The organism is Halanaerobium sehlinense (assembly GCF_055379485.1).
Window position 1 is genome coordinate 2,710,558 of the sequence record NZ_AP042442.1, and the last position, 57,671, is coordinate 2,768,228.

The following is a 57,671-nucleotide window of genomic DNA, read 5'->3' on the forward strand; positions in this document are numbered from 1 at the left end:
GCGAAATCAATTAGTCTAAACTTACCCGCAAATGGTACACTTGGTTTAGCTCTATGTGCTGATAAAATATCAAGTCTAGTTCCACGACCACCGGCCAAAATTAGTGCTAATGTTTTCATAGAATACCCCCTATTTTTTAAAGCTATAAATTTTTCTTCATCTCATATTTATATATTAGGCAAAATTAGGTAAAATCCTTTATTTTAAATTGATTTTTTTAACTATTTGCTTTTCAAATTATCTATTTCCTTAATTTTCTAAGATACATAGTTTGTTTCCATTATTTATGCTATAATATTAATATAGAAAGAGGGTGTGTATGATGCAGATAATAACAATTTCAAGGCAAACTGCAAGTGGGGGCGAAGAAATTGCGGAAGAGTTATCTAATCGACTCGGCTTAAAATTAATTAATCGTCAATATGTTTTAGAAAATTGGCTGTCCCAAGTTGCAGATGAACATCAGCTTCACATGTTAAAACAGAGTTCAAAATTTTATACTAAAATTATTAATCCAGATGATGGAGCAGATGAGCAGATTAGTTTTGCTGATTATATCGCTCAAAAACTAAAAGAAGAAGCTGAAACTAAAAATCTTTTAATTTTAGGCTTAGGTTCTCAAATAATTTTTGAAAACAATCCTTATGCACTTCATTTTAAAATTGTTGCATCAGAAAAATATCGCTGTCAGAAGTTAAAAGAAATCTACGGTCTGCATCCAGAAGAAGCAGCTAGAGAACTTGAGTTAGCTGACCGTAAACACCGTCGCTATGTTTGGAGAATACATAATCACGACTGGGAAGAAACAACTCTCTATCATCTGACTCTAAACAGAGATGGTCTCACACTGGAAGAAAGTTTATCAATTATAATGAATATTGCCGACCTTAAAAAAGAAAATCCACAACCTTTAAATAATACAATTAAAGATGTTAAAGAAAAGGAGTTAGATAGTGAAAGCCAAAGAAACTTTGGCCATGAAAGCGAAAAAGAATTTGCTAAAATATTAGATATGCATCATATTAAATGGGAGTATGAACCAAGTGAATTTCCTTTAGAATGGGATCCAGAAGGAAATGTTATTATGGCTTTTAGACCTGATTTTTATCTAACTGAACATGATACTTATGTTGAGTTAACAACAATGAAAAGAAAATATACTACTGAAAAAAATAAAAAAGTTAGATTACTGCAGGAGTTATACCCGGATATTAAAGTAAAAATCGTCTATAAAAAAGATTTTGAGCAGCTGGCAGAAAAGTTCGAGCTTAATAGGAGTGAGGATTAAATGGATACTCAAAAACTAGGTGAAATTATTATTTCTGAACAAGATATTTCCAACAAAATTGAACAGTTAGCCGTCAAATTAAATGAAGATTTTAAAGATAAAGAAGTAATTTTAGTTAGTATTTTAAAGAGCTCTCTTTATTTTATGACAGACCTCAGCCGCAAACTTAATTTTCCAATCAAACTCGACTTTCTGGAACTAAACCATTATGCTGATGCAGATAATTCAGGTATTATTCGAGTAACTAGAGATTTAGAATTCAGTATCTCAGGCAAAAATGTCTTAATTATTGAAAATATAATAAGAACTGGGCTGACCCACAGTTATTTGTTAAAAAATCTCAGTGCCCGCAATCCAAAAAGTATTAACATCTGTACTCTACTTCATATCTCTGATAATAAACTTTTAGATCTACCAGTCCACTATACAGGTTTTGAAATTGAGGATAAATTTGTTGTCGGTTATGGACTTGATTATAAAGAAAAATATAGAAACTTACCCTATATTGCAGAATATAGAGAAAGTCCTCAGTCTTAAAAACTGAGGATTTTCAATTATTTCTCTAATTTATTTAATTCTTCTTCAATTTTTTTCATAGCTGTACTTGCTTTTTCTTGAATAAATATTTCTGTAATATCATCGGTAAAATTAGACTTTTTAATATTGATCTCTATTATCTGAGCCCCTTTACTCTTAGCAACAACTGGAATAAAAGAGGCTGGTTGAACTTCTCCAGTTGTGCCAATAACAATAAAAAGATCTGCTTTTTCTGCTTCTTCAAATGATAAACTTTCTTCTCGATCAGGTATTGCTTCTCCAAAAAATACAAAGTCGGGTTTTAAGACTTCACCACATTCCTTACACTTCGGAGGCTGCTCAGCTAAGAGTTCATTAGTAACTGAATACTTTTTCCCACATTCTGTACAAACTAAGTTTCTGGAGTTACCATGAAACTCAAATACATTTTTACTTCCTGCTCGCTGATGCAGATTATCAATATTTTGAGTTATTACTGCTTTAACATAACCTGATTTCTCAAGCCTGGCAATAACTTTATGCGCTTCATTTGGTTCAGCTTTACCAAAGTAATCATAAAATATTTCTTTAATTGTTTCCCAGCTCTCTTTTGGGTGTTTATAGAAATTCTTAAGATCCAAAATAATCGGATCATAATCATTCCAGAGACCATTTTTGCCTCTAAAAGGAGGAACACCACTTTCTACTGATACACCTGCTCCGGTAAAAACAGTTGTGTGCTTGGAATTTTTTATAAGCTCAGCTGCTTTTTGATATTTACTCATTTTTTTCACCTCATAAATATTATATCACAATTTTTAACTGAAAATTCCAAAATATCTGTTTATTTTTAATCTAAGAAATCATCTTTATCATCTTCAAAGCTTCTCATAAATTCGACCGCTTTTTTACTTATATCAAAAAATTCTCCGCGCTGCCTTTCTCGAAAATAACTACTCTGTTTAAAACTGACAAAATTATCAGAATCGATTTGATAAATTTCCATTAAGCTCCAACCCCAATCAAATTCATTTCCTATTTCCTGTCTAAATATTTTTTTAGAATTTAAAATTTTCTGGACTGGATAATTAGTGTGATTAAAAGGCTCTACAATTTCATCACTGTTATAAGTAATCAATTTTTCAATTTCTTTTTGATTTTTATCTAATAAATTTTCAAACTTTAGGTGAGCCGGATCTTTGTCCACTGCTTCTATTTCTTTTTTATTCAGATAATGTAGATTAAAATCATATAACACTTTCATTTTAAAATAAATATATTCTTTTACATCAGAAAATCGTCCCTTAGTTTTCCTCACTGGATAAGTTATAGCCATTCTTTTATCCAAATTACTGCCCCTATTATTTTTAACTAATAAGACAATATCACCTACTGCTGCATAATCGTCTATTTCATCACTATTTAAAAATATTTTTTTAGACTGATTATCTAACAGATTTTCTACTTCAACTTCTTCAGCAATACTTAATATTTTATAGATACTAACCTTTTTTAATAAATCCAATTTTCCCACCTCGTGTATGATTATATCACAACAGACAAAAAGATAAACCCTGAGCTCATAAGCCAGGGTTTTAGGTGTCTTATTTCTTTAAAGATTATTATTTGCAGTTAACTTATAAACAGCCTCTTCTAACAAGGTTCTAACAACCAAATTAATAACTTCTTGCCTACCTTTACCAGATTCAAACTCGACTATATTATTACCCATAAACGAAAAGACTTCCAGACCAATCCTCTCTCCTACTATCTCCTTTTTTAAACTTTTGGCCCAAATAACTTCTCCACTGCTGGTATCTGTAACTCTTAAATCAATAGCTGAGCTTGCTACTGCATATTCCTGTTGACCACCTTTACCAGCAACTCTGAGTCCAAGTCCACCTGTTTTTTTGTCTATCTGGTATTCAGTAACTGCACCAGAAATAATATAATCCGCTCCTGAAAGCTGACCTATTTCTGGGCCTTGATCAGCTTTGATTCTATCATTTGCTACTAGATTTTGTTCGGTCATAAAATTATTAAAATCAGCTCGATCTAAGACTTTAAACTGTCTGGATCTCATCAGAGCAGTAATTAACATCTCTGTTGCTCCTTGAGAAACTATGGGAGAACCAATTTCACTATACTGTCCTGTTTTATCTTGAATGCCGTAAACAGCAACCTTATGCTTATTTTCGTTCTCAGGTAAAGCTGCTAATAATTGAGTAGCCGTAGTTACATTTTCTTTTGCAGATAAGATCTCTGAAGCTGATAAATTTACTTCCTCAATTATCTCAGCGGGAGATTCAGCTAACTCATTTGTTTCAACAGTTTCTGTTTCTACTGCTGCTGGGCCACCTCCCCCTAAGAGGGAAATTACTAATAATACAGCTATCATACCTTCCATAATATTTCACCCCACAATATATTTTGATTTTAGCCTAAATCCTCAGATGAAGGCCAATCATCTGTTGAATACTCAATTTCTGTAACTTCACCAGTAGTGGTATTAGTTAAAATTATTGTGACCACTCCTGTTATTTCATCTTCACTAACTGTTATTTCTAGATTACCAACATCATAATTTCCTTCTGCAAGACCATCTTCAACCATTTTATTTACTATATCCTGCTGAATAAGACTCATAATTCGACCATTAAGTCCATTTATGAATTGTGCAATTGGATCTTCTGACAAACTCATTTCATGCTGAGCAGAGGCTATATTTTGTGCCACCTGTCTGCCATCAGGATCATTAAATGTTTTAAATTCCCAGCTTGTTACAGAGGCCGCAGCTATAATATTTGTAAAAACTGTGACAAAAATAAATGAAATTAACATAATATATAATATGGTTTTACGCATCAGATTCAAACCTCCTTTAGAAGTTTATTTTGAAACCAACAGCTGAATAAAAATCACCGCTGTCAGATTTTTCCTCATCGTTTATAAATTTTGTCTCCACAAAAAAGTTATCTGTTAAATTTAGACCAACAAAAGCCTGATAATCAGCATTAGCTAAAAAAGCTGCTCCTCCTCCCAAATAGGGACTAAATAATTTGTCTTTTAAAGAAGCTTTTAGTGATAGAAATCCTGCTAGATTATCTTCTTCCCCTTCTAAATAAATTGCTTCAAGCACATAATCTATTCGTATGGCTGATTCACTCCTGTTCTTAAATAGAATGCTCTCATATTTAGCTCCAAGATTAAACTCTTTATCTCCAGAATGATAATTTGTAACAAAGAGGCTTATGCTTGAATTAGCTGTCTGATTTTGGCTGCGTTTTAATTCTCGAGAAGCATTAATTAAGTTTACTCTTTCAGTCAAATTGTCATTTTGACTTTCCTGGGCCAGCACTGCTGCTCCAAAAAATATATGTGTAATTAAAATTACACTAATAGCTATAAACACATATTTTTTTAAATTCATCTTGCTCACTCCTTTTTTAAATTAATTTAAAAAGGCAGCCCGAAGTAAAAATTTGATTTACCTCAGACTGCCCTACTACTAAATACACATTTTAATGTGCTGTAGTATATTGTGGAGAACAATTATAGTTGAGTGATTGTGGCATTATTGCCAAAACCATGTTGTTTTACAATTGCCATGTCTTTTCTACCTCTCTGGTCTGTTCTTGCTGTGTTGCCAAAACCAGTTTGTTTTACAAGACTGACATTGTATTTTCCACGCTGAACCTGAGTAGCTTTGTTAGAAGATCCATATTGGAATGCTGTAGCCATTAAATCTTTTCCTCTTTGATTTTGAATGATTTCATTACCAAAACCAAATGATTTAGCTAAGGCTAAATTATCAGATCCAACTTGAGTTACACTGGCATCATTTCCCCAGCCTTTTTGAAAAACTAAACCAACATTATCTCCACCACCATGATAACCATAAAGTGAACTTCCATCTTGATAGATGCTGGCATTGTTAGAAGCACCAATCTGGGTTATCATTGCAAAATCACCATTATCATGATGTCCACCATGACCAGGACCACCATTTCCAGGCTCGCCATATGGAGGTCCTCCATATCCACCATCTGCTGCCACCATCACTGTCATTCCCATTACAAAAACAACTGCCATTACCAGGATAAATAATCTCCTCATTTCTAAAACCTCCTTTATTATTTTAGTCCCTTAAGCAACAATTTATTAAATTAAGCTTTATCTTGCAGCTTTTTAAATTTTTTTCAAGATAAAGCCTTAATTTTAATTTACTGTTAAATAAAATCCCACGCGCTGCTCATCATTTCAAATATAACTAAATTTAATTTTGTTTGATTTTCAAGCGATCATTATTTCCAAACTGTGAAACTGTTAAGTTATTGTAACGACTGATCTGTACTACTTCTGCTCGATTATTAAATCCATACTGCTGAACTAAAGCTCTGTTATTTCCAGCAAACTGCTTAATTGATGCCTGATTGTCATTACCAACCTGAACTATCAAAGCTGAATTAAGACTGTTTTTTCCACTCTGCCAGATATCAGCCTGATTAAAATTTCCTTTCTGTTTAATTACAGCTAACTTTTTATTTTCTTTTAAGTTATTATAATTAGAATAATTAAATTCAGCCTCTAAATTAAAATTATAATTTTTAGCTTGAGGCAGGACAGGGGAAAAATTTTGATCCTGAGCATAAATACCAGCTGAAAAAAATGAGCCTATTAAGAGAATTAGTAAAAAAACCAAAAATGTATTTCTGTTCATTTACTTTCCACCTCCTTTTTCTTATCTCACCTCCTTCTGTAAAGATAATGATAATCGTTATCATTCGAATCGAATAGGAATAAATATCGAATAAGACTCGAAAAAAAGAAAAAAGCCACCAATTAAGGTGACTTTTCTTTAAAAAACCAGATATATTTTTATTATTAATTTATTTCCTTGATATCTAATTTAGGTTTTTTATTAAAATTATGTTTCTTGAAAAAATGATTAAATCTTTTAATAATTACTCCACTACTATCTAAGCTCATATTTTGTAAGATTAGATAAATTTTATTAGCTGCCGGACAGATATAATCTCCCAAACGCATAGTTGTCTTGAATTTAGAAATAATTTGGTCAAAAGTAACTTCCAACTCATTTGGACTCAAATCATTTTCTTTAAAATCAAGGGTTATTAAAAGAAATTCTTTTTCCTCAACCCTCTGAACCTGCCTAAATTGTAATTCAAAAATCTTTTTAAATTCATTAACACTAGAACACTGCATGGCTCCAGATTCGAGTCTTATGTTTTCTTCAATATTTATTTCTAAATCTTCCGGATCATCTCTATTACTTTTTATTCTCTGCAGCTCATTTTTTAATTCCTGCTGTGGTGGAACACCTAATTCTTCATTTAGGATCCGTTTACACTCTTTAAAACAATTAATCGCTTCTCTAATTCTCCCCAGCTTATCTAAAGCTTTAAGCTTCAGCAAATAAAACTTTTCTCGATAAGGATCATAATCCAGGCCTTTATTTAAATAATAAAGCAAATCCAGATATTTATTAGCCGAATACATTTTTTCAGCCATTATTTCAATTAAATTTAAATACTTCTGCCGTAATTCTTCCCGATAAATTTCAGGCCAGTCAGCATAATTTAGATCAGCAAAAAAATCGCCTCGGTAAAATTCGAACAATTTTTTTAAGGTTTTTAAATCAAAACTTGCTTTCTTGTTAATTAAGTCTTCGGTTTTAGAATCAAAATGATCCCAGTCTGTCCAAATTTCATAACCAGAATTAATGCTATAATAACCATTTTTTGACTCAATAATCTCTTTATTTAAACCATTCTTATTTAGTGATTTCCTTAAGAGATAAACAGTATCGTAAAGTTTTTTTCTACCTCTATCTAAATCTGACTCAGGCCAAAAAACATCAACCAGTTCTTCAGAACTTATATTTCTATTTCTTTCAAAGAGCAGGTACATAAATAAAAACAGTGCTTTTTTTGACACCCAGTTTTCACCATCGAAAATTTTTTTCCCATTCGAAAAATAAAATGATCCCAGCCCATAAAAATTAAGGCGTTTATCACTCATCAACACCACCCCGTAAAAGCCAAATGAAATAAAATCAAAACTAAAGTTGTTTTTATTATATCATATTTTATTTTTAATTATGTCAAAAATATAACATACAAAATAATATTTATCAAAAAATGATATTTATTGATTTATGACCTGAATCAGGTTAATTAGTTCATCTTATTCATCTAATAAATTACCCAAAATCGTTTTTTCTGCAAATAAGGCATTGGTACCTCCTGTATGCCAGAACAAAAGGTCAGATCCTTTTTCGATTTTTTCCTGTTCTAAATAACTAATCATCCCGGCTGCTGCTTTGCCGGTATAAACAGGATCTAAAAAGATTCCTTCATTTTCAGCAAAAATCTTTACCGCTCGATTTGCCTCATCAGATGGAATTTCATAACCCTCACCAACAAAATTATTATCTACTATCACATCACTACTAGCTACGTTAAAATTAATACTTAATAGCTTTAGGGCTGATGTAGAAAGTTCAGCTACTTCTGCCAGATAACTATAATCTTTGTGACTAACATTTATTCCATGAATTTTAGTGTCATCTTCTATGAACTTATTGGCAGCTGTTAGACCTCCCAAAGTTCCACCTGTTCCTGTGGCATGGAAAACATTTTTAAAGTTAAGCTCTTTTTTAAACTCCTGTTCTTTCAACTCTAAATAAGCATTTACAAAACCTAAAGTCCCAAGAGGAGAAGCACCTCCAGGAGGAATTAAATAGTAATCTTCTTTTCTTGCAGAAATTTTTTCTGCGTAAGACTTTGATTCTTCTTTAGCCCTATACATAGCTGCAAAGTCATCTTCACCTTCTTTAATATCAATGATTTTTATTTCTGCATCTAACAATTTATCAAGCAAAATATTAGCCTTAGGTTCTTCAATTCCATCTCCAATAACATCAACTAAATAGAGTATTGGATTTAAACCATATCTTCGACAGGCAATAGCAGTCTGAAGAGCATGATTCGATTGGGTTGCCCCATAGGTGAAAATATTTTTTGCTCCCTGTGCCAAAATTTCTCCAAATAAAAATTCAAGTTTTCTAATCTTATTACCACCGAAAGTACTAAATCCCGTTAAATCATCTCTTTTAACGTAAATATTAACACCATATTTAGCTGAAAGGTTTTTTAATTTATAAATCTCTGTCGGGAAAAAACCTAACTCTGCTCTATTTAAATCTCCAATTTTATTTTTTAAAATATGATACTTTTCTAAGTTGTACATCTAATCATCCTTTATATAATATATTTTCTACTTATATTATATTCTTCTATTAAAATTAGATTTTACCTGTTTATTTTTTAAAAAATTAAAAATTATTTGCTATAAATTAAAAAACCTATCGGGATATTTTTATTTCCCGACAGGTTTTAATAAAAGATATTTACTTATTTAATTCTTTCTTTATTTTTTCTGCAATCATTTCTGCCTTAGTTCCTACAACAACCTGAGCATTATTTTCATTTGCTTTTAAAATTCCGGAAGCACCAAGTTTTTTAAGTTTAGTTTCATCTATATCAGCTGAATTTTTAACTTCCAATCTTAATCTTGTAATACAGGCATCAATACTTTGAATATTTGCTCGTCCACCTAGAGCTTCAATATACTGAGCTGCTTTTGTATTTGAACTTTGAACTTTAGTCTTTTTATTCTGCTGAGATTCTGGCATTACACTCATATCATTTGTGTCTGCTTCGCCCTCAACTCGACCAGGAGTTGCAATATTAAATTTCTCAATCACAAAACGGAAAAGTGCATAATATATTATAAATGCACCAATACCCAGAGGAATAATTAAAAACGGTTTAGTTGCTAAGCCATAATTTAAGAAATAATCAATAGCACCAGCTGAAAATCCGAATCCATGTTGGATTCCTAAAACATAGGTAACAACCATTGATAATCCTGTTAGTCCAGCATGAATCACATATAGTACCGGGGCCAAGAACATAAATGAGAACTCTATTGGTTCTGTAATTCCAGTTAAAAATGCTGTTAAACCAACACTTAAAAAGATACCACTTACTGCTTTTTTATTCTCTGGTTTTGCCGCATGGTACATTGCTAGGGCAGCAGCTGGCAGACCAAACATCATCATTGGGAAAAAACCAGACATGAAAAATCCAGCAGAAGGATCTCCAGCAAAGAAACGAGAAAGATCTCCAGTTACAACTTCCCCGGCTGCTGTAGCAAATTCTCCAAACACAAACCAGATAAAGCTATTCAGTACATGATGCAAGCCAACTGGAATTAATAATCTATTTAAAAATCCATATACAAAAACTCCAATTGGGCCTGCATTAATAATCCATTCTCCTGTAAGCTGAATAACATTCTGAATTGGGGGCCAGATATAACCAAAAATCCCTGCTAATACAACACTTGCTGCTCCAGTGATTATAGGAACAAAACGCTTACCACCAAAGAAGCCCAAAAAATCAGGTAATTCTATATCGTGATATTTATTATATAAATATCCGGCCAAAAGACCTCCAATTATACCTGCTAAAACTCCCATATTAATATCAGAATTAATAGATTGTGTTGCATTGGTAATTATAAAATAACTAACCGCCCCTGCTAAACCTGCAGCACCAGAACTGTCATGTGCAATACCAACTGCAACTCCAATTCCAAACAATAAAGCTAAATTATCAAAAATTGCTGAACCAGCAGCCATCACAAATGGAATGTCAAAAACATCACCAGCACCTAATCTTAGTAGTAATGCTGCAGCAGGTAATACTGCAATTGGCAGCATAAGAGACTTCCCTATTTTTTGTAAATTCGAAAAAATCTTTTTCATAATTAAACCCTCCTGTTTTTGATTAAAATTGATCAATAAATTAAATTAGACCAAAATACTTCAATAAACAATACTTTACCAATTTATATAATAATTACAGACCTAACTGTAATTTTATTTTTATAACTAAAAATAAATGTAAAAAGCCGAAGAAAACCTACTACTCCTACTTAAGGAAATAATAGTTTTTCTTCGGCTCTTGCCTGATTTAACAGTAACATGCCACAATATTATATTTTTTATTTTGATATTCTTAATTATCAAACTTACTTTTAATCAAAATCTCTTTTTAATCTGTTCAGATGTAAAGCAAGATAGCCTTTCTCATCTTCTGGAACCTGATAATAAAATCTAGCTTCAATAATTTTTGCTAGTTCTCCTGCTATTTTATAGCTATCTTTAAAATCTTTTTTAATATTTTCTAAAAGTGGATTTATATTATTTTCTCGGCTCTCTATCCTCTCCAGTGCAAAACGGAGATGATTAACCAATCGAGCATAGTTTAGACTGTCGTATTCAAGTTTTTCTCCCAATCTTTCTTCAACCTTTGCTACAAGTTGCTTAATTATTGATGTATTTTTAACTGTCTTAGAAACCTCATTATTATTGATTGCTCCATGAATATGAAAGGCAATAAAACCAATCTCACCTTCTGGAATTGATATTTTAAAGTTATTTTCTAAAATTTTTACAGCTTTTTTTGCTAGCTGAAACTCTTTTTTATAAAGGGTTCTAGTTTCCATTAAAAAAGGATTAATAATTTCTAAACCTTCTTTAATTCTCTTTAAAGTAAAGGCAATGTGATCAGTAAGCCCAATCCTAATATATTGGTTAATGTCTTCATCCAGTTCTTCGTTAACCATTGTAATTATCTCTTCTGTTGCCTGAATAATCTTACTGTCTACTTCTTCTAGCAGTTGGAAATAATTGTTTCTTTTATCCCCTTGAAGAGGTATAAATTCTTTTTGAATCTGGTAATCATCTTTGTTAAAAATATCTCCTTTATTTGTTGCATATCCAATCCCGGTTGCAATCAGTATCAACTCTTGATTTTCAATGTTTTTTTCTGCTAGAATAACATTGTTATTAAATACCTTTTTAACTTTATATTTTTCTCTAACAGACATCATATTCCTCCTAAAAGGTTTGAATGCACATTTTTAACTTCAAAAAAGAAAAATCTAGAAAAAAATATAAAGTCCTCCTCTTAATTAATAAATTTATTTAAGAACTTATATTTTCTCCTAGATTATGCCTGATCTAACAGTAACACTCTCTTTTCTTGATTAAGTTTTCTTAATTGTACCACTATTTTGTTCAATTTTCAAGCATTTTAAATAAAGTTTTATAGATTAGAACTCTGTTTTTAGATTTTAAGATAACAGCATCTATTGTTGCTTCTGGAAATCTCATATTATTCTCCTATAATTTTCACTAAAACTCTTTTTTTGCGCCGACCATCAAATTCTCCATAAAAAATCTGTTCCCAGGGACCAAAATCAAGTTTCCCTTCAGTTACAGCTACTACAACTTCTCGGCCCATGATCTGCCTTTTTAGATGGGCATCAGCATTATCTTCAAAACCATTATGAGCATACTGAGATACTGGTTCATGGGGGGCTAATTCTTCCAGCCATTTTTTATAATCCTGATGCAGCCCGCTTTCATCATCATTAATGAATACGCTGGCTGTAATATGCATTGCATTAACCAAACACAAACCCTCTTTGATTCCGCTCTCCTCTAAAACTCCTCGAACCTGATTTGTTATATTAATCAGTTCAACTCTTTCATCAGTATTAAAATAAAGATACTTTCTAATCGACTTCATTTTAATTACCCCTTTCTTATTTTAAGTAGATTTATGGCTCAAAATTAAAATTATTAGTAAATTCTAGAAGTTCAAAGCAAATGTGACTGCAACCCCAAAAGAAATTAACGGTGCTATAACGGTAACCAGGCAATAATCAAAATAAGTATCTCTAAATTTAAGGCCCGTGTAAGCAAGCATCGCTAAATAAGCACTATTGTGCGGTAATGTGTCTAAACCTGTAGAGGCAATTATAATAATTCTATGTAGTTCTTCAATGTCAACTAACTGTACTATATTTTCTCCAACAGTACTAAGTGTTAAAAGCATTCCTCCAGAAGCACTTCCTAAAAGCCCAGCTGCTATATTAGTTATTATCCCCACCAACAAATAAGGATGAAGCGGTAGATTTAATAATGCCTGTAGAAATTCTTTAAATACTGGCAGTGAAGAAATTACTCTTCCAAATCCCATTGCAGAAGCAGCAAACATCAGAGGTAACACCGCATTTGAAATACTTTCATTAAAGATTTGAAGAAAGTCTACTTTTCTAAAGTTTTTAATTATAGAAAGCAGCACACCTAAAAAGAGCGCAATTACTGGATCCTTTGATAACACAGCAAGCAGGATAAATACTGTCAATAATGGAAGCATAGCAGTTATAAAATTCAAAAGCTTGGCTGAATCAGGTTTTTTCAAAATACCATCTTTATTTTCTTCAGATTCTGCTAAATGTGAGCTGCTTCTATACTTTAAATATAAAATAGCAGCTAAAGCTCCGGTTGAAACACTAACCAATCCCAGGCCTAAACCTGCTAAAGAAGAAGTATTTAAATAATCCATCATAATTAAATTATGAACCTGTGGACTTCCCGGTAGAGTAAGTCCTACAACCACATTTCCACCTGCAATCGATGCCAAAATCAAGGATTTAGGTAATTCAGCCTCTTCAAAAACAGTTTTAGCAATAGGATAAATAGTAAAAATTAAAACAAAAGCAGATATCCCCCCCAGCGATAATAGTACACTAGCAAAGAAAATGCCAATAGCTGCATACCTATATGGTAAGACATCTAATACAAATTCTCCAATTGAAGTTGCATCATCAGATTCTTCCATTATTTTGCCCAAAATAGCACTCAATAAAAATATAAATAAATAATCCTGAACAAAAGCTGCAAAACCAGGCAAATATTGCCCATTAAGTATCTCCAAAATATTTAAATTATTTAAATATAAAATTACTATTGATGATAAGGGAGCTGCAATGACTATACTTACCTTTAAAATAATTAGTGTAATTAAAATAACAAATCCTATTCCTATAGTTAACAAAAATATTCTCCTTTCAAAACAAAAATTCATATCTATTTAATTGATAAAAAAGTTAAACTATTTATAATTGATAAATTTACCTCTATTAATGATTATAGCATATTCAAGCTTAAAATGAAGCGTTAAGAACAAAAGATTTTAAATTAATCTTCTATAAAATTTATGCTGCCTGATTTTAAAGGAAAAACCTATCAAGATAAAATCATCATGATAGGCTAAATTATATTTTTAAATATTTCATTTTTAAATTTTAAAAATTTTTTAGAGAGTAATAATTTTATAACCCTGCTTTGTATAAGCTTCCATTGAGGGATGTCCGCTCATATCTCCTTTAAGAGGAATGTTGGTACTCTTATTATATTCTAAAACTCCAAGGCTAGCAGAACATGCTTTACAAATACAGTCAATTAAACCTCTTTCCTTGGCTTCAAAGTAATGCTTATTGTTAGATTCTTCTAGTTTTTGGACTAGAGTTACAGCTTCACCCTCAATAATTATCTTAGCTTTTTTACCTTTATCATCTAGATCTAAAGCATTAAGTAAGATATGCTGAAAACACATCATATTTCCATTAAAAGCAAAAAAGGCAAATTTATTCATTTTTATCACCTCCATCTTTAATATAATTCTCCATTTAGTTATATATACCTTTAATTTCAAGACTAAACTTTTCTTATAATTCTGCAATAAAAAAAGACACTTATCAGCAGCTGAGTATTATCAGCCCTAATAAATGCCTCTTAGTTAATCTTAATATTTTAGTTGATTAGTTTAATTAACTAACAATTTCTTTAGTATCTTTAGCAATTACTAACTCTTCATTTGTTGGGATAACCATTGCTTTAACTCTAGAATCAGAAGTACTAATAATTTGTTCTTTTCCTCTGCAATCATTAGCTTCTTTATCAAGTTCAATTCCCATATATTCTAAACCGCTTAGGATTTCTTCTCTAGTTTCAATTGCATTTTCACCGATACCGGCTGTAAATACTACTGCATCTATTCCGCCCATTGCAGCTGAATAAGATCCAATATATTTTTTAACACGGTAGTTAAAGATGTCTAGAGCAACTCTTGCCTGATTGTTGCCATTATCAGCAGCTTCTTCAATATCTCTCATATCACTGCTAACTCCGGAAACTCCATAAAGACCACTTTCTTTGTTTAAAACACTGTCGATTTCAGAAGCTTCCATATCTTCTTTATCCATAATAAATGGAATAATTGCTGGATCAATATCTCCACAGCGTGTTCCCATTACCAAACCTTCCAGTGGAGTAAAGCCCATACTTGTATCTACTGATTCACCATTTTTAACAGCAGCAATACTGGCTCCATTTCCTAAATGACAGGTAACAATATTAAGGTCTTCAATGTTTTTATCCATCATTTTTGCTGCTCTTGCTGCTACATAGCCGTGAGAAGTACCGTGGAATCCATATCTTCTGACTCCATATTTTTCATAGTATTCATGTGGAATTGCATAAGTATATGCTTCTTCTGGCATTGTCTGGTGGAAAGCTGTATCAAAAACAGCAACCTGTGGTGTTTCAGGCATTAATTCTTTGCAAACTGTAATCCCCATTAAGTTTGCTGGATTGTGCAGTGGTGCTAAATCAGAAATATCTTCAATTTCTTTCATAACTTCTTCGTTAATTAAAGTAGAGTGCGCAAATTTTTCTCCCCCATGAGCAACCCTGTGACCAACTGCTTTAATCTCATCCATATTATCTAATACACCATGCTCATCAGAAAGCAGTGTTTCAATTAATAACTCAATACCTTCTTTATGAGTTGGAATATCATGTTCAATCTTAATATCTGTACCCTCTTTTGTTTCATATTTCAAAAATGAATTTTCAATTCCAATTCTTTCAATGATTCCCTCTGCTAAAACATCTTCATCTCTCATATCAAATAATTTATATTTCAAAGATGAACTCCCACAGTTAATAACAAAAATTTTCATTAATATCACTCCCGGTTGATTTTATTTGATTAAGATTTATTCCCCTGCTCGCTGCTAATTACTTATAGTTACTTAATTAAATTTTAAATTAAATTTAAAAAGGAGACTGCTGGTTGGACTCCAGCAGCCTTTTATTTTATAATGACAAAACGAAATAGCTATTTCTTACTTTTCACCACATTTGATTAGAAGCTGTTCCCAACGGTGATCTACTTCCGCCTGGATCTCTTCTATCATTGCTTTCTTTTCTTCTTTTGTTACGTGCTTGAAGCGTCCCTGTACTTTTAGGAACTCTTCTATTGGAAGCTTTTTCTTTGGCTTGTAATTTAACTTCCACTCACCATTTTCTATCTCATACATTGGCCAGTAACATGTTTCTACTGCTAATTTACAAAGCTCCATCATCTTTTCTGGTGGATATCTCCAACCTCTTGGACATGGTGCCATTACATTTAAGAAGGTCGCTCCTTCTGTGTAAATTGCTTTTCTTGCCTTTGTATGCAGATCTTTTAGGTTACCAATAAATGTTGTTTGAGCTACATATGGTAAGTTGTGATCTGCCATGATTGCTGTCATGTCTTTTCTGAATTCTGCTTTTCCTCTTCCCTCTTTACCTACAGGGGTTGTTGTTGTATCTGCATAGCGCGGTGTTGCTGATGATCTCTGAATTCCTGTGTTCATATATGCTCCGTTATCATAACAAACATATGTCATATCATGGTTTCTTTCCATTGCTCCTGATAATGACTGGAATCCTATATCATATGTTCCTCCATCTCCACCAAAGGCTATGAACTTATAGTCTGTATCCTTATCTATTTTTCCCTGCTTTTTTAGGGATTTATAGGCTGCTTCTGCTCCACTTACTGTAGCTGCTGCGTTTTCAAAGGCATTATGAATAAATGAATCTCTCCATGATGTATATGGATACATAAATGTTGATACTTCTAAACATCCTGTTGCACATCCAATTACTGCTTCATCTTCTTCGTCTAATGCTCTCAACACTGTTCTTACTGCTACTGGCGCTCCACATCCTGCACACATTCTGTGTCCACCTGTAAATCTTTCTTCTTTATTTAACTCTTCTTTGAATTTATATTTCATTTCTGTTTTCATTTCTGTTGTCACTTGCCTTTCACCTCCTGGTATTTATTCTTCCCTTAAGCCTAAGTAACGGTATCTTTCTCCTACTTCTCCTGTTTCTTCTATTTCCATTAGATCATTAAATACGCTCTCAACTGAGGCTACTGTTACGTCTCTTCCTCCAAGTCCGTACATGTAACTTATGATCTCTGGCTTTGTAGCTTCTGGATAAAGTGCTGCCGCTGTCTCGTGATAAACAGGTCCTCCTGATGTTGAGAAGGTTTCTGATCTATCCATTGCTGCAACATATTTTACATCCTTTAATAATTCTACTAATCTGTCTCTATTAAAAGGACGGAATACTCTTATCTTTAAGAGTCCTACTTTTTTACCTTCTGCTCTCATCTTATCTATTGTTTCTTTTGCTGTTCCTGCAGCTGAGTTGATTAAGACTAAAGCATAATCAGCATCTTCTAACTGATATGTTTCGAAGAATCCATATTCTCTACCTGTCATTTCTTTAAATTCTGCAGCTACTTCTTCTATTACCTTTTTGGCATTTTCCATAGCTCTGTTCTGCTGATACTTATGTTCCATATAGTAATCTGCTGTATCATATGGTCCCATTGCTATCGCATTATCTTTATTGACCAGATATTCTTCTGCTTTGTAGGTTCCTACAAATTCTTTTACTGCTTCATCTTCTTCCAGCTCTATATTCTCTATAGCATGACTTGTGATAAATCCATCCTGACAGACCATTACCGGAAGCTGCACATCTTTGTGCTCTCCGATTCTTACTGCCTGGATTAGGTTATCATATGTTTCCTGGTTATCTTCTGAATAAAGCTGAATCCAACCTGCATCTCTTGCTCCCATTGAGTCACTGTGGTCTGCATTGATGTTAATTGGGCCTGATAAAGCTCTATTTACTACTGATAAAATTATCGGCAGTCTTGATGATGAGGCAATATACAGTTCTTCTACCATTAAAGCAAGTCCATTAGCTGATGTTGCTGTTACTGTTCTTGCTCCTGCTGCCTGTGATCCGATACAGGCTGACATCGCACTATGTTCTGATTCTACTGGTACAAATTCTGTATCTACTCTTCCATCTGATACATATTTTGAAAAATACTGTGGTATTTCTGTTGATGGTGTTATTGGAAAGGCAGCCATTACATCTGGGTTCATCTGACGTAATGCTGTTGCTGCTGCTTCGTTTCCTGATAATTTTTCTCTTATACTCATTTGTTCGCTCCCTCCTTATTCATCTTGTCCTTCTGCTATCATTTCTATTGCATCTACCGGACATACTTCTGCACAAATTGCACATCCCTTACAGTGATCATAATCAAACCCTGTCATCTCACTATCTTTAACTATGATTGATGTGTCTGGACATACTGGTGCACAAAGTAGACACTGGATACATTTATCTTCTTTATAAATTGGTTTGTTTACTCTCCAGTCACCTGTGATAAAATCTTCTGCGTTTCCTGCTGTATATATTGTTCCTCCAGGTGTCAGCTCTTTCCAGTTCATTGTTTCATTAATCTCTTTAGCCATGTGCGTTCACCTCTTTTAACGCTTTTTTTACTGCTGCTACGTTTCCATCTATTACCTCTGGCTTAGAAGCAAATTTCTTTTTAAACAGCTTTTCCATTTCTGTTACGAAATCTTCTTCGTCCATGATCTCTGCAACTTTTACTAAAGCTGAAAGCATTGGTGTATTTGGGAAGTATCTACCGATTGTTGCCATTGAAATTTCTCTGGCATCTACAGTAAAGAGCTCTCCCTCATATCCTTTAAGTTTTTTTCTGATCTTTTCTCCATCTTTAGCTGTATTTACAACTATTGCTCCATCTTCTTTCAAACCTGATGTTACATCTACACTCTCTAAAAGTGTTTCATCTACTACTACAACATAGTCTGGTTTGTAGATATTGGAGTGGACTCTTATTTTCTCGTCACTGATTCTGTTATATGCTGTGATTGGGGCTCCCATTCTTTCTGGTCCGTATTCCGGGAATCCCTGTACATATTTGCCGGTAGAAAACGCTGCATCTGCTAAGAGCAGAGAAGCTGTCTTAGCTCCCTGGCCTCCTCTACCATGCCATCTAATCTGCATCATATCTCTTACACTTCCTTTCTGGGGTTAATAAAATTTGTCCTTCACCTATATTATTATGCATATTCTGTGCCGAAACTAAAAATAATTTAATTTTTTTTATATTTTATTTTTTCTAAGCAGTAAGAACAGTCGTTAAATTGATCCAAATAATCTTTTAAATCTTTAACAATTTGATCCTCATTTTCCTGATTAACAAGGACTCTTTCAAAAAAATCAGCCACTTTTTTCATATCTTTTTCTTTCATACCGCGACGGGTAATTTCTGCTGTTCCAATTCTTATTTCTTTATCAGGACCTCCAAAATCATCTGAAGTCAGAATCTGACAGTCTTCCAACAGTCTAGAAGCCTTATAACTGCCTCCGAAATTACTAACATCCATTAGAAGCAGATGACTTTCGGTAAAACCTCTATCTTCAGCTAAGATATTAAATCCTTTTTGAGCTAACGCTTCTGCAAGTGCTTTAGAATTTTTTATTATTTGTTTTCCATATTTTTCACCATATTTTTTCATCTCTAAAATAGCTGCTGCAAGAGCAGGAAGCCTATTAATATGATGGCTGGTAACAAGGCTTGGCATAACCTCATTTACCTTCAGCATAATTTCTTTAGAGTTTGAAAGAATCATTCCTCCCTGTGGTCCCGGGAATGACTTATGAGTACTGCAAAACATTAAGCCAGCTCCTTCATTTAAAGGATTTGGGAATACTCCTCCTGCAATCAAACCACTGATATGAGAGGCATCATGGATTAAATAAGCTCCCACTTCTTTGGCCACCTCTGAGATTTCTGCAATCGGTTCTGGAAACAGCATCCCTGAGCTGCCTAAAATAATTAATTTAGGTTTTTTTAGTCTTATTTGATCTATGAATTTATCAGTATCTATAGTCTGATTTTCCTGATATGGTATGGCTTCAACATTAAATACTCGCCCAAAATGTTCTACTGTTTCTGCCATTGGATCGATCAAGCCGTGACCCCAGTTTTCTAATACAACTTCCATAATTAAATCTTCTGGATCTGTTAATGCTAAAACAGAAGCAACCCCTGCAATATGACCCCCGATCGCCCTTAAATCACAATAATCTGCCTCAAAAATATCTTTAACAAGCTCAATAGTTTTGCTTTCAATTTCTTTGATATATTTGTTGCCTGTATATTCTCTCTCTTCACCTTCTAAACCTTCATAACAGCCGTAACGTCCGCATAAGTCAGAGTCAAGATACTTTCTAACTGTAGGATTTATGTAATTTTCCGAGGCTATTAAATTAAGACAGTTATTTCTGTAATTATTATGTTTTTTAAGCAATTCATCAATCTCTGCTAATGAATTAAATATCTTAATCACCTTCTTTTGAATTCACTATTTAATTTACCGCAATTACTGAAATTTCAACTGCTACACCTTTAGGCAAGCTCCCTACCTCAACACATGCTCTTGCTGGTGGGTCTTCTTGAAAATACCCTGCATAAATTTCATTTACAGCTGAAAAATCATTGATGTCATCAAGAAAAATTTCCGTTTTAACAACATCTTTAAAGGTACAGTCTGCAGCTGCTAGAACAGCTTTTAGATTTTCTAAAACTCTTTTTGCCTGCTTTTCAACTCCGCCTTCTATAATTTCCTGTGTTTCTGGATCAATAGCTATTTGGCCAGAAAGATACACTGTATTTCCCGCTCTTACTGCCTGTGAATATGCTCCTACTGCTGCTGGTGCTTGATCTGTATGTATAATTTCTTTTTTCATTTTTATTCCTCCTATTTTTTGATCTATCTCATCTAATTTATTTAGTTTATTCCTTAATATTTTTTTAAGTAAAAATAGACTGCCGGGCGGCTCCAGCAGTCTTATATTTTATAATGACAAAACTTTTATAACAATTTGTTGTAATTTATTCTAACGTTTTGTTATAATTACAACACTGTATTTTTATAAATTTAATCGCTTTTTTAAAACTATTTCTTACTTTTCACCACATTTGATTAGAAGCTGTTCCCAGCGGTGATCTACTTCCGCCTGGATCTCTTCTATCATTGCTTTCTTTTCTTCTTTTGTTACGTGCTTGAAGCGTCCCTGTACTTTTAGGAACTCTTCTATTGGAAGCTTTTTCTTTGGCTTGTAATTTAACTTCCACTCACCATTTTCTATCTCATACATTGGCCAGTAACATGTTTCTACTGCTAATTTACAAAGCTCCATCATCTTTTCTGGTGGATATCTCCAACCTCTTGGACATGGTGCCATTACATTTAAGAAGGTCGCTCCTTCTGTGTAAATTGCTTTTCTTGCCTTTGTATGCAGATCTTTTAGGTTACCAATAAATGTTGTTTGAGCTACATATGGTAAGTTGTGATCTGCCATGATTGCTGTCATGTCTTTTCTGAATTCTGCTTTTCCTCTTCCCTCTTTACCTACAGGGGTTGTTGTTGTATCTGCATAGCGCGGTGTTGCTGATGATCTCTGAATTCCTGTGTTCATATATGCTCCGTTATCATAACAGACATATGTCATATCATGGTTTCTTTCCATTGCTCCTGATAATGACTGGAATCCTATATCATATGTTCCTCCATCTCCACCAAAGGCTATGAACTTATAGTCTGTATCCTTATCTATTTTTCCCTGCTTTTTTAGGGATTTATAGGCTGCTTCTGCTCCACTTACTGTAGCTGCTGCGTTTTCAAAGGCATTATGAATAAATGAATCTCTCCATGATGTATATGGATACATAAATGTTGATACTTCTAAACATCCTGTTGCACATCCAATTACTGCTTCATCTTCTTCGTCTAATGCTCTCAACACTGTTCTTACTGCTACTGGCGCTCCACATCCTGCACACATTCTGTGTCCACCTGTAAATCTTTCTTCTTTATTTAACTCTTCTTTGAATTTATATTTCATTTCTGTTTTCATTTCTGTTGTCACTTGCCTTTCACCTCCTGGTATTTATTCTTCCCTTAAGCCTAAGTAACGGTATCTTTCTCCTACTTCTCCTGTTTCTTCTATTTCCATTAGATCATTAAATACGCTCTCAACTGAGGCTACTGTTACGTCTCTTCCTCCAAGTCCGTACATGTAACTTATGATCTCTGGCTTTGTAGCTTCTGGATAAAGTGCTGCTGCTGTCTCGTGATAAACAGGTCCTCCTGATGTTGAGAAGGTTTCTGATCTATCCATTGCTGCAACATATTTTACATCCTTTAATAATTCTACTAATCTGTCTCTATTAAAAGGACGGAATACTCTTATCTTTAAGAGTCCTACTTTTTTGCCTTCTGCTCTCATCTTATCTATTGTTTCTTTTGCTGTTCCTGCAGCTGAGTTGATTAAGACTAAAGCATAATCAGCATCTTCTAACTGATATGTTTCGAAGAATCCATATTCTCTACCTGTCATTTCCTTAAATTCTGCAGCTACTTCTTCTATTACCTTTTTGGCATTTTCCATAGCTCTGTTCTGCTGATACTTATGTTCCATATAGTAATCTGCTGTATCATATGGTCCCATTGCTATCGCATTATCTTTATTGACCAGATATTCTTCTGCTTTGTAGGTTCCTACAAATTCTTTTACTGCTTCATCTTCTTCCAGCTCTATATTCTCTATAGCATGACTTGTGATAAATCCATCCTGACAGACCATTACCGGAAGCTGCACATCTTTGTGCTCTCCGATTCTTACTGCCTGGATTAGGTTATCATATGTCTCCTGGTTATCTTCTGAATAAAGCTGAATCCAACCTGCATCTCTTGCTCCCATTGAGTCACTGTGGTCTGCATTGATGTTAATTGGGCCTGATAAAGCTCTATTTACTACTGATAAAATTATCGGCAGTCTTGATGATGAAGCAATATACAGTTCTTCTACCATTAAAGCAAGTCCATTAGCTGATGTTGCTGTTACTGTTCTTGCTCCTGCTGCCTGTGATCCGATACAGGCTGACATCGCACTATGTTCTGATTCTACTGGTACAAATTCTGTATCTACTCTTCCATCTGATACATATTTTGAAAAATACTGTGGTATTTCTGTTGATGGTGTTATTGGAAAGGCAGCCATTACATCTGGGTTCATCTGACGTAATGCTGTTGCTGCTGCTTCGTTTCCTGATAATTTTTCTCTTATACTCATTTGTTCGCTCCCTCCTTATTCATCTTGTCCTTCTGCTATCATTTCTATTGCATCTACCGGACATACTTCTGCACAAATTGCACATCCCTTACAGTGATCATAATCAAAACCTGTCATCTCACTATCTTTAACTATGATTGATGTGTCTGGACATACTGGTGCACAAAGTAGACACTGGATACATTTATCTTCTTTATAAATCGGCTTGTTTACTCTCCAGTCACCTGTGATAAAATCTTCTGCGTTTCCTGCTGTATATATTGTTCCTCCAGGTGTCAGCTCTTTCCAGTTCATTGTTTCATTAATCTCTTTAGCCATGTGCGTTCACCTCTTTTAACGCTTTTTTTACTGCTGCTACGTTTCCATCTATTACCTCTGGCTTAGAAGCAAACTTCTTTTTAAACAGCTTTTCCATTTCTGTTACGAAATCTTCTTCGTCCATGATCTCTGCAACTTTTACTAAAGCTGAAAGCATTGGTGTATTTGGGAAGTATCTACCGATTGTTGCCATTGAAATTTCTCTGGCATCTACAGTAAAGAGTTCTCCCTCATATCCTTTAAGCTTTTTTCTGATCTTTTCTCCATCTTTAGCTGTATTTACAACTATTGCTCCATCTTCTTTCAAACCTGATGTTACATCTACACTCTCTAAAAGTGTTTCATCTACTACTACAACATAGTCTGGTTTGTAGATATTGGAGTGGACTCTTATTTTCTCGTCACTGATTCTGTTATATGCTGTGATTGGAGCTCCCATTCTTTCTGGTCCGTATTCCGGGAATCCCTGTACATATTTGCCGGTAGAAAACGCTGCATCTGCTAAGAGCAGGGAAGCTGTCTTAGCTCCCTGCCCTCCTCTACCATGCCATCTTATCTGCATCATAATATATTACACTTCCTTTCCGAAGTTAATTTTTAGTTTAATTATTGTTGAATTGCTTCTACATCTTCAAGTAACTGATTTAGAATTTTTTCTGCATCTTCACCATAGTTTTCTACATAAAAATCTCTTGCAGGTAAACTAGCCTGTTTGAATACTTCTCTTTGTTCAGGTGTTAACTCGATAATTTCAATTTCACTTTTTTCTTTAATAGACTCTAAACGTGTACTATTAAGTTCTTTTTGTGCACCAAGAATAAATTCAGTTGCTGCATCGGCTGCCTGCTGAACTTTTTCTTTTCTTTCATCAGATAATGATTCCCAGAACATATCGTTTGCTACAAATGTACCAACAAAGATTGCCTGATTTGAAAGCATCATGGTGTCCTGAACTTCATAGAACTTCATTTCTTCGATAGCAAAAATTGGGTTAACCTGACCATCAATCATGTTTAACTGAAGACTACTGTAAACTTCCATGTATGGAATAGGTGTTGGGTCTGCTCCATAAGCTTTATAACTTTCAGAAATTACAGGAGAGGCCATTGTTCTAATTTTAAACCCTTCAAAGTCTGCTGGTTCTGTAATTGCTTTATTTCCAGTCCACATCTGATATCCTTCAGGGAACCAACCTAAAACTTTCATATTCTTTTCATAATATTTTTCATTCAGCATATCCATTGCTTCACTGTTGTTTACAAGCTCATGTGCTTTATCCATATCAGATGGTAATAAGAAGTGAAGTGAGAATAAGTTGGTTTCAGGAACTAATGTACCAACAGAACCAGGGTTATTAATACCTAACTGGATTGCACCATTTTGAAGTAATTCTACCTGGTTAGCACCATCACCTAACTGGCCAACTGGATAAACTTTTACCTTTACTGCACCATCAGTAAGCTCTTCGATTTCTTCCTTAAATTTCTGAGCATAGCGATCCTGTACACTGCCCTGAACTTCTTCGTGAGCAAATGTCCATTCTACAACTTCTTGGGTATCTGCAGCTGCTTCATTACCACCATCAGCTGTATCTCCTTCTGATCCACAACCTGCAAGTACAAAAACTAAACTGAAAACTAAAAGTGCTGTTAATATTTTTTTAAGCATTTAAACCTCTCCTTTTTGTTTTTTGTGTGAAAATTATGTTCTTAAATTAATTTTAGAAATAAACTAAGTCTCTAAAGAATAGGGCTAGACTTGGGAACAGAACCATCATAACTGAGGCAAAAACAAATAACAACATGTAGGGCCAGACACCTTTAACAACAGTAATAAAATCTTCATCAAACACCGCCGAAGCAGTAAAGATATTACATCCGAACGGTGGTGTAATAGCTCCGATACCAGCCTGCATTGTAGCAATTAAACCTAAGTGAATTGGATCAACACCAGCTTTTACAGCTACCGGATAGAAAATAGGAGTTAAAATAAGTATTACTGGAATTGAGTCAACAAACATACAGGAAACAAAGAAGAAAATACTGATTGTAAATAAGACAAATGTTCCTGATGGATCGGCACCTAAAACACCAGATGTAAGCATTTGAGGAATCTGAGCAAAGGTAATAACCCATGAGAAAGCCTGTCCACCTGCTACAAGGATAAACACTGTAGCTGTTACAACACCTGTTGAAAGTGCAATATCAGGCAGATCTTTAAACTTAACTGACTTAAATACAAACAATTCAATTAAAGCAGCATATAAAACTGAACAGGCAGCCGCTTCTGTAGGACTAAAGATACCTGTATAAAATCCTCCTAATACAATTACCGGGAAACCAAGTGGCCAAACAGCTTCTTTAATAGAATCCCATCTTTCACCCCAGGTAGATTTATCTGTAGTAGGAATATTTTTAACTTTTGCGTAAAAATAGTCGAAAATTGCAAACAATAAGAAAACAATGATTCCTGGTCCAATACCAGCAATAAATAACTCTCCAACTGAAGTACCTGTAATAACAGCATACATAATCATTGTAATACTTGGTGGAATTAAAAGAGCAATGTTAGCAGAACTCATTAATAATGCTAAAGTATGAGAAATATCATAACCTGCTTCTGACATTTTTTTGTGCATCGTTTTACCTACAGCAACTAAGGTTGCCTGAGTAGAACCAGAAATCGCACCGAATAATGTACAGGTCGCACCTGTTGTGATAGCCAATCCACCACTCATATGACCTACAAACTTATCAACCATATTTAATAATCTATCTGCAGTTTCACCTGTACTCATAATGTCAGCTGCAAAGATGAACATAGGTACAGCAAGTAAAGTATATGGAGAAACACCTGCTATTATCTGCTGAGTAATCAGCATTGGCTGGATAAGCGGAAATTCTCTAATTAGTACAACCAGTGGAGCAATAATCATTGAAAACATTAAGGGGAAACCTAAAAATAAAAATGCAAACATTAAACCTAATAGTAGTGTAACCATTTTTTCAACTCCTAACTTTTAATTTAGTTAACAACCTCATCTTGTTTTGGTTCAAATTGTAAATCCTGATCCGGATTAAGATCTAGTTCCTCATTTAATTCACAGCTAATATCACTCTCAGACATTGTTCTTTCACTACCAATATAAATATGTTCTTTATCCTGAATATTAACTACAATAGTAACTAGATACTGTAGTGATGCTAAAAAGAAACCTAAAGGAACAAAGATATACAAAATCCACATCGGGAACTGTAAAGAAGGAGTGATTCTACCAGATTCCATGATTCTTAACACATATAAAGTACCTAAGTAACCTAACCACAGTAATAATACTGTAGAAATGGTAGATGTAACATAAATATAAGGTTTCTTAAATTTTCTAGGTATTGAATCAATTAAAGCTGACATTGTGATATGCTTACCCATTCGAGCTGCATAACTTGTCCCGATAAATGTAACCAACACGATTAAAAACTGTCCTAACTCCTCTGCTGCCTGAATACTCTGATTAAATCCAACTCGTGAAATAACATTTGCAACTAAGATAACTGACATTATAATAATTCCATAACTAATTAAAAACTCTTCAAATTTTCTTACTTTTTTATTTAAAGCAATTATTAAATTCACCTTTTTATCACCTCTTATTTTTACTGAAATTCTGATTCAGCATTAACAAATTATTTATTCAAAAAATCAAATACGCTCTTCAGATGCATCTCCACACCATATTTGAGAACATCTTCATCAATATCAAACTTAGGATGGTGATGAGGATAAGTACAATCTTTTTCTTCATTACCAGCTCCAACAAAATAAAATGTTCCAGGAACTTCTGCTGTAAATTCTGCAAAATCTTCTCCAGCCATACAAACATAATTAACTATGTTTTCTTTGCCAAATACCTCTTCAGCGGCTTTTTCTACAATTTTTGTAGTTTTTGCATTATTAATTAATGTACTATTGCTTGGGAAAAATTCTAATTCATAATCAGCTCGATGTGCTTTACAGATATTGCTGACAATTCTTTCAAATCTTTTTTCTGGACACTCTTCACTGTCATCTCCACCTTCGTAAAGATAACGCATTGAACCTTTTACTTCCAGTTCGCCTGGAATAACATTTGGCGCTGTTCCACCATTAATTTGTCCAAACATAATTAGAGTTGGTTTCAAAATATCAATTTCTCTAGTTTGAATCATCTGAACACTTTGAATGATGTTAGCTAAAGGTAAAAATGGATCAACTGCTGTATGTGGGTTACCACTGTGACCTCCCTGCCCTTTAACTTTAAGCTCAAAGTTTTCATGTGAGCCCATAAATGGACCAGGTGAAATACCAACTTTTCCAGCCTCAATTGGTGACCAGAGGTGAATACCAAAAACTGCATCTACCTCAGGATCTTTTAAAACTCCATCTTCAACCATATATTTTGCACCAGCATCTTCTTCATTTGGTTGAAAAACAAATTTGATATTACCTTTTATTTCATCCCTTTTCTCAGATAAAATCTTAGCAGCTGTTAAAAGCATTGCTATATGACCGTCATGAGCACAAGCATGCATTAAACCTTCATTTTCAGATGAAAATGAAAGTCCTGTATCTTCTGTAACAGGAAGTGCATCCATATCAGCTCTTAGCATTACTGTTTTACCTTCTTCTTCTCCTCTAAGAACTGCAACAACTCCTGTTTTAGTAACCTTTTCTACTTCAAGCCCCAAATCTTTTAGGTACTGATATATTTTTTCAGAAGTTTTAAACTCCTTAAAGCCCAATTCAGGCATCTTGTGAAACTCTCTTCTTAAATAAATTAATTCATCTTCCATTTCTAAAACATCTTTACTTACGTTCATTCCCTTTCCCCCTTCAAGAAGATTTTGAATTTAAAGATAATTTATATCAACCGCCCAGATGGGCGATTGATATAGATACTTAATTATTTAATCATTTCTTCCATTTTTGCTAATGATGCTTCTAAATCTGAAAGAATATCTTCAACATTTTCCACACCAACTGAAAGTCTAACCTGTCCTTCATTGATTCCTACTGCAGCTCTTTCTTCAGGAGTCATATCAAAGTGACTCATTGAAGGTGAGTGCTGAATTAAGGAGTCAACATTCCCTAAACTTGTAGCAAGAGAAATCATTTCTACACTGTTCATTAAAGCTTTTCCAGCTTCAAAACCATCTTTAAGATCAAAACTAATCATTCCACCAAATCCATTCATCTGCTTTTTAGCAATCTCATGCTGTGGATGTTCTGGTAATCCTGGGTAATATACTTTTTCTACTGCAGGATGTTCATTTAAAAACTCAGCAACTTTCATACCATTTTCACAGTGTCTTTCCATTCTCAGCTCGAGAGTTTTCATACCCTGCATTACCAACCAGGCATCAAATGGAGAAATAACTGCACCTAATGTCTGCAGATGAGGCATTCTTACTTTTCTAATGAATTCCTCAGAACCAACAATTACACCTGCAACAACATTACCATGACCACTTAAATATTTAGTAGCACTATGAATAACAACATCTGCTCCTAAATCAAGTGGGTTCTGAATATATGGAGAAGCAAAAGTACTGTCAACAAGAACCTGTGCTCCGTGATCATGAGCAATTTCAGAGATTCTTTCAATATCAGTAATTCTTAAGATTGGATTACATGGTGTTTCTAAATAAACAATCTTAGTATTTGGCTGCATTGCTTCTTTAACAGCATCATAATCAGTTGTATCTACTAAGGTAAGTTCTACACCATAATCTGAAAGAATATCATCGATAAATGTTAGAGTACATCCATAAAGAACATCACTTGCTACAATATGATCTCCACCTTTTACAAGAGTCATAATAGCAGTTGAAATAGCTCCCAAGCCAGAACCTAAAGCAATACCAGCTTCACCATTTTCTAATAAAGCAACTTTTTTACCTAACTCAGCTTCAGATGGACTGCGGAATCTAGTATATGTATAACCAATCTCCTGGTCTTTGTTTAATCTGATTGCTTCATCTACATCATCTAAAACAAAAGTAGATGTTTGATAAATTGGACTGTTGTGTGCACCTGTTCTTGGATCGTGTTCCTGACCTAGATGAATCGCCTTAGAACCGAACCCCATTTTTTTCTTATCCATTTTAATAATTCCTCCTATAATTTGATTTTATTTATTTAAAAAATTAAAACTTTCTGACGTAAATTGTATACTATATACTGTCGACAATAAAAATGCCGAAAAAAAATTGTTTGTTTTAGTTCATTTTATACATTTCAATATGGTCTACTAAAGCAGTTTTGGCGTTTTCAGCATCTCCAGCTCTTAAATACTTAACTATATCTTTATGAGTTTCAGCTGTATCTTTTAAGTCACCTGTCATTTCTGTATCAAATAACATTGCCATCTGAAGCTGGCGATGAAGATCAAATAATATCTCTAACCTTCTCGGACTATCTGCTTTTTCCCAAATATATTTATGAAATTTTATGTCTTCGCGATTGATTTTAATCTTTTTGGTATTAAAATCATCATCTGAATTTGCAATTTCTTCCATCGCATTAATTTTCTTTTCCAAAAACTTAAAATCTTTCTCTTTTAATTTATTATCCCTTACTATCTTATCTATAATACAATTTTCAAGTGAAATTCTAATTTGATAAATTTCTTTAATATCCTTTTCGGTTAATTCAACTACGTAAGTCCCTTTGCGAGGTATTTGTGTTACCAGACCCTGGCTACTCAATTCTTTGATCCCTTCTCTAATTGGGGCTCTGCTAATACCTAACTCATTCGCAACCTGAACTTCATTAATCTTTTCATTTGGCTTATATTCTCCTGTCATTATCTTTTTAGTAAGATAATTTACAGCAACGTCCTTCAAACTTTGTGTTTGATAAGATGTTTGAGCAATCATAACGCACCCCCTCTTATCTTTTTGTCGACTGTTTACATTATAGCATATTCACAATTATCATGCAATTAAAATATCAATTATTTTCAAAAAAATTTAAATTATTTTCTAAACTCCTTTATTTAAAGGGGAATTTGTAATAATTAAATTATTTTTTGAAGAGAAACCCAATTTTCAAATTGAGTTTCTCTCCATTTATTATATCTTACTTAGTGTATAATTTTTTAGGGAAATCGTAGAATTCTTCGCAACCATTTTCAGTAATTCTGATTGCTGAACTCATTTCAAATCCAATTTCATCCTGCCAGATAATAGGAATCAAGTGGAAAGTCATGTTTTCCTGTAAAACTGTTTTGTCTTTAGGTCTCATACTTGCAACCTGCTCTCCCCAATCTGGTGGATAGTTCAGGCCAAAAGCATAGCCCAGTCTGGATGCATCTACTAAGCCACCTTTAGCAATAGAGTTTCTCCACTTCTCTTCTACTGCTTCACAGGTTACTCCTGGCTTAATGAAATCTAATGTTTCTTCTAAGCCTTCAATAACAATATCTGTGATTTCCTGCATTCTCTGAGGAGCTTCTCCTAAGTATACAGTACGAGCGATAGGAGCATGGTAGCGGTTATAACAGCCAGAGAGTTCTAAAATAACTGGCTCATTTTCTTGATATTTTCTATCTGACCAGGTTAAATGTGGTGCCTCAATACCATCACCAGCAGGCATTAAAGGAACAATAGCAGGATAGTCTCCACCAAATTCATCTGTTCCACTGATCTGGGCATGAGAAATTTCTGCAGCAGCATCACATTCTCTAACACCTACATTTACAGCGTCAATACCAGTCTGCATAACTTTTTCTGCAATCTTACCAGCTCTCTTCATAAATTCAATTTCCTGAGCTGATTTAATAGCTCTAACTTTTGCTACTAAGAAAGTTGCATCTTTAAATCTAGCATTAGGTAGGCTGTCATTTAAAATTGAATATGTTTTGTGAGTAAAATAGAACTGATCCATTTCTACACCGAAAATCTTATCTTCCCAACCTTTATCTTTAATAACGTCTACAACAAAATCGATTGGATGCTTTCCAACTGGAGAATGGACATAGTCATCAGCATAGTTTCTAATATTTTCTTCGCTTAAGAAGGTAGTTACCTTAGCAGCGTTACCATCCATATTTCTACCAATCCAAACTGGCTCATCTTGATCTAAGGAAACAATTACACACTGGTGCACATAAAAAGACCAGCCATCATATCCTGTAAGATAGTTCATATTTGCTGGATGAGTAGCAATTAAAACTTCAATACCTGCTTCTTCCATTCTTTTTTTAGTCTTTTTGACCCGTTGTTCGTACTCTTTTTCTGTAAATAACATTTTATTCCTCCTTATAATTTTATGTTAATTTGATAGTGCTAGCAATTTAAAATTAGTGATTTTGAGCCTGAATTGCAGTAATAGCAGTTAAATTTACAATCTCTTCAACCGAACAACCTCTTGATAAATCATTGATTGGTGCTGCAAGCCCCTGCAGAATAGGACCAATTGAATCCGCCTTTGCTAAACGTTGGGCCAGCTTAACTCCAATGTTGCTGGACTGCAGATCAGGGAAAATCAAAACATTTGCTTTACCTGCTATTTCACTTTCAGGTGCTTTTCTAACTCCAACACTTTCTACAAGTGCGGCATCTGCCTGCATTTCTCCATCAATTTTTAAATCAGGAAATTTGCTGTGGGCAATTTTTACTGCCTCCTGAACATTGCTAACATTTTCATGTCTAGCACTGCCCATTGTTGAAAAAGAAAGCATTGCAGTTTTAGCTTCAAAGCCCAATAAATCTTCAACTGTCTCAGCTGTAGATTGAGCAATCTCAGCTAACTGCTCAGAATTAGGAGTAGGATTTACCGCACAATCTGCAAAAGTAATAACCCCATTCTCACCAAAGCTTTTATCTTTTAGTAGTACTATTATTGCACTGGATACTGTTGAAATACCTGTTTTAGTTTTAATTATCTGAAAAGCCGGCATTAAAACATTTCCTGTTGGATTATCTGCACCGGCAACCATTCCGGCTGCTTTATCTGTATAAATCATCATTGTACCAAAATACAGAGGGTCTTTAATTATTTCTTCAGCTTCTTCTTTGCTGATTCCTTTATGTTTCCTTAGCTCATAAAATTCATCTCTGAATTCTGATATGTACTCTGAGTTTTCAGGATCAATAATTGTTAAACCCTCAAGGTTTATCTCTTTATCAGCAGCAATTTTTTTGATTTTTTCCAGCTTACCTAAAACAACTATCTCGGCAATACCTTCTTTTTTTATAATTTCAGCAGCTTCAACAATTCTTTCATCTTCACCTTCAGCAAAAACAATTTTTTGCAAATTTGAAGCAGCTTTTTCTTTAAAGTTTTTCAATAACTCCATATATTCACCTCCTTTGAAAACTAACTGAAAATTATTTAGTAATTCAGTTTGATTTTTATAAGTTTCAAACAATTGACAACAATATACAGTCATCTGTCGACAATCTCTTATATTTATAATTCTCTGCCAATTCAAAATATCCTTCTTTTTTTTAATATTTTTTTAATATTTTTTTCTGTTTTTTAAATAAAACCTGCGTAGATGCTGTCAAGACAAGGCCTACACCCATAATCTGAATTAAAGTAAATTGTTCAGAAAAAATAACAAAAGACAAAACAATTGTCATAATTGGTTCTGTCATTCCCAAAATTGATACAATTGTGGGACTGGTAAGTTTAATTCCAGCAAAAAATGATAAGAAACCGCCGACAGTAATCAAAGTAATTAGGCCAACATAAATCCAGCTAACAGGAGTGAAGTTAAAATCAAGCTTATTTTGGTATAACCCTGCAGCTAAAAAAGTAAAAGCTGCAAAAATACAAATATAAGCAGTTGTAACTGATAGAGGAATTGTATTTAAAATATGTCTTCCATATATCGCATATACACTATAGGAAATTGATGCTCCTAGAGCCAGTAAAATTCCAATTTTATTTAGATTGTTAAAATTCTCTCCAAATAACATTATTAAACCAGCAAAAGAAACAATAATTGAAAATACTATTCTTTTTGTTATCTTTTCACCATTTATTAAAAACGAAAGCAATGCTACAATAATTGGATAGGTATAAAATAACAATACCGCCAGAGAAGGAGAAATAACTGATATTGCAGAAAAATAGCAGATACTAAAGACTGAATAAATTATTCCTCCCTGCACAAATAGTTTTAAATGATCTGATATACCAAGATTAATTTCGTTTTTATTAATAAAGATATATGAAAACAAAACTAAAGCAGCCATCATAAATCTTAAAAATAAAAGTGAATAAACACTAACTCCCCCGTCATAAGCAAACACAGCTAGAACCGGTGTCATTCCAAAACCAGCTGCAGAAAATAAAGCAAATATTGCTCCTTTATAATACGGATCCATTAATTACCACTCCTGTGAATTATATTTATATTCTATTTCAAAAAACTCCCTGATATTCCTTTTTTACTAAGGCAGATTTAACGAAATCAATCATTGTTATAAAATCAAAGACCGGAAGTGAAAGTGACTGATGCACTGATTTAGCATATGGAGGAAGCATACTGCATTCTAATAAAACCGCTCCAATTTCAGGATTTTCTGCAATCATTTTTTTGCTTACATCTAAAACCTCTTGTTCTATCTTTTCAGTATCTAAATAACCTTCTTCGAGGACTCCGAATTTATAAAAATTTTCTTTGTTTTCCATTCCGCGAATCACAACTCTTTCTCGTTCAATATTTACTGAGTCTAAAAAGCTGTCATCATCTAAACTATCAGATTTGGCACTAATAATCCCAACTTTTTTGTCTTTAGCAATTATTGAAGAAATAAATGGAGCCTGCAAAAGACTTGATAAAAAGACCGGTATATCTACTGCTTCAGCAACCTCTTTTTGGAAAAGGGCAAAAAATCCACAATCAGCTGTTATCGCTCTCACACCTGATTTTTCCAAATCTTTAGCAGCTTCAATTAAGATATCTAAGGCAGTTTGATCTTTATTAAATAATCTGTCAAAAGTAAGTCCTTCAACTAATTTATATCTGACCGGATAATTATAGGTACTTGCATTTCCAACATCTCCAGGGATAAAAGGTGCTTTAAAGTCTAAAAGTAAAATTCCAATAACCTCACCATAATTGTCCTGAGCTCTATTTGCATGATATATCATTTTTAAATCCCCCTCAAATATTTTTAGTTTAGTGATATTATACTAAATAGTCATTCCTGCTCCTTGATCAGCTGATTTACACATTTGAGCATAAATATGCATCATGCCCTGTTTAACCTTTGCTTCGGGCTGCTGCCATTTTTCTCTTCTTGCAGCTAATTCTTTTTCACTAAGCTTAATATCTAAAGTCGAATTCTTGATATCAACAGAAATTATGTCTCCATCCTTGACCAGGGCAAGTGGACCTCCAGCATAAGCTTCTGGGGTAACATGACCAATGATTGGGCCGTGATTAAAACCAGAAAATCTGCCGTCAGTTATTAACCCAACACTTTCATCCAACCCGTATGCGACTAAAGCATCTGTACTCAACATAATTTCTTTCATTCCCGGAGCTCCTTTTGGCCCTTCATAGCGAATTACCATTACATCTCCTGGTTCGATTTTACCTTCCTTAATTGCTTTAACTCCTTCTTGATCACGGTTAAAAACCTTTGCTGGTCCAGTGAATTTTTTCATACTTTCTGGTACCGAAGATGATCTGACAATAGCACTATTTGGAGCCAAATTACCTCTTAGAATTTTTAAACCACCATCAGCATTAATGGGATTATCTAAAGGTCTGATTACTTCTGGATTCATGTTTTTAGCTTCAGCAATAATTTCTCCAATAGTTTGGCCGGTTATAGTAGAAACATCTAAGTCTAAGTATGCTTCTAATTCTTTTAATAATGCAGGTACACCTCCTGCTTTATGGAAATCTACAACTGAATAATTACCAGATGGTTTAACTCCACAGATACAAGGTAGTTGATTTCCAAACTCTGCAAAATCATCCATTGTTAATTCTACTTTGGCCTCTCTTGCTAGAGCTAATAGGTGTAGAATTACATTTGTCGATCCCCCCATGGCGATATTTGTTTTGACAGCATTTAAGAAAATTTCTCTATTTAAGATATCACTTGGCTTTAAATCTTCCTCTACCATAGAAACAATCCTTTTCCCTGCCAATCTGGCCGCTCTTTTTTTGTCAGCATATACTGCAGGAATAGTTGCTGTTCCTGGCAAATTAAGTCCTAATACTTCTGTCATAATCTGCATACTGTTGGCTGTTCCCATTGTCGAACAGGCCCCAGGACACATACAGGCTATATTTTCAATATCTCTGACTTTCTGGCTGTCAGCATCTTTGCCCATTGTCATCACACCTACATCAGACGGTAGAACTTCTTCTCCCTGATATTCACCGGTCAGCATTGAGCCGCCAGTAATAACTATCGAAGGCACATCAACTCTAATCGCCCCCAACATTACACCTGGAATAATATTATCACAGCTGGCCAGTAAAATTAATCCGTCAAATTGGTGAACAGTAGAAACATATTCTACTCCCATTGCTACCACATCTCTTCCGGCCAGCTCATATTTTAATTCTTCTTCTCCTACAATCATATCACCACAAGTTGAAGGAGCCCCAAATTCTACCGGTACTCCACCTGCCGCCCAAACACCCTGTTTAATACTTTCTGCAATTCCATTTAAATGGGCATGGCCCGGTGCACCTTCGTTATATGTATTAACAATTCCAATATGGGGTTTCTTTTTAATATCAGCATCATCAAAACCACAGCCTTTAAGCATTGCTCTTCTCATAATCGCATCTGTTCCAATAAATTTATTATTCATTTTTTATTCCTCCAGTATTTTTTAAATAGATTTTGCTACTTCGTAAGCATCCCAAATTGAATACATAATATTTGCAACTTTTTTAGAGTCACCAATTAAATTAACTTTAAGATTCATATCTTTAACCTGCTGGTATAATTCTTTGTTTTCCTTATAACCAGCGGCAATTATAATTGTATCTGCTTCGATATTTTCTCTGCTAAAGTTTTTAGATATTACGCTTACAGTATTCTTATCTATTTCTAAAATACTGCTTCCTGTTTTAACATCTATTTCATGGAAGTCCACCAGATCTTTTAACATATCTGAGTTGGCATGAGAAACAAAAACACTATCCAATAAATCATCCATCATTTCAACAATTGTTAATTCTTTTTCTTTTTCGGCTAACCAGACAGCAGTTTCTACTCCAACTAAGCCTCCACCTAAAATTACTACTTTTTCTCCAATTTGATCTTCATTCATTAATGCTTTACAGGCAGTTATTACATTTTCCTGATCGACTCCAGCAATCGGTGGAATATTTGCTTTAGCACCGGCAGCTATTATAACTTCATCAGGAGACAATTCTGCTATTAATTTTTGGTCTACCTCCTGCTCTAAATTAATAATAACTCCGAGTTCTGTTAACTCTTTTTTGTACCAGTCAATAAGTTTTCTTTCATCTTTTTTAAAATCAGGTACAGAGGCTTCAATTAAATGGCCACCTAAATAATTATTCTTTTCATAAAGCTGTACCTCATGACCTCTTAAAGCACTAACTCTGGCAGCTTCCATGGCTGCTATTCCGCCACCAACTATCATTATTTGTTTTTCTGTCAGAGCAGGGCCTACAGCATATTCTGTTTCACGTCCACAGGCTGGATTAACTGCACATGACATTTTCTTCCCGCTTTCCAATCTTCCCATACAGCCATCATGACAGGCTAAACAGGGTCTAATTTTATCTAATTTTTGATATTTAACCTTGTTTGGCCATTCCGGATCAGCTAATAAACCGCGACCAATTAAAGCCATATCAATCTGTCTTTCTCCAACCGCCTGAGCTGCAAGTTCTGGATCATCAAGTCTACCGGCAGTTAAAATTGGAACATCAACTACTTCTTTTAATTTTTGGACATAGGGTAAATATAGGCCGTGATCCATATATGCTGGCGGATGAGCCCAGTATAAAGCTTCATATGAACCTAAATCTGCATTAAAAGCATCATAACCAGCTTCTTCAAGTATTGCAGCTGCTTCCAGACCTTCTGCTAAAGTTCTTCCTTTTTCCTGATAATCTTCTCCAGGCAAGCCCCCCTGGTGCAAATCCTTAATACAGCTTTTTACTCCATAACGTAGAATAACCGGATAATTGCTGCCTAATTTTTTCTTAATCCCCTCAACAATCTCAGTGGCTACCCGAAGTCTATTTCTCAAATTACCACCATATTTGTCAGTCCGATTGTTAAATAATGATAGCGCAAACTGATCAATTAAATAACCTTCATGCATCGCATGCACTTCGACCCCATCAAAACCAATGTCTTTTGCTAAGGCTGCAGCATCTATCATTTTTTGGATCATGAACTCTACCTCTTCTGTTTGCAGTTTCCGACAGGTGATTTCAGGCTGACTGAAGTGAGCTACAGCTGAAGGGGCAACCGGATGGCTGTCTACTAAATCTAAAAATAGTGACCTACCAAATCCCATAGTCAGCTGCAGGAATATCTTAGCCCCATGTGCCTGCACTCTTTCCACCATTTCACTGGCTGTTAGCTTAAAAGCGGTTGGGTTTGTTGAAATATTTTGAAAAATACCGGTATGGGTCTGTTCAATTGTATTTTCGACTTCAACACCACCTGTTATTATTAAACCCGCTCCTCCTTTTGCTCTCTCGACATAATACTCAACTGCCCTCTGGTCAAAAGCATTGTCAGAATTAATTAAGCCCGAGGCAGCCATAGGCGCCATTCCTATTCGATTTTTAATTTCTAAATCAGAAATTGTTAGTGGTTCAAATAAACTATCATAATTTTTCGTCATTTTGATCCTCCTTATATTTTTTGCACTCACTATAATATAATTGCAAGATCTATGCCGAAAAAACTATGTTTTTAAGCCTAAAAAGAGCTTTTTAAGGCTAAATTTCAATATTTTCAATCAATTTAAGCTCTTTTTTTGAAGTCAACGTAAAAATAATCTACAGTTGTAAAAATAAATTACACTGCAGATTATTTTTGTTTTAATAATTAAGGTTATATTTTTCTATTTTATGATATAAAGACTGCCTTGATATATCAAGAATTTCTGCTGCCTGAGTAATGTTGTTTTCAGCTTTTTCCAAAGAACTTGAAATAAGCCTTTTTTCAAGTTTTTGGACATTATTTTTTAAAGACAGATCATCTTCAAAAAATAAATTACCTTCTCTGTCATCCAGACTCGAATCAATTCTATCTAAAATATATTTCGGTATATCATCAAGTCTAATCTTATTACCTTTGGTGTTACTAATAAATGCACTTTCAATACAATTTTTGAATTCCCTAACATTTCCAGGCCATTCATAACTCAAAAAAACTTTTTCGACTCTTGTGTCTATCCCTCTAATTTCTTTATCAAATTTCTGATTAAAATCTAATATAAAGTGATCACATAAAACCTGAATATCGTCTCTTCTTTCTCGTAATGGAGGTATCTCTATATTCACTACACTCATCCGATAATATAAATCTTTTCTAAAACGTTTTGAGCCCAGCAGATCCTCAATTTTTTCATTTGTAGAGGCAATAATTCTCACATCAGTTTTATATTCTTTTTTTCCACCAATCCTGCGAACTTTACCGTTTTCAATTACCCGGAGCAGCTTTGCCTGAAGAGAAGTAGGCATTGAATTGATCTCATCAAGAAAAATTGTCCCTCCATTTGCCAGTTCAAATAGTCCTTTTTTCTCTTCCGAACCAGTAAAACTTCCTTTAGTAGTTCCAAAAAACAAACTTTCCATTAAGTTTTCAGGTATAGCTGCACAATTTTGAGAGATAAAAGGCTTTGCAGCTCTATTACTTGCATTATGGATTGAATGAACAAATAACTCCTTACCTGTTCCTGTTTCTCCATAGATTAGAATATTAGAATTATACTCTGCAGCCTTTTTTAACTGAGCAATGATACGCATAACTTCAGCATTTTTAGTTATTATATCTGAAAATTTATATTTTGACCCGGGACTGTGGCCTCTTTTTTTTACCGCTTCTACCTCGGAAGTGTTAATCATTGTATTAATATCATAAGATAAAAATACAACTCCCAGAATACCATTTTTATTTTTCAAGGGAAAAGCTGTATTAATAGCATTAACCTCTGTTCCATCACTTAGTTTCATAACTTGGGCCTGGTTAACAATAGCTTCTCCCGTTTTCAGCACCTTCAAAGCAGTACTGGTTTCATAATCAAGCCAGGGATAAACTTCTAAAAACGGTTTGCCAACAACCTCCTCTGTACCTAGTTTATTATGAATATCATTATAGTTATTGTAATAAAGTATCTTAGCATTTTTGTCAATGATACAGATAACATCTGTCTCCCTAAATGCTCTTTTAATATGATGAAGATTTTTAAATGACAAAAAATCTCCTCCTCAAAATCTATTAGTTTACAGATTAAATTTATTTACAGTCTCTGTCAGCTTATCTGCAGTTTCAGCCAAACTTTTTGCTGAACGAACTACTTCTTTAGTAGAGTTAAGCTGGTCCTGACTGTAAGATGCAACATCTTCTGATCTCTGGGCTGATTCTTCACTTACAGCAGCAATTTGATTAATTATTTCTGCTACCTCTTTACCCTTAGTATTAACTTTATCTGTCTTCAAATCTATGCTTTCAATTATCTGACTTAACTTCATTGAAACTTCTTTAACCTTATCGAAAGAAAGTTTAGTTTTTTCTATAACATCTACACTGCTTTTTACAACATCTTCAGTTTCATCCATTTTTCTAACAGAATTATTTACACCTTCCTGAATATCTTTAATCAATACCTCAATTTTTTCAGTAGCCTTAGATGATTCTTCAGCTAAATTCCTGATTTCATCAGCTACAACACTAAATCCTCTCCCGGCCTCTCCAGCTCGAGCAGCTTCTATTGCCGCATTTAAAGCTAGTAAGTTTGTTTGAGATGCAATTCCATTTATTAAATTAACTATATTTCCAATTTCTTCAGATAAAACTCCAAGTTCACCAATGCTATCTGAGACTTCAGCAGTATTTTTGTTTACACTTTCTATCTGATCGATAGAAGTATCCATTGATACACTACCCTGTTCTATATTTTCCATAACCGATTTAGTTTCCGTTTTCATATTTTTGGACATCTTATCAATATTGTCAATTTCTTTACTCAGCTCTGCTACAACTGCAGTACTTTCTTCGGTCTGAGCCGACTGCTCTTCAGCACCAGAAGCAACATGTTCGATTGATTCTCCAACTTTTTCTGCAGAATTCTCTAAACCTTCTCCAGATGCACTTAACTCTTCACTTGATGATGATAAATCAAGAGCAATATTATTGATTTGGGATATCATATCTCTTAGATCTTCCTGCATCTCATTTAAAGCTTCAGATAAAATTGAAAGCTCATTATTTCCTTTAACTCTAATTTTTTCGGCATTTAAGTTTCCAGCAGCAATTTCTTTAGAGAAATTGGTGGCTTCTATAATTGGGTCAGATATTTTTTTGGAAATAAATAGAGCCAGTAGGGAAATTAAAATTAATAAACCAATAATTATTGTGATTATCTGTTTATACATTTGATTTATCTGAGCTTCCAGCTCACTTTTTGGAATTACAGAAATAAAGTTCCAGGATGTATTGTCAGATTTATAAGTATTAAACAAATACTCTTCTCCATTCATTACTGCTTCAAAAGATTTTGAGTCCTGGTCTAAATTACTGCTTAACCCTTCTACCTCTAATTCTGAAATGTTTTCAAATGTCAGAGAAGCATCTCTAGGATGTGCCAGAATATTATTCTGATCATCAGCTAAAATTATAAAACCTTCCTGACCAATAGTAATGTCTTTAATTAAATTTGTTAAACTATTTAAGCCAATATCGATTCCTAAAACACCCATAAATTCTCCATCAATGTTATTAAAGGTTGATACGGCTCCAATATTAATCGTATCATCTGCAGCCCAGTAGTAAGGTTCTGTTAAAACAACTTGACCTTCATTTTTTAGAGCTACTTCGTAGAAAGGCCTTTCCCGTGGGTCATAATTACTGCCAACCACTCCTTCAGGATGTTGAATCATTCCTCCATGTTTGGTCCCAATGTAAATATACGAAACCTCAGGATGGGTTTTAGCAAAATCATCAAATAAATAATAAATATCTTCTTCTACACCACCATTTTCAGATGGAGTCATCATTAAACTATCATTCTGATTAGTTAAGTACTTTGTTATATTATTATCGACCTGTTTTATGTATTCGTTTTGAACTAAAAATCTAGTATTTGCTTTCAACTGCTCGAAATATAGATTGATAGCATTATCAACTTGAGAAACTTCACGTTTAGTTGATTCAACAAAAGAATCTTCTATCATATTTTCAACATTTCTGATCTGAAAATAACTAACTATTCCCAGTGGAACTAAAGCAATTAATAATAAAACAATAGTTAACTTAAATTTGATACTGTTAAAAAACATGTTTTTAATATTTTTAATCTTAACCACTCCCCAAAATATTGTTTACTGTATACTGTCGACTTTTGTATCTATTTTATTAATTCTTCATTCTTCAGAAAATTCCTTTATTTTTTAAGAAAAAATTCACCTTTTTTAAAATTAACAATTTTTAATTTGACAAGGGGAAAATAATTTATTATACTTTTATTCATACAATTTAATTATTGCAAATGTTATGATAGGAAATGAATAATAAATATATGATGACAGAGAATCGGTATTTGCTGGAAGCCGTATCTATTTTATTATTACTCTCATCCTTGAACAGTAAGGCTGAATCAAGTAAGTCTTATCGGATAAGTTTTGCATCCGTTATCTTATGCTGAAGTACTATTTTATTTAAAAAGTACTTATTGAGGCTATTAACTTCATTAATAGTGAATTAGGGTGGTACCACGTGATTAAACCTCTCGTCCCAAATAATAGATTTAGGCTGTTATTTGCGATGAGAGGTTTTTTATATTTTTTAAAAATTATAATCTAAATATTAAGAGGAGTTGAAATTATGAAAAAACTGTCAGGTGCTGAAATCTTTATTGAGTCTTTGAGTCGCGAGCAGGTAGAATTAGTTTTCGGATACCCTGGAGGAGCCGTTTTACCGATTTTTGAAGAGTTTCGTAAATCAAAAATAAAATTTGTAATGCCTTACCATGAGCAGGTAGCTATCCATGCGGCAGGTGGTTATGCTAGATCAACCGGCAAAGCTGGAGTTTGCTTAGCAACATCTGGCCCTGGAGGTACTAATTTGGTTACAGGTCTTGCCACAGCTAATATGGACTCTATTCCAATTGTCGCTTTTACAGGTCAGGTACCAATGTCTGCCATAGGTACCGATGCTTTTCAGGAAGCAGATATTAGAGGTGTCACTGCTCCAATAACTAAACACAATTATTTGGTTAAGGATATTAATGATCTTGCTGAAACTATTAAAGAAGCCTTCTATATTGCCCAAACAGGCAGACCAGGTCCAGTTTTAATTGATATGCCAAAAGACATATTAATGCAGACTGCAGAATTTAACTATCCCGACAAAGTTTATTTACCGGGATATAATCCGACTAAAAAAGGACACGGCCTTCAAATTAAAAAAGCTGCTGAAGCTATAAACAATGCAAAAACTCCCGTAATTTACGCTGGTGGAGGAGTAATCAATTCAAATGGAAGTCAGGAACTGAGAGAATTAGCGAATAAGAGTGGAATTCCAGTTACAACAACCATGATGGGTCTGGGTTCTTTTGACAGCACAAACCCATTAAGTTTGGGAATGTTAGGCCTGCATGGAACAACTCAGGCAAATAAGGCAATACATAATGCTGATTTGATAATTGCAGTTGGAGCAAGATTCGACAATCGAGTAACCGGAAAAATTGATAAATTTGCACCTAATGCTGAGATCATTCATATCGATATTGATCCTGCTGAAATTGGTAAACGCCTCTACATTGATATTCCAATTGTAGGAGATGTTAAAATTGTACTGGAGGAATTAAATCAAAAAATTACTGAAAACGAACATCCAGAGTGGATGCAGCGAATTAATGAATGGCGTGATCTGCATCATAAGAAGGCATATCAGCCTAAAAAAGGTAAGCTGACTCACCGCCAGGTTATGGAAGAAATTTATAATGTCAGCCCAACAAACACAATTATTACTGCCGAAGTAGGACAGCATCAGATGTGGGCAGCCCATTATTATAAATATACTGAAGCAAGATCTTTCATTTCTTCAGGTGGTTTAGGCACAATGGGCTTTGGTTTCCCAGCTGCTATTGGAGCTCAACTGGGCAATCCATATAAAAAAGTAATAGCTATTGCTGGAGACGGCAGTTTTATGATGAACATGCAGGATATGGCGACAATTGCTAAACAAAATCTACCGGTGAATGTGGTCATTTTTAATAATAAACAACTGGGTATGATCAGACAGCTCCAGGAAGTTTATCAGGATAAAAATTACTTTTCAACCTGTTTGAGAAAGGATGTTTCCTGCCCCCCTGACTGTTCTGCCGGAGGAGAAAATTGTCCGGAAGAAATGATCCCTGATTTTGTTAAGTTGGCTGAGGCCTTTGGTAATTTTAAAGCAATCAGAATTGAGAAGGTTGAGGAAATAAGACCAGCAATTGAAGAAGCAATCAACAGTCCACAGCCATATCTACTTGATTTTATAATGGAAGAAGAAGAAACAATGTTTCCAATGGTTGTTGATGGTGACAGCCTGGATGAGATGCTTTTACACAAAGAAGAAATAAAATAATATTTTTTAAGTTAATATAATATCAAAAAGGTGGAGCCAATGCTCAGAAATTATAACTTTTAAGTTAATTTCTAAAGCTAAATTGCAGCTCCACCTATTTTTATTCCACTTAACTTTTATTTATATGTTTTTTGAATTAAACCTGCATTTTAATTATGCACTATTTTTTTGCTGTGCCGGTGCTTTTTCAGCAAATAGTTTATCTGCACTTGGGAAAGCGAAGTAAATTGCTAAGAGTCCCGCAATTAAAACCAAGAAATTGTAATGCAGATTAGGAATAATTTGTATCGGAGAAATTTCAGCTAATGAACCTGCCAATAAGATCTGAGCTCCATATGGTATTATTCCCTGCCAGACACAGGCAAAAATATCTAAAAGACTGGCACTACGTCTTAAATCAACATTATTTTCGATTGCTATGTTCCTAGCGAGTGGTCCACTGATGATAATAGCAACTGTATTATTCGCTGTACAAACATCTGTAACACTAACTAAGGCTGCAATTCCAAGTTCTGCACCCTTGGTGCTTTTAATTCGACTGGAAATTGCATAAATCAGATACTGTAATCCGCCTTCTTTCCGGATCATCGCTGCTAAACCACCAGCAAACATGGATAAGAAGAAAACCTCTGTCATACTATTAAAACCAGCATATGCTTCCTGAGCCATTGCAATAAAAGTAAAATCACCAAATATAATACCAATTAAACCTGACAAAAGCATTCCACCAAATAAAACCATAAAAACATTGACACCAATTAAGGCAAAAACTAAAACAGCAATATAAGGAACTACTTTAATAAGTTCATATGAATATTGAGAAGCCTGAACTGCTGTATCTCCTGCAAAAAAGAGGAATACTAAAGTAAGGATAGCAGCTGGCAAAACAATTAAAAGGTTCATTTTGAACTTATCCCGCATCTCAACACCCTGGGTCTGAGTTGCAGCAATTGTAGTATCAGAAATAATTGACAGGTTATCACCAAACATTGCCCCACCAATAACAGCACCGATAGTTAATGGTAATGGTAGTGCAGCTTTAGAGGCAATACCAACAGCAATTGGAACTACAGCTCCAATTGTTCCCATTGAAGTACCCATAGCAGTAGCAATAAAAGCTGCTATTAAAAATAATCCTGGCAGTAAAAACTGAGATGGAATAATTGACAGACCTAAATTAACAGTTGCATCTACTCCACCTACTGCTTGAGAAACAGCTGAAAAAGCTCCAGCCAAAAGATAAATCATACACATTATAATAACATTATTTTCTCCAGCACCTTTAACAAAAGATGACACTCTTTCTTCCATTGAACCTGAGGCCATAAAAAATGCAACAACGATTCCGACTAAAGCAGCAATTGGAGCAGGAAACTGGTAAAATGCCATTTCCACTCCCTGCATAGAGAAGTAAATACCCATCCCTAAATATAAGACTAAAAAGACAAATAAAGGTATTAGTGCAACAGGATTTCCTTTATCTAGTTTTTCAACTTTATTTTTCATTTATACTTAACCCCCGTTAAATTTGTTTTTAAAATTTTCTGAGTATTATCTCCTTATAAGATCCTCCGTTTTTCAGGAGGACCTATCTTATACAGTGATTTTTATTTTTAAATCTTAATTTGAATAACTTATATTTGATCGCTTATTTTGAACTTATACTGTTGCTAAGTTTTCTTCTTCAACCTCAGCTAAGACTGATAAAGAGTTGTCTAAATCAGCAATAATATCTTCAACATCTTCAATACCAATTGAAATTCTAACTAATCCATCTGTAATTCCAGCTGCTAATCTTTCTTCACGTGGTACTGGAGCATGAGTCATTGAAGCTGGGTGCTGAATTAATGTATCAACATCACCTAAACTAACTGCAAGAGTTGCTAGGTTAACATTGTTCATCATTTTCTCACCTGCACCATAGCCACCTTTTAACTCAAAACTAATCATGCTACCAAAACCAGATGCCTGCTTTTTAGCTAAGTCATGCTGAGGATGACTTTCTAAACCTGGATAGAATACTCTTTCTACTTTATCATGAGCTTCTAAGAATTCAGCAACTTCCATTGCATTTTCTGTATGCTTGTCAACACGAATTGGAAGAGTTTTTAGGCCTCTTAGTAATAACCAGGCGTTAAATGGACTGATAATTCCACCAAAATCTTTCAGAGTAGTCATTCTGATTTCAGCTAACATTTCCGCATCACCAGCGATAATACCAGCAATAGCATCACCATGGCCGCCAATATACTTTGTTGCACTGTGAACAACCATATCTGCACCTAAAGCTAATGGATTCTGCAGGTAAGGAGTCATGAAAGTATTATCTACAATTACTTTTGCTCCTGCTGCGTGAGCTTTTTTGCTAATTTCTTCAATATCAACTAAGTTTAGAGTTGGATTTGAAGGTGTTTCTAGATAAACAAGTTTAGTGTTATCCTGCATATATTCATCTACATTATCTAAGTCAGATAAATCTGCAAATGTTACTTCAATTCCATATCTAGGTAAAATTTCTTCCATCAAAGAATGAGTACATCCATATAGGCAGTCATGAGCTAAAATATGATCACCAGCAAAAGCAATAGCCATTACAGATGCAGAAATTGCTGACATACCAGAAGCTGTTGCAATAGCTGCTTCAGCACCTTCTAGAGCTGCCATTTTTTCTTCTAAAGCACTCTGAGTTGGGTTGCCAAGCCTTGTGTAAATATAACCTTCTTTTTCTCCAGCAAATTTGTCTGCTCCATCCTGTACATTTTTAAAAGCAAAGGTTGAAGTTTGATAAATAGGTGTGTTGTGAGCACCTGTCTGTGGATCCGCATGCTGACCTGCATGACAACAAAGTGACTGAAAACCTAATTTCCCTAAATCTTTCTTTTCCAAAATAAAAACCTCCTGTAATTAATTTAAATTTAAATAAAACTTTTTTATTAAATTGCTTTCACTCATATTATAATGCAATTAGTGTGCCACAATTTAATAATCAGGAAATCTTTTTTTGAAATCGCTGTAATGACAGTAATTATAACCTGAAATTATTTTTTTGTAATTATAATGATTTAATTGTCAACTTTAAAATTAGTATAAATTGTTTTAAAATTTAGAACAACGTAAATAAATGTTTACAGCCACAAAAATTTAATTAAACAAGATTACAATTAATTATGTCTGTTTATCTCTCTTTTAAGCGATAATAATGCTGTAAACTTATCTTTCCGAATGGAAAGTTTTATTTCAAATTATACTTTTTAGCCTTATTTAGAACAGTAGTATGAGAAACCCCAAGTACCTCTGCAGCCTTGCGCAGACTCTGTTCTTCATCTAAAGTATGAGCTATTACAAGTTTTTCTAATTCACCTACCATTTTTTTAATTGAAGAAATTTCTTTAATATCGACATAATTACCTTTTAGTAAACTATTTTCATTATAATCTCCAGCTTCTCTATTTAAATAATTGTTATTTTGAAGTTTTAATCTATCAAATATTATATCATCTGCAGTAATCTCTAATGATGAAACAAAATTAATTGCTCTTTCTAAAACATTTTTAAGTTCACGTACATTTCCCGGCCAATCATAAGTCATAATCTTTTTTTTGGCTGCTGGACTTAAATGTTTATTAGGAATTCTCATTTTATTAGTAATCTTCCAGATAAAATATTTACTTAGAGCAAATAAATCTTCTCTTCTTTCTCTTAAAGGAGGAATAATTATTGGAATCACATTAAGTCTGTAATATAAGTCCTCTCTGAACTTGTTTTCCCTGATCATCTCTTCAATCTTTCTATTTGTTGCAGCAATAACCCTCACATCGATATTAATAACCTGGTCTCCACCAACTTTTCTAATCTGATTTTGTTCCAGGGTTCTTAAAAGTTTTGCCTGCAGATGTGCTGACATTTCTCCAATTTCATCTAAGAATATAGTGCCTTTATCAGCAATTTCAAAAAGGCCCTGTTTACCGCCTTTTTTGGCACCGGTAAATGATCCTTCCTCATAACCAAAAAGTTCACTCTCTAATAAAGAATCAGGTAAAGCAGCACAGTTTACTGCCACAAAAGGTTCCTGACTTCTGGAACTAGCAGAATATATTGCTCTAGCAAACAGTTCTTTTCCAGTTCCGCTTTCTCCACGAATAAATATTGTTGAATCATTTTTGGCTGATCGCTTAGCATATTCTATTAGCTGATCCATCTTTTCACTTTGATGAATTATATCATTAAATTCAATTTTAGGAGTTTCGTGAATTGTATTATATAGTTTTCTTACTTCATCAATATCTTTCATTGAAGCAACTGCTCCAATCAAATTATTATCTTCATCAAAAACTGGGGTGGTTGTAGTAAAATAGTGAGATTTACCATAATCTCCTTCAATCAAGATTTCTTCATTTTCTATCTTTTTCTTCTTTTTTAAACTCTCAATTATTGGAAGCCTCTCTGAATCTAAAATTTCTCTAATATCTTTTCCAATTGACTTTTTTAATGAAACATTTAAGATAACCTCAGCTGACTTATTCATGGTACTGATTTTCCCATATTTATCGATAGCAACAATTCCTTCTTTTAGATTATTCATAACAGTCTTTAGTTCCTGCTCTTTAACCTCAAACGGCATATATTCTATATCAGATACTTCTTTTACAAAATCTAAGCGTTCTAATTCAATAAGCAGTTCTTCTCTTTTTACCTTTTCACACTCTGGCAGTTCGCCAACTCGAATATAAATCTTCCCCGGAACTACCTCCATAGCCATCAAATTGATATTCAAATCATCGACCAGATTAAGCAGGCGGCTTGTTACTCCGGGCATATCAATAACATCTATCTTAAAAGAGCAGCTCATATTTTTCTCCTTTCAGAAAAATATTTTTAATAGTTAAAATCGGAAAAATATATGTATGGTTTAATCTAAGGACAAAAAAAATAGCTTAAATAGATTAACAGACATCTACTAAGCTAATTATATCATAGAATATATTAAAGATGAAATATTACAGTATCTTAATCAATATCTAAATCGTAAGACCTAATAAAAAATTAATATTTCAAATAATCATCTATCATTTTAAAAAGTTTATCTTTTTTTATTGGTTTAGTCAGGTGATCATCAAAACCCTCCTGCAGAGCTCTATCTTTATCAGAATCCAGGGCATAAGCTGTTAAAGCAATCACCTTAGTTTTAGCGATATTTCTTTCAGCTTCCCATGCTCTGATCTTATTGATCGCCTGATATCCATTCATTTCCGGCATCTGGATATCCATTAAAATCAGATCATAATCATTATTTTTGAATTTTTCTAGACCCTCAATTCCATTTTCAGCCATTTCCAGCAGGTAATCTTTTTTCTTCAAAAATGCTTTGATTAAAAACTGATTATCAGGGTTATCTTCTACTACCAGGATTTTTTTGTTTTCTTGCTCAGCCAAATTAAGGTTTCTTTTTTCAGGTTCTATACTGCTGATTTTTTTATTCTTTTCTTTTTTGACAATTCTGACAGCTGCTTTCTCCAGCAGTGAAAATAATTCTTTTTTTCTGATTGGTTTCATCATATAATCATCAATAAAGGCTTTATATGTTTCTAGATATTTGTTTTCAAAGTCTGAAGAAAGAATGATTATCTGCAAATTATCTATTTTAAATTTCTTTTTAATTTCTGCTGCAATTTCCAGGCCACTTTTTTTCGGCATAAAGTTATCCATTAAAATAATTTGATATGGATTATCGGCTTCTATACTTTCTGCTAAAACCTCAAGAGCCTCTTCTCCACTACTTGCAGTATCAACTTCAGCCCCCTTTTCTGCCATTATTTCTTGTAATATGAAATTATTTGTTGAATTATCATCTACAGTTAATATTCTTAAGTCATTAAACTGCTGCGATTTAATTTCAAGATATTCAATTTCCTCATTAAGAACCTCAAACGGCAGCGAAAAGTAAAAAGTGCTCCCCAAACCCGGACTACTCTTCAACCAGATTTCTCCTCCCATTAATTCTACTAACTGTTTGGAGATAGTAAGTCCAAGTCCTGTCCCGCCATATTTACGGGTGCTTGATGCATCAGCCTGAGTAAAACTATTAAATATAGTTTCCTGCTTTTCTTCAGCTATCCCAATTCCTGTGTCTTTAACAGCAAAAATCACTTTAGTCTTATTAGCTTCAGAAAAATCAGGATCAATTCTAAGATCTAAAAAAACCTGACCACTTTCAGTAAATTTAACCGCATTTCCCAGCAGATTTATTAAGACCTGTCTAAATCGATCCGAATCACCAATTACACATTCAGGTATCTTAGAAGAAATCCGAAGCGGCATTTCTAAACCCTTTTCGTAGGCCCTAACTGAAATCATCTCCGCGATGTTTTCAACAGTTCTTACTAGATTAAACTCTTTTTTTTCAAGCTCTACTTTTCCTGCTTCAATTTTTGAAAGATCAAGAATATCATTAATTAAAGTTAATAAACTTTCTCCAGCATTCTGAAATATATTAACATATTTTTTCTGTTGCTCATTCAAATTAGTATCCTGTAATAATTCTGCCATCCCAATAATCGAGTTCATTGGCGTTCTAATCTCATGACTCATTGTTGATAAAAATTCAGATTTTGCTCTAGATGCTTCCCTTGCCTTATAACTAGCCTGTTTCAATTCAATATTTTTTAATTTCAATTCTTTAGAATAATCCTCTAATTTTTTTAAAGCTTTTTCTTTTTCAGTTATATCATAGTTAACTCCTATTACTTCGACCGGCTGATCCTTCTCTAAAATAGGCTTCCCAAAGGCTTTAATATACTTAACCTTACCAGTATCTGTTTTAATTCTAAATTCATGACTAAAAATCTCATTATTTTTGATTGTTTCTCTAAATGTTCTTGTAGTTTTTTCTTTATCTTTATAGTAAATATGCTCAGTCCAATCTTCATAAGAGTAACTTTTATCTTCTTCTGTTTCATAAATCTTAAACATATATTCATCCCAAATTATCTCATTAGTATCTAAATCTAATTTCCAGACTCCTATCTCTGCAGCACTGGTTGCTAGTTTATATCTTCTGCTTAATTCCTTTTTTTCTTCTTCCAGCTTTTTTCTTTCCGAAATATTGCGGGCACTACCTACAATATGAGTGATTTCTCCAGCTTCAAAAACAGGGCTCAACTTGGTTGACCAGACTTTTTTACCCCCAGGTAGATCCAAAACTTCTTCATAAGTGATAGTCTTTTTCTGATCAAGGCACTTTTGGTAACGGGCTTTTACTACTTCTCCCATTTCTGCTCCGAGAACTTCTACAGGAGTTTTTCCGGCTATATCTTCAGTTTTTAAACCAGTTAAATTTTCATGGGTGGGATTTAACTTAAGAAAGCGAAAATCTTTATTCTCATCTATTTCCATTATAAAAAGAGCATCCTGTGTATTATTAAAAACAATCTCATATTCTTTTTCTAAATTAAAATTTGGCAAAATAGCCACCTCTATTCTTCCTGATAGATAATTTCTAAATTATTCAGATAGTTTTTTAACTCTATGATCAAATTATTAAGCTTTTCCTTATTTTTTAGTTCAGCATTTTTCTCAATCTGGCTTCCTAGTTCTGTTAAATAATCAAAACCATAGCCACCACCAGAACCTTTCAAGCTGTGACCGATAATTCTCATCTGATCATATTCTGCTTCCTTAAGCAATCTTTCTAAATTTTTTATATCTTCTTCTCTATTTTCTAAAAACTTAGGAATTAAAAATTCAAGATCTGGATCAATATAAACTTTATTTTTTGCCATTTTAATAACTCCTCTGCAATTTCATTTTTTTGAAGTCTATACTTTATTTAAAACTCTGATATACAGTCTGATTTCTTCCTTTTTCTTTAGCCTGATAGAGAGCCTGATCTGCCTTTTCAATAAAAGCTTTGATCAAGTGTTGAGTAATCTTCGTTTTAATTTTAATACTGCTAACCCCTAGACTAACAGTTACATAATCAGCAGTATCAGAATTTTTATGCTCTATTTTCAGATTTATAATTCCTTTTCTAATATCTTCAGCTATTTTTAAGGCCCCATTTTTATCCGTATGAGGAAGAATCACTGCAAATTCTTCTCCACCGTAGCGGGCTGCAAAGTCTGCTGCTCTTTTCGTATTTTCATCTAAAACAGAGGCAACCTCTTTTAAACACTCATCTCCCTCCTGATGACCATAGGTGTCATTATAGGCTTTAAAATTATCAATGTCGATCATTATTAAAGAAATATATGATTTTTTTCTTTTGGCTCTTTTTAATTCATTTTTTAAAGTTTTATCAAATAAACGTCTATTTGAAATACCTGTCAAACCATCAACCAGAGCCATTTTCTCCAGTTTTTGATTGGCCATTTTTAGTTCTTCTGATAGTTTAAGCAGCTCTTTTTCCCTTTCAATTCTTGCTTTCGTTTCTTTTCTTAATCTAATAGCAGAATTGACTCGTGCAATAAACTCTATTTTTTGGATTGGTTTTTTAAGATAATCCATTGCTCCTGCCTCAAAAGCATCTTTTAAAAATACTGATTCTTTTTGAGCAGTGATCATAATAATTGGAATCTCCTGATAGGCGGGATTTTCTTTTATCTTGCTGCAGATATCAATTCCATTTTCATCCCCTAAGATAATGTCCAAAATTATTAAATCAACTTTAGGCTCAGCTTTTAAATCAGCCACATTTAAGAGATGATAAGTTTTTTGAGCAGAATCTGTGAAATTAATCTTTTCAACTTCTAACTTTTTTAAATAATTTTCTAGAAGCATCCTCATATCTCTGTCATCATCAACAACTAAAATATTAATTTCCATCACCTTTTCTTTATTATTTGATCACAATTAGTCACTGGAGAAATTTTTCCGTTTCTGGCTGCCCCAGCTTTCTTTTTTGAACAGCAGGTCAATAATTCCCTGCAGACGCCAGAATGTGTGCAGCTGTTTATAGCCTAAGTTTTCTAAAAAGGCATATAAAACCAGGCTGAGCTTTTCGCTTAATTTATCATATTTATGAAAAGTCATCTCTTCAAAAAGCAGCGAAATTATTGAGAGTAAAATCCCCATTAAAATGGCAGTGATAAAAAAGAGTACCGCTACAGGGGGAATCCCTGACTGCAAAAAGATTGTTAATATTATTGCCAGATAGCCAAAAGTCTCAATTACCGGTCCTAAAAACTCAACAAAAAAATAGAATGGATAGGCAAATAAACCAAGCAGTCCATAATCTCTATTAAATAAAAGTTCTTTATTCATCAATAAGCTCTGTCCAAGACCGCGCTGCCAGCGCCGACGCTGATTAGATAGAGTCTCCATATCTTCTGGCACCTGAGTCCAGCAGACCGGATCCGGAAAGAAAACAACTCTATATTCACGATTGGCTTTTTTCATCTTTCTATTTAACTTAAGTACCAATTCCATGTCTTCACCAACTGTGTCGGTGCTGTAGCCGCCAGCTTTGATTAGGTGTTTGCGCTTAAAAACTCCAAAGGCACCGGAAATAATCAGCAAACTGTTAAGAGCAGCCCAGCCAACACGGCCGAATAAAAAAGCCCTCAAATATTCTAAAACCTGCATTCTAACCAGAGGTTTTTTAGCCAGCCTTACTTTTTTTACCTGGCCACCTCTAATCTCACAGTCATTAGCAACTCTGATAGTTCCTCCAGCTGCAATAACCCGCCAGTCCTTTGAAAAAGGCTCTACAATTTTTAAGAGAGCGTGGTCATCAATTAAAGAATCTGCATCAACATTACAGACTAAGGGAAACTGGGCAATATTAATTCCTGCATTAAGGGCATCAGCTTTACCACCATTTTCTTTATCTACTACAACTAGATTAGGATAATCAGTTGAATCATAAACTTCCTTAACCTGCTTAGTTTCAAGGTCTTTTCTATAACTTCGGCTGGATTTAATCAGATTAAATTTATCCTTTAACTGATCTATAGTTCCATCTCTAGAGCCGTCATTAACGACTACCAGCTCATATTCTGGGTACTGCAGCGAAAGAATAGATATAATGTTATCAACTATGGTTAGCTCTTCATTATAGGCTGGAATTATAATTGAAACCGGTTTGTAAAACTCACTCTGAAATACATTTTCAAACTCAACTGTTTCTCTTGCACTCCAGTATTTTCTGATCGAAGAAAATGCTTTAATGTTTAAAAACAAATAGGTCCCATTGACTAAAAATAAATAAAATACAGCAAAATAATCGAATATCAATAAAATATAATAAAATTTATCCATTCTCTACTTCACCAACCTTCAAGTTACCCTTCTGATCTAAAATATATCTTCCCATTTCATATCCTGCTTCTCTATTTTTAAAAATTTCGATTAAAAGTTCCTTTTTGCCCAGCTCAAAAATTGCCAGAGCAGAATAATAACGGACCCACCAGTTCTGATCATCTATTAATTCTTTTAGCGCTGCAAGATAATTAGCGTCTTTAATTTCAGCCAGATACCTTGCTGCCTGACTTCTTACCACCCAGTTTTGATGTTCTAAAAATGGTTTTAAATCTTTATCAATTGGATATTCAATCTTAACCAGTGCTTTAAAGATATGAATCAATACTTCTTCATTAGAATCTCTATCTAGAGCAGAAAGCATAATTTCTACACCTGGAATAAAGCGGAAATAACCAAAAATATCAATAAACAGAGATAGGCTCTGATATTCTGGAACCCCCAAAACTTCTTCTAAATTATTTTCCTTACAATAATTTTCTTCTAAAAAGTCCTTAATCTGATAACAGTTTTCCTCTCCAAAACGAATTAAGATCTCTGTAAGTGCTTCGAAAGTAAACCTGCTCTCTTTTAAAACTGTCTTTAAAACAGGAAAAAATAATTCTTCTTCCCCTACATCAGCAATTGACCAGATACTTGCTGTCATTAAATTTTTATCATTCGAATCTAAATATTTTTTCAATAAAGGAACAGCTCTTTTTTCTTTAATCTTTCCCAGAAAAGCAGCCGCTTTAGTTTTTTCTTCCTTATTTCCTGCTGCCAGTTTATTTAGAAAAAAATCAACCATCCCATTTTTTTGAACCAGCTCCTGCAGCTGCTCAAAGTCTTTACCCTTTAAATTTTTAAGATATGGTTTAAGAAAATCATATAAATATAAATAACTGTTATTCATTTCAGCAGCTGTTTCTTCCAGGCTCAGATCATCATTCAGATACTGAAACAAAATATTTTCCCACTCTTCTTTTTTTTGTTCAAAAATTTTATTTCTTCTTTTATATAAGAGATGATAAAAAATAATCATCAAAACTATTGTCAGGATTAATAAAAGCAGACCAGATGCGAAATAGTAAAGATATTCTATCATCCTCAATCAGCCAGCATTTTCTTGAGCCTGAGCAGTAGTTCATCAGGTCTAAATGGTTTAGTAAGATACTCATCGGCTCCAGCATTTAGTCCCTTTAAAATATCTTCTTCCTGACTCCTGGCTGAAAGCACCATAACAGGTAATTTAATATTTTCTTCTCTGATTTTTTTTAGAACCTGCATCCCATCTATAACAGGCAGCATTAAATCTAAAACCAGAGCATCATAATCATCAGATTTTATCTCCGCTAAAACTTTATCTCCCTCTTCAATGACTTTAGTCTGATAATCCTCTTTTCCAAACTTATAAGCTATTAACCTTGAAATTGACTGATCATCTTCAGCAATTAAAATTTTACTATTTTTGACCTCCACCAGAATTTACCTCCCATTGTTATTTTAAATCTAACCTAAAATCAAAATTAGACGTCTGTTGATCATTAAACCATAAATTCAAACTGCTTAAACTAAATTCATCTCCAGAAAACAAGTCTGAAAACTCAAAGCCAACTTTAAAAACATATTCTCCATCAGTATAGTGACTTAAAGCCAGATTCAAGAGATAACCTTCCCTGAGAAAATACAAATCAAGATGCTGAGAGAAGTCTTTGATCCAGTCAGCATCATAACGCCTGGAGCTGTTTTTTAAAACCATAATTATTTTCTTAAACTTATGTTCATATTCTAATTCCAAGCTCTGATAATCTGAATTTATATTTTCTTCAACCAGATTATAATTAACTCCCACTAAATTTTGCTCATCAATTAGATAATCAAGATTATTATTTAACTCGTACCTATCTCGAGTTTCTCCATTATAATAAAGAAATTCCGAACTAAAAACAGTTTTTTCTGAAATTAGAGGTTGGCTCATTTCTAATTTTGACTTCAGCAAAAAATTAGATTCATTTTTGAAAAAATTTACTCCAACTGCGCTTTCTAAATTAATTCCATCCCGCAGCAGCTTTTCTAGACCCACTGCTAATTCTAAGTCTTCTTTGTCAGTTTCTGAATAAGCAGCTTTTCCCTCGAGATAAAATATGGTTTTAAGCTGCTCTTCGATTCTATTTAGTGACTCTCGATACTGTTCTGCTAACTCAGACGATTCAGCCTTTTTAATTGCTTCTTTTATTAACTTTTCTGCTTCAAAAAAATTCTCCTGCCATTCCTGATGTCTGGCTAAAAGGGCTGTTCTTTCAGAGGAATATTCAATTTTTTGTGCTTTCTCTATTATTTCTTCAGCCTCCTCAAACTTCCTCTGCCAGCCGTAAATTCTGGCCAGATGATTATATGAGTCAAGCCGCTGAGGATTTGATTCAATGAGCTCTAATAATAGCTCTTCTGCCTCCTGATAGTTTTCCTCCCAGCTAAGTAGTAGGGCTTTATAGAACTTCAAATCTGGATTAGAACTTATATCGCTTTTTTCTAAAATTTTGAGGGCCTCTTCTGTCCTGCCTGCTGCTATTAGACCCTGAATCTCATTCAATTCGGGTTCAGCAGCTAATGTAAAAGCCGTACTTAAAAATAATATAATGATAAGCATAATTGATATTTTTTTAATATTAATAAAAATCACCTCTTAGTTCCAATTTCATTTCTAAGTTTAATAATTATGCTGCAGCTAAAAATTCTATCTCCAAATTTTCCTGATATTAAGCTGCAATATTTCTATTATCTATTATATTCAAGAAAAGCAGAAATATACCTTTTAAGTTTAGATATTTATATAAATAATGGTAAAATTTATTTTTGATTTTGAAGAAATAATATTACTACTGAGTTAACAAATCCTCTTTTAAATAGTTTTAATTAATATCTTAAATTATTTAAATGTTAATTCAAAATTTCTCACTCAAAAAAATATAAAATTTATTTTTAAAAACTCTTGACAGAAATGGATATCTATAGTACAATATTATTCGTGACATAAAGTGGAGAGATGTCCGAATTGGCTAAGGAGCCGGACTTGAAATCCGGTGAAGCCGAAAGGTGTCAGGGTTCGAGTCCCTGTCTCTCCGCCATTGAATATTAAGAGCGTTATAACGGGGATAGTCCCTGTTATTGAAATGCTCTTTAATTAAAT

General features: G+C 33.8%; 53 protein-coding genes, 1 tRNA gene and 1 other annotated feature (1 of these 55 running past the window's edge). Of the genes, 4 read left to right on the forward strand and 50 right to left on the reverse strand.

Annotated elements, in window-relative coordinates; translation table 11 throughout:
• Positions 1–119 carry the start of a glucose-1-phosphate adenylyltransferase gene (locus tag ACZ446_RS13180; RefSeq protein WP_464393008.1) on the reverse strand. The gene continues 1,192 nt to the left of window position 1, outside the view, so only the first 119 of its 1,311 coding nucleotides appear in the window; its start codon is at positions 117–119; the stop codon falls past the left edge of the window.
• A 200-nt stretch (positions 120–319) separates the two neighbouring features.
• Between ACZ446_RS13180 and ACZ446_RS13185 the strand changes: the two genes are divergently transcribed.
• Positions 320–1,288, forward strand: a complete 969-nt coding sequence (locus tag ACZ446_RS13185; RefSeq protein ID WP_464393009.1) for a cytidylate kinase family protein — start codon at positions 320–322, stop codon at positions 1,286–1,288.
• Positions 1,289–1,825 carry a hypoxanthine phosphoribosyltransferase gene (gene hpt, locus ACZ446_RS13190; RefSeq protein ID WP_464393010.1) on the forward strand — a complete coding sequence of 179 codons (537 nt, stop codon included), beginning with the start codon at positions 1,289–1,291 and terminating at the stop codon, positions 1,823–1,825.
• Positions 1,826–1,842: 17 nt separating this feature from the next.
• Here the strand turns inward: hpt and ACZ446_RS13195 are convergent, their stop codons facing one another.
• The 39 genes from ACZ446_RS13195 to ACZ446_RS13385 all read right to left on the reverse strand — a co-directional run bounded on the left by ACZ446_RS13195 (position 1,843) and on the right by ACZ446_RS13385 (position 41,958).
• Complete coding sequence (locus tag ACZ446_RS13195; RefSeq protein ID WP_464393011.1) at positions 1,843–2,589, reverse strand: SIR2 family NAD-dependent protein deacylase; 747 nt, start codon at positions 2,587–2,589, stop codon at positions 1,843–1,845.
• A 65-nt stretch (positions 2,590–2,654) separates the two neighbouring features.
• On the reverse strand, positions 2,655–3,329 hold the full coding sequence (locus tag ACZ446_RS13200; protein WP_464393012.1) for a hypothetical protein: 675 nt from the start codon (positions 3,327–3,329) through the stop codon (positions 2,655–2,657).
• An 87-nt stretch (positions 3,330–3,416) separates the two neighbouring features.
• Positions 3,417–4,211 carry a CsgG/HfaB family protein gene (locus tag ACZ446_RS13205; protein ID WP_464393013.1) on the reverse strand — a complete coding sequence of 265 codons (795 nt, stop codon included), beginning with the start codon at positions 4,209–4,211 and terminating at the stop codon, positions 3,417–3,419.
• Between the two features lie 29 nt (positions 4,212–4,240).
• The gene (locus ACZ446_RS13210; RefSeq protein WP_464393014.1) at positions 4,241–4,669 is read right to left on the reverse strand and encodes a curli assembly protein CsgF; all 429 of its coding nucleotides are present in this window, start codon (positions 4,667–4,669) and stop codon (positions 4,241–4,243) included.
• 16 nt (positions 4,670–4,685) lie between these two features.
• Entirely contained in the window at positions 4,686–5,234 is a 549-nt protein-coding gene (locus ACZ446_RS13215) for a hypothetical protein (protein ID WP_464393015.1), read from the reverse strand.
• 122 nt (positions 5,235–5,356) lie between these two features.
• Positions 5,357–5,920, reverse strand: a complete 564-nt coding sequence (locus tag ACZ446_RS13220) for a hypothetical protein (RefSeq protein ID WP_464393016.1) — start codon at positions 5,918–5,920, stop codon at positions 5,357–5,359.
• A gap of 160 nt (positions 5,921–6,080) precedes the next feature.
• Positions 6,081–6,524: a hypothetical protein gene (locus tag ACZ446_RS13225; RefSeq protein ID WP_464393017.1), complete on the reverse strand. Its 444-nt coding sequence runs from the start codon at positions 6,522–6,524 to the stop codon at positions 6,081–6,083.
• A gap of 164 nt (positions 6,525–6,688) precedes the next feature.
• On the reverse strand, positions 6,689–7,846 hold the full coding sequence (locus tag ACZ446_RS13230) for an AfsR/SARP family transcriptional regulator (protein ID WP_464393018.1): 1,158 nt from the start codon (positions 7,844–7,846) through the stop codon (positions 6,689–6,691).
• 165 nt (positions 7,847–8,011) lie between these two features.
• Positions 8,012–9,076: a 1-aminocyclopropane-1-carboxylate deaminase/D-cysteine desulfhydrase gene (locus ACZ446_RS13235; protein ID WP_464393019.1), complete on the reverse strand. Its 1,065-nt coding sequence runs from the start codon at positions 9,074–9,076 to the stop codon at positions 8,012–8,014.
• 160 nt (positions 9,077–9,236) lie between these two features.
• On the reverse strand, positions 9,237–10,658 hold the full coding sequence (nagE, locus tag ACZ446_RS13240) for an N-acetylglucosamine-specific PTS transporter subunit IIBC (RefSeq protein WP_464393020.1): 1,422 nt from the start codon (positions 10,656–10,658) through the stop codon (positions 9,237–9,239).
• A gap of 272 nt (positions 10,659–10,930) precedes the next feature.
• The gene (locus tag ACZ446_RS13245) at positions 10,931–11,785 is read right to left on the reverse strand and encodes a PRD domain-containing protein (protein ID WP_464393021.1); all 855 of its coding nucleotides are present in this window, start codon (positions 11,783–11,785) and stop codon (positions 10,931–10,933) included.
• Positions 11,786–12,072: 287 nt separating this feature from the next.
• Positions 12,073–12,489 (reverse strand): secondary thiamine-phosphate synthase enzyme YjbQ, encoded by a 417-nt coding sequence (locus ACZ446_RS13250; RefSeq protein ID WP_464393022.1) that lies wholly within the window; start codon positions 12,487–12,489, stop codon positions 12,073–12,075.
• Positions 12,490–12,552: 63 nt separating this feature from the next.
• A complete protein-coding gene (locus ACZ446_RS13255) occupies positions 12,553–13,803 on the reverse strand; it encodes a GntP family permease (protein WP_464393023.1) in 1,251 nt (416 codons plus the stop codon).
• 261 nt (positions 13,804–14,064) lie between these two features.
• Positions 14,065–14,403, reverse strand: a complete 339-nt coding sequence (locus ACZ446_RS13260) for a cytoplasmic protein (RefSeq protein ID WP_464393024.1) — start codon at positions 14,401–14,403, stop codon at positions 14,065–14,067.
• A gap of 175 nt (positions 14,404–14,578) precedes the next feature.
• Complete coding sequence (locus tag ACZ446_RS13265) at positions 14,579–15,772, reverse strand: acetate/propionate family kinase (protein ID WP_464393025.1); 1,194 nt, start codon at positions 15,770–15,772, stop codon at positions 14,579–14,581.
• Positions 15,773–15,937: 165 nt separating this feature from the next.
• Complete coding sequence (locus ACZ446_RS13270; RefSeq protein ID WP_464394413.1) at positions 15,938–16,879, reverse strand: thiamine pyrophosphate-dependent enzyme; 942 nt, start codon at positions 16,877–16,879, stop codon at positions 15,938–15,940.
• Between the two features lie 45 nt (positions 16,880–16,924).
• On the reverse strand, positions 16,925–18,109 hold the full coding sequence (gene porA / locus ACZ446_RS13275; protein ID WP_464393026.1) for a pyruvate ferredoxin oxidoreductase: 1,185 nt from the start codon (positions 18,107–18,109) through the stop codon (positions 16,925–16,927).
• Positions 18,110–18,124: 15 nt separating this feature from the next.
• Positions 18,125–18,427, reverse strand: a complete 303-nt coding sequence (locus ACZ446_RS13280; RefSeq protein ID WP_464393027.1) for a 4Fe-4S binding protein — start codon at positions 18,425–18,427, stop codon at positions 18,125–18,127.
• Positions 18,420–18,992, reverse strand: a complete 573-nt coding sequence (locus ACZ446_RS13285; protein ID WP_464393028.1) for a 2-oxoacid:acceptor oxidoreductase family protein — start codon at positions 18,990–18,992, stop codon at positions 18,420–18,422. The genes ACZ446_RS13280 and ACZ446_RS13285 overlap by 8 nt, the downstream gene beginning before the upstream one ends.
• A gap of 86 nt (positions 18,993–19,078) precedes the next feature.
• Complete coding sequence (locus ACZ446_RS13290) at positions 19,079–20,338, reverse strand: aminotransferase class I/II-fold pyridoxal phosphate-dependent enzyme (protein WP_464393029.1); 1,260 nt, start codon at positions 20,336–20,338, stop codon at positions 19,079–19,081.
• A 19-nt stretch (positions 20,339–20,357) separates the two neighbouring features.
• Entirely contained in the window at positions 20,358–20,738 is a 381-nt protein-coding gene (locus tag ACZ446_RS13295; RefSeq protein WP_464393030.1) for a RidA family protein, read from the reverse strand.
• A gap of 216 nt (positions 20,739–20,954) precedes the next feature.
• The gene (locus tag ACZ446_RS13300) at positions 20,955–21,896 is read right to left on the reverse strand and encodes a thiamine pyrophosphate-dependent enzyme (protein ID WP_464394413.1); all 942 of its coding nucleotides are present in this window, start codon (positions 21,894–21,896) and stop codon (positions 20,955–20,957) included.
• Between the two features lie 45 nt (positions 21,897–21,941).
• Positions 21,942–23,126, reverse strand: a complete 1,185-nt coding sequence (gene porA, locus ACZ446_RS13305; RefSeq protein ID WP_464393026.1) for a pyruvate ferredoxin oxidoreductase — start codon at positions 23,124–23,126, stop codon at positions 21,942–21,944.
• A gap of 15 nt (positions 23,127–23,141) precedes the next feature.
• On the reverse strand, positions 23,142–23,444 hold the full coding sequence (locus tag ACZ446_RS13310; protein ID WP_464393027.1) for a 4Fe-4S binding protein: 303 nt from the start codon (positions 23,442–23,444) through the stop codon (positions 23,142–23,144).
• Positions 23,437–24,009 (reverse strand): 2-oxoacid:acceptor oxidoreductase family protein, encoded by a 573-nt coding sequence (locus ACZ446_RS13315; protein ID WP_464393028.1) that lies wholly within the window; start codon positions 24,007–24,009, stop codon positions 23,437–23,439. Before ACZ446_RS13315 ends, ACZ446_RS13310 begins: the two co-directional genes overlap by 8 nt.
• A 41-nt stretch (positions 24,010–24,050) precedes the next feature.
• Positions 24,051–25,112 carry a TRAP transporter substrate-binding protein gene (locus ACZ446_RS13320; protein ID WP_464393031.1) on the reverse strand — a complete coding sequence of 354 codons (1,062 nt, stop codon included), beginning with the start codon at positions 25,110–25,112 and terminating at the stop codon, positions 24,051–24,053.
• 52 nt (positions 25,113–25,164) lie between these two features.
• Positions 25,165–26,445 (reverse strand): TRAP transporter large permease, encoded by a 1,281-nt coding sequence (locus ACZ446_RS13325; protein WP_464393032.1) that lies wholly within the window; start codon positions 26,443–26,445, stop codon positions 25,165–25,167.
• A 23-nt stretch (positions 26,446–26,468) separates the two neighbouring features.
• Complete coding sequence (locus tag ACZ446_RS13330) at positions 26,469–27,077, reverse strand: TRAP transporter small permease (RefSeq protein WP_464393033.1); 609 nt, start codon at positions 27,075–27,077, stop codon at positions 26,469–26,471.
• Between the two features lie 50 nt (positions 27,078–27,127).
• On the reverse strand, positions 27,128–28,300 hold the full coding sequence (locus ACZ446_RS13335) for an amidohydrolase (protein ID WP_464393034.1): 1,173 nt from the start codon (positions 28,298–28,300) through the stop codon (positions 27,128–27,130).
• Between the two features lie 83 nt (positions 28,301–28,383).
• Positions 28,384–29,583, reverse strand: coding sequence for a trans-sulfuration enzyme family protein (locus ACZ446_RS13340; RefSeq protein WP_464393035.1), 1,200 nt, complete (start codon positions 29,581–29,583; stop codon positions 28,384–28,386).
• A gap of 115 nt (positions 29,584–29,698) precedes the next feature.
• Positions 29,699–30,358: a GntR family transcriptional regulator gene (locus ACZ446_RS13345; RefSeq protein ID WP_464393036.1), complete on the reverse strand. Its 660-nt coding sequence runs from the start codon at positions 30,356–30,358 to the stop codon at positions 29,699–29,701.
• A 202-nt stretch (positions 30,359–30,560) separates the two neighbouring features.
• A complete protein-coding gene (locus tag ACZ446_RS13350; RefSeq protein ID WP_464393037.1) occupies positions 30,561–31,730 on the reverse strand; it encodes a M24 family metallopeptidase in 1,170 nt (389 codons plus the stop codon).
• 52 nt (positions 31,731–31,782) lie between these two features.
• Positions 31,783–32,781, reverse strand: coding sequence for a phosphate acetyltransferase (gene pta, locus ACZ446_RS13355; protein ID WP_464393038.1), 999 nt, complete (start codon positions 32,779–32,781; stop codon positions 31,783–31,785).
• A gap of 151 nt (positions 32,782–32,932) precedes the next feature.
• A complete protein-coding gene (locus ACZ446_RS13360; RefSeq protein ID WP_464393039.1) occupies positions 32,933–33,817 on the reverse strand; it encodes a DMT family transporter in 885 nt (294 codons plus the stop codon).
• Positions 33,818–33,854: 37 nt separating this feature from the next.
• Entirely contained in the window at positions 33,855–34,586 is a 732-nt protein-coding gene (locus ACZ446_RS13365; protein ID WP_464393040.1) for an aspartate/glutamate racemase family protein, read from the reverse strand.
• Between the two features lie 42 nt (positions 34,587–34,628).
• Positions 34,629–36,272, reverse strand: a complete 1,644-nt coding sequence (ilvD, locus tag ACZ446_RS13370; RefSeq protein WP_464393041.1) for a dihydroxy-acid dehydratase — start codon at positions 36,270–36,272, stop codon at positions 34,629–34,631.
• A 21-nt stretch (positions 36,273–36,293) separates the two neighbouring features.
• Positions 36,294–38,297 carry an oxidoreductase gene (locus tag ACZ446_RS13375; RefSeq protein WP_464393042.1) on the reverse strand — a complete coding sequence of 668 codons (2,004 nt, stop codon included), beginning with the start codon at positions 38,295–38,297 and terminating at the stop codon, positions 36,294–36,296.
• Between the two features lie 199 nt (positions 38,298–38,496).
• A complete protein-coding gene (locus ACZ446_RS13380) occupies positions 38,497–39,876 on the reverse strand; it encodes a sigma-54 interaction domain-containing protein (protein ID WP_464393043.1) in 1,380 nt (459 codons plus the stop codon).
• Between the two features lie 27 nt (positions 39,877–39,903).
• A complete protein-coding gene (locus tag ACZ446_RS13385) occupies positions 39,904–41,958 on the reverse strand; it encodes a methyl-accepting chemotaxis protein (protein ID WP_464393044.1) in 2,055 nt (684 codons plus the stop codon).
• Positions 41,959–42,163: 205 nt separating this feature from the next.
• Positions 42,164–42,418: a binding site (T-box leader), on the forward strand.
• 84 nt (positions 42,419–42,502) lie between these two features.
• On the opposite strand from ACZ446_RS13385, the gene ilvB reads away from it, so the two are divergent.
• A complete protein-coding gene (gene ilvB, locus ACZ446_RS13390; RefSeq protein WP_464393045.1) occupies positions 42,503–44,251 on the forward strand; it encodes a biosynthetic-type acetolactate synthase large subunit in 1,749 nt (582 codons plus the stop codon).
• Positions 44,252–44,404: 153 nt separating this feature from the next.
• On the opposite strand, the gene ACZ446_RS13395 is transcribed toward ilvB, so the two are convergent.
• From ACZ446_RS13395 to ACZ446_RS13440, 10 genes are all read right to left on the reverse strand, one after another.
• Positions 44,405–45,757 (reverse strand): Na+/H+ antiporter NhaC family protein, encoded by a 1,353-nt coding sequence (locus ACZ446_RS13395; protein WP_464393046.1) that lies wholly within the window; start codon positions 45,755–45,757, stop codon positions 44,405–44,407.
• Between the two features lie 153 nt (positions 45,758–45,910).
• Entirely contained in the window at positions 45,911–47,137 is a 1,227-nt protein-coding gene (megL, locus tag ACZ446_RS13400) for a methionine gamma-lyase (RefSeq protein WP_464393047.1), read from the reverse strand.
• Between the two features lie 346 nt (positions 47,138–47,483).
• Positions 47,484–49,100, reverse strand: a complete 1,617-nt coding sequence (locus tag ACZ446_RS13405) for a sigma 54-interacting transcriptional regulator (RefSeq protein ID WP_464393048.1) — start codon at positions 49,098–49,100, stop codon at positions 47,484–47,486.
• 194 nt (positions 49,101–49,294) lie between these two features.
• Positions 49,295–51,721, reverse strand: a complete 2,427-nt coding sequence (locus ACZ446_RS13410) for a response regulator (protein WP_464393049.1) — start codon at positions 51,719–51,721, stop codon at positions 49,295–49,297.
• A gap of 2 nt (positions 51,722–51,723) precedes the next feature.
• A complete protein-coding gene (locus ACZ446_RS13415) occupies positions 51,724–52,029 on the reverse strand; it encodes an Hpt domain-containing protein (RefSeq protein WP_464393050.1) in 306 nt (101 codons plus the stop codon).
• 43 nt (positions 52,030–52,072) lie between these two features.
• Positions 52,073–53,071: a diguanylate cyclase gene (locus ACZ446_RS13420; protein WP_464393051.1), complete on the reverse strand. Its 999-nt coding sequence runs from the start codon at positions 53,069–53,071 to the stop codon at positions 52,073–52,075.
• Positions 53,072–53,098: 27 nt separating this feature from the next.
• Complete coding sequence (locus ACZ446_RS13425) at positions 53,099–54,505, reverse strand: glycosyltransferase family 2 protein (protein WP_464393052.1); 1,407 nt, start codon at positions 54,503–54,505, stop codon at positions 53,099–53,101.
• Positions 54,498–55,589 carry a HEAT repeat domain-containing protein gene (locus ACZ446_RS13430; protein ID WP_464393053.1) on the reverse strand — a complete coding sequence of 364 codons (1,092 nt, stop codon included), beginning with the start codon at positions 55,587–55,589 and terminating at the stop codon, positions 54,498–54,500. Before ACZ446_RS13430 ends, ACZ446_RS13425 begins: the two co-directional genes overlap by 8 nt.
• 2 nt (positions 55,590–55,591) lie before the next feature.
• Entirely contained in the window at positions 55,592–55,963 is a 372-nt protein-coding gene (locus ACZ446_RS13435; protein ID WP_464393054.1) for a response regulator transcription factor, read from the reverse strand.
• A 19-nt stretch (positions 55,964–55,982) separates the two neighbouring features.
• The gene (locus ACZ446_RS13440) at positions 55,983–57,131 is read right to left on the reverse strand and encodes a tetratricopeptide repeat protein (RefSeq protein WP_464393055.1); all 1,149 of its coding nucleotides are present in this window, start codon (positions 57,129–57,131) and stop codon (positions 55,983–55,985) included.
• A 390-nt stretch (positions 57,132–57,521) separates the two neighbouring features.
• Between ACZ446_RS13440 and ACZ446_RS13445 the strand changes: the two genes are divergently transcribed.
• Positions 57,522–57,609 (forward strand) — tRNA-Ser (locus tag ACZ446_RS13445).
• The last annotated feature ends 62 nt before the right edge of the window (positions 57,610–57,671 follow it).

Excerpts from the sequence above, each read along its gene's own strand:
- ACZ446_RS13440 (WP_464393055.1), bottom strand. The coding sequence starts at position 57,131 with ATGCTTATCATTATATTATTTTTAAGTACGGCTTTTACATTAGCTGCT.
- porA (WP_464393026.1), bottom strand. The coding sequence starts at position 23,126 with ATGAGTATAAGAGAAAAATTATCAGGAAACGAAGCAGCAGCAACAGCA.
- ACZ446_RS13185 (WP_464393009.1), top strand. The coding sequence starts at position 320 with ATGATGCAGATAATAACAATTTCAAGGCAAACTGCAAGTGGGGGCGAA.
- ACZ446_RS13210 (WP_464393014.1), bottom strand. The coding sequence starts at position 4,669 with ATGCGTAAAACCATATTATATATTATGTTAATTTCATTTATTTTTGTC.
- pta (WP_464393038.1), bottom strand. The coding sequence starts at position 32,781 with ATGGAGTTATTGAAAAACTTTAAAGAAAAAGCTGCTTCAAATTTGCAA.
- ACZ446_RS13405 (WP_464393048.1), bottom strand. The coding sequence starts at position 49,100 with ATGAGCTGCTCTTTTAAGATAGATGTTATTGATATGCCCGGAGTAACA.
- ACZ446_RS13230 (WP_464393018.1), bottom strand. The coding sequence starts at position 7,846 with ATGAGTGATAAACGCCTTAATTTTTATGGGCTGGGATCATTTTATTTT.
- ACZ446_RS13245 (WP_464393021.1), bottom strand. The coding sequence starts at position 11,785 with ATGTCTGTTAGAGAAAAATATAAAGTTAAAAAGGTATTTAATAACAAT.
- ACZ446_RS13250 (WP_464393022.1), bottom strand. The coding sequence starts at position 12,489 with ATGAAGTCGATTAGAAAGTATCTTTATTTTAATACTGATGAAAGAGTT.
- ACZ446_RS13430 (WP_464393053.1), bottom strand. The coding sequence starts at position 55,589 with ATGATAGAATATCTTTACTATTTCGCATCTGGTCTGCTTTTATTAATC.
- ACZ446_RS13320 (WP_464393031.1), bottom strand. The coding sequence starts at position 25,112 with ATGCTTAAAAAAATATTAACAGCACTTTTAGTTTTCAGTTTAGTTTTT.
- ACZ446_RS13310 (WP_464393027.1), bottom strand. The coding sequence starts at position 23,444 with ATGGCTAAAGAGATTAATGAAACAATGAACTGGAAAGAGCTGACACCT.
- ACZ446_RS13205 (WP_464393013.1), bottom strand. The coding sequence starts at position 4,211 with ATGGAAGGTATGATAGCTGTATTATTAGTAATTTCCCTCTTAGGGGGA.
- hpt (WP_464393010.1), top strand. The coding sequence starts at position 1,289 with ATGGATACTCAAAAACTAGGTGAAATTATTATTTCTGAACAAGATATT.
- ACZ446_RS13315 (WP_464393028.1), bottom strand. The coding sequence starts at position 24,009 with ATGATGCAGATAAGATGGCATGGTAGAGGAGGGCAGGGAGCTAAGACA.
- ACZ446_RS13215 (WP_464393015.1), bottom strand. The coding sequence starts at position 5,234 with ATGAATTTAAAAAAATATGTGTTTATAGCTATTAGTGTAATTTTAATT.
- ACZ446_RS13425 (WP_464393052.1), bottom strand. The coding sequence starts at position 54,505 with ATGGATAAATTTTATTATATTTTATTGATATTCGATTATTTTGCTGTA.
- ACZ446_RS13225 (WP_464393017.1), bottom strand. The coding sequence starts at position 6,524 with ATGAACAGAAATACATTTTTGGTTTTTTTACTAATTCTCTTAATAGGC.
- ilvB (WP_464393045.1), top strand. The coding sequence starts at position 42,503 with ATGAAAAAACTGTCAGGTGCTGAAATCTTTATTGAGTCTTTGAGTCGC.
- ACZ446_RS13335 (WP_464393034.1), bottom strand. The coding sequence starts at position 28,300 with ATGAACGTAAGTAAAGATGTTTTAGAAATGGAAGATGAATTAATTTAT.
- ACZ446_RS13350 (WP_464393037.1), bottom strand. The coding sequence starts at position 31,730 with ATGTTATTTACAGAAAAAGAGTACGAACAACGGGTCAAAAAGACTAAA.
- ACZ446_RS13360 (WP_464393039.1), bottom strand. The coding sequence starts at position 33,817 with ATGGATCCGTATTATAAAGGAGCAATATTTGCTTTATTTTCTGCAGCT.
- ACZ446_RS13385 (WP_464393044.1), bottom strand. The coding sequence starts at position 41,958 with ATGTTTTTTAACAGTATCAAATTTAAGTTAACTATTGTTTTATTATTA.
- ACZ446_RS13325 (WP_464393032.1), bottom strand. The coding sequence starts at position 26,445 with ATGGTTACACTACTATTAGGTTTAATGTTTGCATTTTTATTTTTAGGT.
- ilvD (WP_464393041.1), bottom strand. The coding sequence starts at position 36,272 with ATGAATAATAAATTTATTGGAACAGATGCGATTATGAGAAGAGCAATG.
- ACZ446_RS13395 (WP_464393046.1), bottom strand. The coding sequence starts at position 45,757 with ATGAAAAATAAAGTTGAAAAACTAGATAAAGGAAATCCTGTTGCACTA.
- ACZ446_RS13365 (WP_464393040.1), bottom strand. The coding sequence starts at position 34,586 with ATGATATATCATGCAAATAGAGCTCAGGACAATTATGGTGAGGTTATT.
- ACZ446_RS13340 (WP_464393035.1), bottom strand. The coding sequence starts at position 29,583 with ATGGATAAGAAAAAAATGGGGTTCGGTTCTAAGGCGATTCATCTAGGT.
- ACZ446_RS13280 (WP_464393027.1), bottom strand. The coding sequence starts at position 18,427 with ATGGCTAAAGAGATTAATGAAACAATGAACTGGAAAGAGCTGACACCT.
- ACZ446_RS13345 (WP_464393036.1), bottom strand. The coding sequence starts at position 30,358 with ATGATTGCTCAAACATCTTATCAAACACAAAGTTTGAAGGACGTTGCT.
- porA (WP_464393026.1), bottom strand. The coding sequence starts at position 18,109 with ATGAGTATAAGAGAAAAATTATCAGGAAACGAAGCAGCAGCAACAGCA.
- ACZ446_RS13415 (WP_464393050.1), bottom strand. The coding sequence starts at position 52,029 with ATGGCAAAAAATAAAGTTTATATTGATCCAGATCTTGAATTTTTAATT.
- ACZ446_RS13270 (WP_464394413.1), bottom strand. The coding sequence starts at position 16,879 with ATGAAATATAAATTCAAAGAAGAGTTAAATAAAGAAGAAAGATTTACA.
- ACZ446_RS13260 (WP_464393024.1), bottom strand. The coding sequence starts at position 14,403 with ATGAATAAATTTGCCTTTTTTGCTTTTAATGGAAATATGATGTGTTTT.
- ACZ446_RS13420 (WP_464393051.1), bottom strand. The coding sequence starts at position 53,071 with ATGGAAATTAATATTTTAGTTGTTGATGATGACAGAGATATGAGGATG.
- ACZ446_RS13265 (WP_464393025.1), bottom strand. The coding sequence starts at position 15,772 with ATGAAAATTTTTGTTATTAACTGTGGGAGTTCATCTTTGAAATATAAA.
- ACZ446_RS13295 (WP_464393030.1), bottom strand. The coding sequence starts at position 20,738 with ATGAAAAAAGAAATTATACATACAGATCAAGCACCAGCAGCAGTAGGA.
- ACZ446_RS13300 (WP_464394413.1), bottom strand. The coding sequence starts at position 21,896 with ATGAAATATAAATTCAAAGAAGAGTTAAATAAAGAAGAAAGATTTACA.
- ACZ446_RS13195 (WP_464393011.1), bottom strand. The coding sequence starts at position 2,589 with ATGAGTAAATATCAAAAAGCAGCTGAGCTTATAAAAAATTCCAAGCAC.
- nagE (WP_464393020.1), bottom strand. The coding sequence starts at position 10,658 with ATGAAAAAGATTTTTTCGAATTTACAAAAAATAGGGAAGTCTCTTATG.
- ACZ446_RS13220 (WP_464393016.1), bottom strand. The coding sequence starts at position 5,920 with ATGAGGAGATTATTTATCCTGGTAATGGCAGTTGTTTTTGTAATGGGA.
- ACZ446_RS13235 (WP_464393019.1), bottom strand. The coding sequence starts at position 9,076 with ATGTACAACTTAGAAAAGTATCATATTTTAAAAAATAAAATTGGAGAT.
- ACZ446_RS13375 (WP_464393042.1), bottom strand. The coding sequence starts at position 38,297 with ATGACGAAAAATTATGATAGTTTATTTGAACCACTAACAATTTCTGAT.
- ACZ446_RS13285 (WP_464393028.1), bottom strand. The coding sequence starts at position 18,992 with ATGATGCAGATTAGATGGCATGGTAGAGGAGGCCAGGGAGCTAAGACA.